This window comes from Azospirillum lipoferum (assembly GCF_024170005.1).
GTDB classification, from domain to species: domain Bacteria; phylum Pseudomonadota; class Alphaproteobacteria; order Azospirillales; family Azospirillaceae; genus Azospirillum; species Azospirillum lipoferum.
In genome coordinates, this window is the sequence record NZ_JALJXJ010000022.1 from 1 (window position 1) to 55881 (window position 55881).

General features: G+C 68.7%; 54 protein-coding genes. 36 read left to right on the forward strand and 18 right to left on the reverse strand.

Features of this window, described 5'->3' with window-relative positions:
- The first annotated feature begins 338 nt into the window (after positions 1 to 338).
- The 9 genes from J2848_RS32520 to J2848_RS32560 all read left to right on the forward strand — a co-directional run bounded on the left by J2848_RS32520 (position 339) and on the right by J2848_RS32560 (position 9519).
- The gene (locus J2848_RS32520) at positions 339 to 998 is read left to right on the forward strand and encodes a hypothetical protein (RefSeq protein ID WP_149234872.1); all 660 of its coding nucleotides are present in this window, start codon (positions 339 to 341) and stop codon (positions 996 to 998) included.
- 157 nt (positions 999 to 1155) lie between these two features.
- Positions 1156 to 2808 carry a hypothetical protein gene (locus J2848_RS32525; protein WP_149234871.1) on the forward strand — a complete coding sequence of 551 codons (1653 nt, stop codon included), beginning with the start codon at positions 1156 to 1158 and terminating at the stop codon, positions 2806 to 2808.
- Complete coding sequence (locus J2848_RS32530; protein ID WP_149234870.1) at positions 2796 to 4325, forward strand: GspE/PulE family protein; 1530 nt, start codon at positions 2796 to 2798, stop codon at positions 4323 to 4325. The genes J2848_RS32525 and J2848_RS32530 overlap by 13 nt, the downstream gene beginning before the upstream one ends.
- A gap of 27 nt (positions 4326 to 4352) precedes the next feature.
- A complete protein-coding gene (locus tag J2848_RS32535; RefSeq protein ID WP_149234869.1) occupies positions 4353 to 4820 on the forward strand; it encodes a hypothetical protein in 468 nt (155 codons plus the stop codon).
- Between the two features lie 153 nt (positions 4821 to 4973).
- A complete protein-coding gene (locus J2848_RS32540; protein ID WP_246194378.1) occupies positions 4974 to 5708 on the forward strand; it encodes a hypothetical protein in 735 nt (244 codons plus the stop codon).
- 137 nt (positions 5709 to 5845) lie between these two features.
- Entirely contained in the window at positions 5846 to 6397 is a 552-nt protein-coding gene (locus J2848_RS32545) for a hypothetical protein (RefSeq protein WP_246194380.1), read from the forward strand.
- Positions 6385 to 7911, forward strand: a complete 1527-nt coding sequence (locus tag J2848_RS32550) for a type II secretion system protein GspD (protein WP_149234867.1) — start codon at positions 6385 to 6387, stop codon at positions 7909 to 7911. Before J2848_RS32545 ends, J2848_RS32550 begins: the two co-directional genes overlap by 13 nt.
- Before the next feature lie 13 nt (positions 7912 to 7924).
- Positions 7925 to 9106, forward strand: coding sequence for a type II secretion system F family protein (locus tag J2848_RS32555; protein ID WP_149234866.1), 1182 nt, complete (start codon positions 7925 to 7927; stop codon positions 9104 to 9106).
- Between the two features lie 20 nt (positions 9107 to 9126).
- Complete coding sequence (locus J2848_RS32560) at positions 9127 to 9519, forward strand: hypothetical protein (protein ID WP_149234865.1); 393 nt, start codon at positions 9127 to 9129, stop codon at positions 9517 to 9519.
- A gap of 19 nt (positions 9520 to 9538) precedes the next feature.
- Here J2848_RS32560 and J2848_RS32565 read toward each other — a convergent pair whose 3' ends face one another.
- The gene (locus J2848_RS32565; protein ID WP_211103320.1) at positions 9539 to 10057 is read right to left on the reverse strand and encodes a lytic transglycosylase domain-containing protein; all 519 of its coding nucleotides are present in this window, start codon (positions 10055 to 10057) and stop codon (positions 9539 to 9541) included.
- A 175-nt stretch (positions 10058 to 10232) separates the two neighbouring features.
- Between J2848_RS32565 and J2848_RS32570 the strand changes: the two genes are divergently transcribed.
- The gene (locus J2848_RS32570) at positions 10233 to 11183 is read left to right on the forward strand and encodes an MBL fold metallo-hydrolase (RefSeq protein WP_149234864.1); all 951 of its coding nucleotides are present in this window, start codon (positions 10233 to 10235) and stop codon (positions 11181 to 11183) included.
- Positions 11184 to 11212: 29 nt separating this feature from the next.
- Here J2848_RS32570 and tyrS read toward each other — a convergent pair whose 3' ends face one another.
- From tyrS to J2848_RS32615, 9 genes are all read right to left on the reverse strand, one after another.
- Positions 11213 to 12460, reverse strand: a complete 1248-nt coding sequence (gene tyrS / locus J2848_RS32575; protein ID WP_149234863.1) for a tyrosine--tRNA ligase — start codon at positions 12458 to 12460, stop codon at positions 11213 to 11215.
- A 208-nt stretch (positions 12461 to 12668) separates the two neighbouring features.
- A complete protein-coding gene (locus J2848_RS32580; RefSeq protein WP_149234862.1) occupies positions 12669 to 13328 on the reverse strand; it encodes a YcbK family protein in 660 nt (219 codons plus the stop codon).
- A gap of 129 nt (positions 13329 to 13457) precedes the next feature.
- A complete protein-coding gene (gene radC / locus J2848_RS32585) occupies positions 13458 to 14300 on the reverse strand; it encodes a RadC family protein (protein WP_376992708.1) in 843 nt (280 codons plus the stop codon).
- Positions 14301 to 14463: 163 nt separating this feature from the next.
- Positions 14464 to 15027, reverse strand: a complete 564-nt coding sequence (locus tag J2848_RS32590; protein WP_149234860.1) for a cytochrome b — start codon at positions 15025 to 15027, stop codon at positions 14464 to 14466.
- A gap of 18 nt (positions 15028 to 15045) precedes the next feature.
- The gene (locus J2848_RS32595) at positions 15046 to 15255 is read right to left on the reverse strand and encodes a hypothetical protein (protein WP_149234859.1); all 210 of its coding nucleotides are present in this window, start codon (positions 15253 to 15255) and stop codon (positions 15046 to 15048) included.
- A gap of 64 nt (positions 15256 to 15319) precedes the next feature.
- On the reverse strand, positions 15320 to 16792 hold the full coding sequence (locus J2848_RS32600; RefSeq protein ID WP_149234858.1) for a sensor histidine kinase: 1473 nt from the start codon (positions 16790 to 16792) through the stop codon (positions 15320 to 15322).
- On the reverse strand, positions 16789 to 17502 hold the full coding sequence (locus tag J2848_RS32605) for a response regulator (RefSeq protein ID WP_149234857.1): 714 nt from the start codon (positions 17500 to 17502) through the stop codon (positions 16789 to 16791). Before J2848_RS32605 ends, J2848_RS32600 begins: the two co-directional genes overlap by 4 nt.
- 156 nt (positions 17503 to 17658) lie before the next feature.
- The gene (locus tag J2848_RS32610) at positions 17659 to 18612 is read right to left on the reverse strand and encodes a hydroxyacid dehydrogenase (RefSeq protein WP_149234856.1); all 954 of its coding nucleotides are present in this window, start codon (positions 18610 to 18612) and stop codon (positions 17659 to 17661) included.
- A gap of 28 nt (positions 18613 to 18640) precedes the next feature.
- Positions 18641 to 19309: a 4-carboxy-4-hydroxy-2-oxoadipate aldolase/oxaloacetate decarboxylase gene (locus J2848_RS32615; RefSeq protein ID WP_149234855.1), complete on the reverse strand. Its 669-nt coding sequence runs from the start codon at positions 19307 to 19309 to the stop codon at positions 18641 to 18643.
- A 310-nt stretch (positions 19310 to 19619) separates the two neighbouring features.
- Between J2848_RS32615 and J2848_RS32620 the strand changes: the two genes are divergently transcribed.
- A complete protein-coding gene (locus J2848_RS32620) occupies positions 19620 to 20723 on the forward strand; it encodes a tripartite tricarboxylate transporter substrate binding protein (protein WP_149234854.1) in 1104 nt (367 codons plus the stop codon).
- Between the two features lie 94 nt (positions 20724 to 20817).
- On the opposite strand, the gene J2848_RS32625 is transcribed toward J2848_RS32620, so the two are convergent.
- Positions 20818 to 21786, reverse strand: a complete 969-nt coding sequence (locus J2848_RS32625) for a tripartite tricarboxylate transporter substrate binding protein (protein ID WP_149234853.1) — start codon at positions 21784 to 21786, stop codon at positions 20818 to 20820.
- Between the two features lie 663 nt (positions 21787 to 22449).
- Between J2848_RS32625 and ykgO the strand changes: the two genes are divergently transcribed.
- The 9 genes from ykgO (at position 22450) to J2848_RS32670 (ending at position 33850) form a co-directional block, all read left to right on the forward strand.
- On the forward strand, positions 22450 to 22575 hold the full coding sequence (ykgO, locus tag J2848_RS32630; protein ID WP_012973122.1) for a type B 50S ribosomal protein L36: 126 nt from the start codon (positions 22450 to 22452) through the stop codon (positions 22573 to 22575).
- Between the two features lie 207 nt (positions 22576 to 22782).
- Complete coding sequence (locus tag J2848_RS32635; protein ID WP_149234852.1) at positions 22783 to 24270, forward strand: FAD-linked oxidase C-terminal domain-containing protein; 1488 nt, start codon at positions 22783 to 22785, stop codon at positions 24268 to 24270.
- A 17-nt stretch (positions 24271 to 24287) separates the two neighbouring features.
- The gene (gene glcE, locus J2848_RS32640) at positions 24288 to 25463 is read left to right on the forward strand and encodes a glycolate oxidase subunit GlcE (RefSeq protein ID WP_149234851.1); all 1176 of its coding nucleotides are present in this window, start codon (positions 24288 to 24290) and stop codon (positions 25461 to 25463) included.
- Between the two features lie 17 nt (positions 25464 to 25480).
- Positions 25481 to 26818: a glycolate oxidase subunit GlcF gene (gene glcF, locus J2848_RS32645; protein WP_149234850.1), complete on the forward strand. Its 1338-nt coding sequence runs from the start codon at positions 25481 to 25483 to the stop codon at positions 26816 to 26818.
- 184 nt (positions 26819 to 27002) lie between these two features.
- On the forward strand, positions 27003 to 27710 hold the full coding sequence (gene pcsA / locus J2848_RS32650) for a phosphatidylcholine synthase (protein WP_149234849.1): 708 nt from the start codon (positions 27003 to 27005) through the stop codon (positions 27708 to 27710).
- Positions 27711 to 27796: 86 nt separating this feature from the next.
- The gene (locus J2848_RS32655) at positions 27797 to 28759 is read left to right on the forward strand and encodes a cation diffusion facilitator family transporter (RefSeq protein ID WP_149234848.1); all 963 of its coding nucleotides are present in this window, start codon (positions 27797 to 27799) and stop codon (positions 28757 to 28759) included.
- Complete coding sequence (locus J2848_RS32660; RefSeq protein ID WP_149234877.1) at positions 28759 to 29508, forward strand: DUF72 domain-containing protein; 750 nt, start codon at positions 28759 to 28761, stop codon at positions 29506 to 29508. Before J2848_RS32655 ends, J2848_RS32660 begins: the two co-directional genes overlap by 1 nt.
- 131 nt (positions 29509 to 29639) lie before the next feature.
- Complete coding sequence (locus J2848_RS32665; protein WP_149234847.1) at positions 29640 to 32450, forward strand: DUF2339 domain-containing protein; 2811 nt, start codon at positions 29640 to 29642, stop codon at positions 32448 to 32450.
- Between the two features lie 83 nt (positions 32451 to 32533).
- Positions 32534 to 33850 (forward strand): hydroxyacid-oxoacid transhydrogenase, encoded by a 1317-nt coding sequence (locus J2848_RS32670; RefSeq protein WP_149234846.1) that lies wholly within the window; start codon positions 32534 to 32536, stop codon positions 33848 to 33850.
- Positions 33851 to 33859: 9 nt separating this feature from the next.
- On the opposite strand, the gene J2848_RS32675 is transcribed toward J2848_RS32670, so the two are convergent.
- Positions 33860 to 34294, reverse strand: coding sequence for a GFA family protein (locus tag J2848_RS32675; RefSeq protein ID WP_149234845.1), 435 nt, complete (start codon positions 34292 to 34294; stop codon positions 33860 to 33862).
- A 215-nt stretch (positions 34295 to 34509) separates the two neighbouring features.
- Positions 34510 to 36306, reverse strand: a complete 1797-nt coding sequence (locus J2848_RS32680) for an acyl-CoA dehydrogenase (protein ID WP_149234844.1) — start codon at positions 36304 to 36306, stop codon at positions 34510 to 34512.
- 207 nt (positions 36307 to 36513) lie between these two features.
- Here J2848_RS32680 and J2848_RS32685 point away from each other — a divergent pair, with 207 nt between their 5' ends.
- The gene (locus J2848_RS32685; RefSeq protein WP_149234843.1) at positions 36514 to 37560 is read left to right on the forward strand and encodes a lysozyme family protein; all 1047 of its coding nucleotides are present in this window, start codon (positions 36514 to 36516) and stop codon (positions 37558 to 37560) included.
- A gap of 112 nt (positions 37561 to 37672) precedes the next feature.
- The gene (cobT, locus tag J2848_RS32690; protein WP_149234842.1) at positions 37673 to 38698 is read left to right on the forward strand and encodes a nicotinate-nucleotide--dimethylbenzimidazole phosphoribosyltransferase; all 1026 of its coding nucleotides are present in this window, start codon (positions 37673 to 37675) and stop codon (positions 38696 to 38698) included.
- A 36-nt stretch (positions 38699 to 38734) separates the two neighbouring features.
- Here the strand turns inward: cobT and J2848_RS32695 are convergent, their stop codons facing one another.
- The 4 genes from J2848_RS32695 to J2848_RS32710 all read right to left on the reverse strand — a co-directional run bounded on the left by J2848_RS32695 (position 38735) and on the right by J2848_RS32710 (position 42253).
- The gene (locus J2848_RS32695) at positions 38735 to 39304 is read right to left on the reverse strand and encodes a hypothetical protein (RefSeq protein ID WP_149234841.1); all 570 of its coding nucleotides are present in this window, start codon (positions 39302 to 39304) and stop codon (positions 38735 to 38737) included.
- Between the two features lie 22 nt (positions 39305 to 39326).
- The gene (gene dapE, locus J2848_RS32700) at positions 39327 to 40475 is read right to left on the reverse strand and encodes a succinyl-diaminopimelate desuccinylase (protein WP_149234840.1); all 1149 of its coding nucleotides are present in this window, start codon (positions 40473 to 40475) and stop codon (positions 39327 to 39329) included.
- 89 nt (positions 40476 to 40564) lie between these two features.
- Complete coding sequence (dapD, locus tag J2848_RS32705) at positions 40565 to 41407, reverse strand: 2,3,4,5-tetrahydropyridine-2,6-dicarboxylate N-succinyltransferase (RefSeq protein WP_109443751.1); 843 nt, start codon at positions 41405 to 41407, stop codon at positions 40565 to 40567.
- 108 nt (positions 41408 to 41515) lie between these two features.
- Positions 41516 to 42253: a pyrimidine 5'-nucleotidase gene (locus J2848_RS32710; protein WP_149234839.1), complete on the reverse strand. Its 738-nt coding sequence runs from the start codon at positions 42251 to 42253 to the stop codon at positions 41516 to 41518.
- A 221-nt stretch (positions 42254 to 42474) separates the two neighbouring features.
- Between J2848_RS32710 and J2848_RS32715 the strand changes: the two genes are divergently transcribed.
- From J2848_RS32715 to J2848_RS32730, 4 genes are all read left to right on the forward strand, one after another.
- On the forward strand, positions 42475 to 44196 hold the full coding sequence (locus tag J2848_RS32715) for a sensor domain-containing diguanylate cyclase (RefSeq protein WP_149234838.1): 1722 nt from the start codon (positions 42475 to 42477) through the stop codon (positions 44194 to 44196).
- The gene (locus tag J2848_RS32720) at positions 44193 to 45521 is read left to right on the forward strand and encodes a DUF2336 domain-containing protein (protein WP_149234837.1); all 1329 of its coding nucleotides are present in this window, start codon (positions 44193 to 44195) and stop codon (positions 45519 to 45521) included. The genes J2848_RS32715 and J2848_RS32720 overlap by 4 nt, the downstream gene beginning before the upstream one ends.
- 31 nt (positions 45522 to 45552) lie before the next feature.
- Complete coding sequence (locus J2848_RS32725; RefSeq protein WP_149234836.1) at positions 45553 to 46185, forward strand: hypothetical protein; 633 nt, start codon at positions 45553 to 45555, stop codon at positions 46183 to 46185.
- Between the two features lie 118 nt (positions 46186 to 46303).
- On the forward strand, positions 46304 to 46948 hold the full coding sequence (locus J2848_RS32730) for a J domain-containing protein (RefSeq protein ID WP_149234835.1): 645 nt from the start codon (positions 46304 to 46306) through the stop codon (positions 46946 to 46948).
- 9 nt (positions 46949 to 46957) lie between these two features.
- On the opposite strand, the gene J2848_RS32735 is transcribed toward J2848_RS32730, so the two are convergent.
- Complete coding sequence (locus J2848_RS32735) at positions 46958 to 48310, reverse strand: pentapeptide repeat-containing protein (protein ID WP_149234834.1); 1353 nt, start codon at positions 48308 to 48310, stop codon at positions 46958 to 46960.
- A 333-nt stretch (positions 48311 to 48643) separates the two neighbouring features.
- Between J2848_RS32735 and ffh the strand changes: the two genes are divergently transcribed.
- The 10 genes from ffh to yihA all read left to right on the forward strand — a co-directional run bounded on the left by ffh (position 48644) and on the right by yihA (position 55874).
- Positions 48644 to 50029, forward strand: coding sequence for a signal recognition particle protein (gene ffh / locus J2848_RS32740; protein WP_149234876.1), 1386 nt, complete (start codon positions 48644 to 48646; stop codon positions 50027 to 50029).
- A gap of 61 nt (positions 50030 to 50090) precedes the next feature.
- Positions 50091 to 50444: a 30S ribosomal protein S16 gene (gene rpsP / locus J2848_RS32745; RefSeq protein ID WP_149234833.1), complete on the forward strand. Its 354-nt coding sequence runs from the start codon at positions 50091 to 50093 to the stop codon at positions 50442 to 50444.
- A gap of 60 nt (positions 50445 to 50504) precedes the next feature.
- A complete protein-coding gene (gene rimM / locus J2848_RS32750) occupies positions 50505 to 51083 on the forward strand; it encodes a ribosome maturation factor RimM (protein WP_149234832.1) in 579 nt (192 codons plus the stop codon).
- 59 nt (positions 51084 to 51142) lie between these two features.
- The gene (trmD, locus tag J2848_RS32755; RefSeq protein WP_246194379.1) at positions 51143 to 51889 is read left to right on the forward strand and encodes a tRNA (guanosine(37)-N1)-methyltransferase TrmD; all 747 of its coding nucleotides are present in this window, start codon (positions 51143 to 51145) and stop codon (positions 51887 to 51889) included.
- A gap of 41 nt (positions 51890 to 51930) precedes the next feature.
- On the forward strand, positions 51931 to 52326 hold the full coding sequence (rplS, locus tag J2848_RS32760) for a 50S ribosomal protein L19 (protein WP_149234830.1): 396 nt from the start codon (positions 51931 to 51933) through the stop codon (positions 52324 to 52326).
- Positions 52327 to 52427: 101 nt separating this feature from the next.
- Positions 52428 to 52562: a 50S ribosomal protein L34 gene (rpmH, locus tag J2848_RS32765; RefSeq protein WP_012973146.1), complete on the forward strand. Its 135-nt coding sequence runs from the start codon at positions 52428 to 52430 to the stop codon at positions 52560 to 52562.
- 41 nt (positions 52563 to 52603) lie between these two features.
- Positions 52604 to 52957 (forward strand): ribonuclease P protein component, encoded by a 354-nt coding sequence (gene rnpA / locus J2848_RS32770; RefSeq protein WP_366520505.1) that lies wholly within the window; start codon positions 52604 to 52606, stop codon positions 52955 to 52957.
- A 15-nt stretch (positions 52958 to 52972) separates the two neighbouring features.
- Complete coding sequence (gene yidD / locus J2848_RS32775; protein ID WP_149234828.1) at positions 52973 to 53302, forward strand: membrane protein insertion efficiency factor YidD; 330 nt, start codon at positions 52973 to 52975, stop codon at positions 53300 to 53302.
- Positions 53303 to 53357: 55 nt separating this feature from the next.
- Positions 53358 to 55085, forward strand: a complete 1728-nt coding sequence (gene yidC, locus J2848_RS32780; protein ID WP_149234827.1) for a membrane protein insertase YidC — start codon at positions 53358 to 53360, stop codon at positions 55083 to 55085.
- 105 nt (positions 55086 to 55190) lie between these two features.
- On the forward strand, positions 55191 to 55874 hold the full coding sequence (yihA, locus tag J2848_RS32785; RefSeq protein WP_211103319.1) for a ribosome biogenesis GTP-binding protein YihA/YsxC: 684 nt from the start codon (positions 55191 to 55193) through the stop codon (positions 55872 to 55874).
- Positions 55875 to 55881 lie beyond the last annotated feature (7 nt).

Genomic DNA, 55881 nt, shown 5'->3' on the forward strand with positions numbered 1-55881 from the left:
GCTCATAACCTGAAGGCCGCAGGTTCAAATCCTGCCCCCGCAACCAAGTCAACAAAAAGCCCGCCTCCACAAGGAGCGCGGGCTTTTTGCTGTTCCGGTCCTCGTTCTCCGATCGCCAGAATGGCCGCTATGAAGAAACCGGCGCGGTGAGGTGCCACGTCGGAAGACCACCGGCAAATCAACGGATGCGCGGAATTAACGCCTCATAAACGCATTTACAATGAACCTGTTTGAGACAAAAACCAGACAGGTGGAAGGGCGCCAAGCCGGGAAGGGGCTGGGGCAATTTTCCTGTCACGCGACCACGAGCCGTGTGCCGGCCTCCCCAGGAGACATGAATGTTCAATATTTTGACCGTCATTATTTCGGTCGCTCTCACGGCGGTGATGGGAGCCGCCGGTGTGTTTTACGTGGGTAGTGCCTTTACCACCGCCGGTCCGAAGGCGGCTGCCGTCGGCATCATCCAGGCGCTTTCGCAGGTCGATGCGGCCTGGACGCTGTATGGCAGCAACGGCAACACCACGACCCTGGGTGCTGCGGGCGCGACCTTCCCCACCATGTCCGGTGCGGCGACTCAGACCGACCTGATCAACACCGGCTATCTCGCCGCCGTGCCGACCGCCCCGACCATCTCCAGCACCTGGAACGGTGTTGCCGGCGCCTACACGCTCGACCTGACCAACACTGCGACGGCGACCGGCGTCACCCAGTTCACCAGCTTCGCCAACGGCGGCATCTTCCTGGTTCTGGGCACCACCGCCCTGTCGCAGTGCACGGAAATCGCCCGCGCCGGCGGCCAGATCAGCGCCACCGGCACGCTGGCCGTTCCCGGTACCGGCCTGACGCTGACGATCGCCACCCCCGCCGCCTTCAACACCGCCTTCACCGGCTACAAGTTCGGCTGCGTCCAGATCACCACGGCCACGGCGCTGACCTTCAACAACGTGACCGGCATCGCCGGCGACAACAACAAGTACGTCGCCTACTACAAGTTCTAAGCGGCGGCTGAGGTGCACTGCTCTTGACCGAGACGCCCCGACCCCAGTGGCCGGGGCGTTTTCGTGTATTTTCCGGGTCTTTTTTAAAAGCGCGGCAATGGGATTGGTCCGGGACCCGGCCGCGGGATAGAGTGGGCCCGTTTTCGGAGGTCGTGCCATGACATCGCTGATCCTGATGACCATCATGGCCATCTCGCTGGTGGCGACGACCGGCTACACCGCCTACACCATGGTCGACGCCTCGAACCGGGTCAGTCAGGCCCAGCGGAGCGCTGCCGACATGCACCGGCTGGCGGCCCTGGTCGAGGCGAACCTGCGCGTTCTCGACAATGACGGTGTCGCCAGCCCGCCGGCACCCGAGGATCCGCCGCCCCGTCCCGCGAGTGCAACGCCCGCAAAGGCCCAGGCGGCAGGCGGCAAGGCCGCGTCCAAGGATCCTGCGCAGCCAGCCGGCACCCTGCCGCGCTGGCTGATGCCTGGCACCCGGACGCCCTGGGGGGCCGTCTATGGCTATTGTGTGTTTGCCCCGGCATCGGAGCGGGCGGCGCCACAACTGCGGACGGCCGTTTGGCCTGCGGGTGCCGCCGGCGGCGGGCGCAGCTATGTGGCGGCGGCCCCCGCCGCTCCAGTGGAGTTGGCCCGCGCCGGGGTGATCGCTGCCATCGTGGCGCCGCCGATCGGCTCCACCACCCTGCCGGACTGTGCCGCCCTGACCGTCCGCGATGGCCGGATCGAGGTTCCAGAGGGCAGCGCCGTTGCCGTCACCCGCGGGGCTTCGGCCGATCTCGCAGCGCTCGCCGCCTCGGCGACGGTCACGCGCCATGTCGCGCCGACGGCGCAGGGCGATGCGACCGGGACCAGCCAGAGCGACGCCATGACGCTGTCGGCGGCACTCGGCCATTGGCAGGCGACGCGGCCGTCGACCATGGTCCTGCGCCTCGCCCCCGGCCGGCACGAGCTTCCGGCGGCGCAGGTGCAGGCGCTGGCCGCCGATCCGGGCGGCAGCCGGGCGGTGCGTCTGGTGCTGAAGGCGGAGGGGCCCGGCGTCGTGGTGGCGACCAACCCGCCGGATATGGCGTTGCGTCTGCCGACCGATGTCCGGATCGAGAATATCGGCTTCGAGATGCCGGTCGAGGCGCTGCCCGGCACCCAGCTGACGCTTGTCGGGGACAACGCCATCTCCACCAACCGGGCCGCCGGGCTGCGGGTGGCGCATGCGCGGCTGGACGTCGCGGGTGGGCGGCTGACGGTGTCGGCCCCCGGCGGCGATGGCGTGCTGGTCGACGGCGGCACCGCCCTGTTCCGCGATGCGGCGGTCGAGGTCACGGTGGGAGCCGGGCGCAGCGCGCTGGTGTCCTCGCTGGGGGCCGGGGTGACCTTCACGGCGGAGACGCGACGTCCCCGGCTGCAGGTCCATGGCCGCGGCCTGCCGATGGCGGCGCTGCGCAGCGGCGGCGGGCAGGCCATCCTCGACCGGACCGATGTCTCCGTCGACAACGGCACGCCCTTCGGCATCGTCATCGAGAATGGTCAGCTTGAGATGAAGTCCTCCGTCATCGGTGGGCCGGCGGCGCGGCCGGGCAGTGCCGGGGTCCTCGATCTCGGCGGGTCGCATGCGGTGGCGGACCCCAACAGCCACATCTGGTCGGCCCCCGGCGGCCGTTGCGCCCAGGGCGCCCTGTTCACACAGCAGTCGGGCCAGCAGCAGGTGGTTGCAGGGGAGGGTGTGCGTGGCGTTTCCGGGGCTGCCGCATCGGGTGCCGCCCTGCCGTCGGTCGCCAACCGGGCGAGTTGGACATGCCGGTCCTGAAGCCCTCCGCCGCCTTCCGCGAGGAGCTGGCCGGCTATCTGCTGCGCAAGGGGCTGGTGACCCGCGGCATTCTCGACGCCGCGATGGCGGAGCAGCGGGTGACCGGCGAGTCGCTGGGGGCCATCCTGGTGCGCAACGGCTTCCTTGCCCGCGCCGACCTGAACGAGGCGAAGATCAGCCATGAGACCGCGCTGGAAACGCCGGAGGCGATGGGCGGCACGCCGATCCCGCTGCCGCTGCTGGAGCGCCACGCGATCATCGTCACCGGGCTCAGCGACGATGCGGTGCATGTGGCGACGCTGCATGACGAATCGGTGGCCGGCCGGGTGGCGGCCCGCTATTACCCCGGCCGGACGGTGCGCTTCAGCAGCTTCGTGCCCGACCAGTTCGACGAGTTCCTCGACCGCGTCCGCCGTGCCCAGTCCGGGCTGGAGGATAGCGACCCGGTGGAGCAGCTGGTGTCCCGCGCGGTGGAGGCTGGGGCGTCGGACATCCACATCCTGCCGCGCCGCAAGACCTGCAGCATCTTCCTGCGGGTGGACGGCGTCCGCCGCCTGATGGACGAGACGGCGGCCGGGAGCGCCGCTACCATCGTCGCCCGGATCAAGGATCGCTCCGGCATGGATCTGGCGGAACGGCGGCTGCCGCAGGAAGGGCGGTTCGAGATCGAGCATCGCGGCCGCCCGATCGACCTGCGCGTGACCACCGTGCCGTCGGTGGATGGTGAGATCATCGTCATGCGCATCCTGGATGTGGAGCGGGTGCAGCCGAACCTGGACCGGCTGGGCATCAGCCATGTCGGCGACTGGCGGCGGGCGGTGGACCGGCGTCACGGGCTGTGCTTGGTCTGCGGGCCGACCGGCTCGGGTAAATCGACCACCCTGACCGCGACCGTGCGCGAGATGGACCGGCTGGGCCGCGCCATCTACAGCATCGAGGATCCGGTGGAATACCGCATGGCCTATACGGGGCAGGTGAACGTCAACCCGGCGGTCAAGCTCGACTTCGCGCGAGTGGTCCGCACCTTCATGCGCGCCGATCCCGATGTGATCGTGCTGGGCGAAGTGCGCGACGAGGAGACCGCGCAGATCGCGGTGCGGGCGGCCGACACCGGCCATATGGTGCTGACCACCCTGCACACCGGGTCGGTCAACGGGGCGATCGACCGGTTGCGCCATCTCGGCGTTCCGGCCCATGACATCAAGTCGCTGCTGCGCGGCGTCCTGGTGCAGTCGCTGGTCCGCACCCTCTGCCGGGCCTGCCGTGGCGCCGGCTGCGCGGCTTGCGGCAATGCCGGCTATGCCGGGCGGACGGCGGTCAGCGAATGCGCGGTGTTCGACGATCCCGCCGCCGTGGTCGCCGCGGCGAAGGGGGCGCGGAACTGGCCGTCGTTGTACGAGGATGCGGTTGCCAAATTCCATGCCGGCGTCACCACCGCCGCCGAACTGCGCCGGGTCTTCGGCAGCGAGGCGAGCGGCGTGGAGCAGCGCATGCCGGTGCCCCGGCCCAAAAAGTGAGGCCGAAGAAATGAGAGTCCCGCAGCGATGAACATCATCCAGGCGATTTTCGCCCTTGCCCTGATGGGCATGGTGGTGGCCGGCGGCATCCAGTACGTCAACCCGTCGGCGATGGCGAAAAGCCGCGTCGCCTCGCAGGCGGATTCCGGGTTTTCCGTGCTGGAGGGCGCCTATCGCAGCCGGCAGGCCAGCGGTGCCGCGGCCCCGGCCGCCGACGGGTGGCAGGCGGCGCTGTTCCCCGTCTTCGGCACGATGCCGGCGGCGGTGTCGGGGCTGTCCTGGTCCTATGGCGTGCAGGTGGAGGGCAACTGGTTCTGCCTGTCCGGGCCGCTGTCAGGTGCTTCTGCCGGCGATCCGGTGATGGGGGCGCTGACCTTCCTCGCCACCCGGCGGCCGGAGGGACTGTACGAGGTGACGCGCAGTTGCGGCGGGGTGGGGGGAGAGCCGGCTGGGACCGTCGCCGCCACCCTGTGGATGCAGCGGGCGGCGCGATAGGAACGTGGGTCCGGTCCTGAACTTGTTTCGGCCCCGGCCATTGACCGCAGGGCTCCGACAGGCATAGAGATGCTGCGGCATCCTATCCATGCGTGGTAGTTTGGATGGAGTTTCGCCACCTCTTTCGGTCGGGTCGGGAAGGCAGGGGCGTTCTTGGGCAGCGGCGGTCTTGCGACCAACGTCATGTACGGCTTCCTGGAAGGCGTGGAGCGCCGCGACGCCCTCGCCTATGCGCGGTCGTTCGCACGGCGCACGGTGGGAAGCTCCGAACGCTGCTGGTACGCGGTCGAACCGCTGTGGACCGGCTTTCTCTATGAAATTCACGAGGGCGGTCCCGGCCGCTCCTTCCTGCCCGATCTGGTGACGGAGCTAGACGCCAATCCCGGCGGCATCGCGCTGGTGCCGTCGGGGCGGCGGGTGTTCGAGCTGACGGTGCGCAACGGGCGTCCGGTCGGCGGACTGCTGCCCGAGGCCAAGAGCCGGCAGGTCCAGCTTCAGATGGCGGCGATCCGGCCAACGGTGCCGGTCGACGGCAAGGCCTATGGCGTGATGATCCCGCCCTGGGTGACCGCCGATCAGGTCAGGCTGCGCACCATCCGGGCGACGCGGCGGATGCGGCGGGTGGCGGCTCCGGTCTCGATGCCGCTGGCGCTGTCGTCAGTCGGCTTCGCCGCCGGGCTGGGGCTGCTGACCACCGGCGGCGGGCTCTATTACTGGTCGCCCCACCGCGTGCCGCAGCCGCAGGCGTTGACGCTGGAGCAGATGCCCCATCGGCAGTGGGAGGCGGCACTGGCCGCCACCGGTCCGGACAATTACGTCAGCAAGCTGGAATACCGCGACGGCAAGTGGACCATCGAAATTGCGGGCCAGAGTGCGGGTGCCCGCTGATGCCCCCGCTGATGCTGTGGACAGTCGCCGATTTACCCATTCTCAAGCATAGCGCTGGGAGTATTGCCGCCGGATCGGAGGATCGCGACCAACGGGCGGGAATGATGGCGGATCGGGTTTCCGGAGTGATCGGAGGAATGGCGGGAGCGGCCTTGCTGGCGGCGTCGCTGTCGGCTGGCCTGCTGCTCCCGGCTGCCGCGCTGGCGGAGGAAAGCCCGTTCCTGCCGCCGAAGGACCGCCAGGACAATCTGGAAAGGCGCCTGCAACAGCGCATCGACACCGCCGTGTCCGGGCTTGAGGAGCGGGTCGCCAAGGCGATGATCGACGCGCTCGACGGCCGGGCGCGCGACGGTGCCCTGCCGCGGGCGGTCGAGGATGCGCTGGCCCGCCGGATGGCCGCAACCGGGGGTGCATTCCCCGGCGGGATCTCGCCCGGAGCCACGCCACCGGGCGGGCGCCGGCAGGGGACCGCGCTGGCCGGCAGCCCGCCGGGGGCGCCGTCGCTGCCGCCGCTGCCCAATATGCCGGCGCCCGGCATGTCGGCGGCCGATCTGGTGCCGTCTGGGGCCACCTTCGTCGGCTGCCTCGATGGCCGCGCCTTTTTCCAGGACCGCGCCGGTACGCCGTTCCTGATCGACCCGCGCGCCTTCCCGGCGACGGGCGGGGGACCCGCCACATGCGCAAGATGACCGTGATCCGCAAAAGCGGCTTCCTGATGCCGGCCGTGCTGGGGCTGCTGGCTGCCGGTTCCCTGGCCGGCTGCTCCCTGCCGGAGGTGGCCGAGCTGCCGAAGCGCGAGACCGTGGTTGCCGCCGCCGAGCAGCGCCTGACCGAGGACAATTCGCCGGCGGTGACCGAGGTGCCGGTCGGCCGGGGGATGCTGGTCGCCCAATCCCTGCGCCAGCCGCTGCCGGCCAGCCTCGCGGCGCGCCAGATCTCGGTCAGCTTCCCGTCGGGGGAGAACACGCTGGACCGGCTGACCAGCATGATGACCTATTCCGGCGTGCCGGTCGCCACCCGGTTCGAGGGTACCGACGGGGCGGCAATGCTGCGTCAGACCCTGCCGATCCGCGCCTTCACCGGCAGCTTCACCGATCTGGCCGGGGTGCTGGAAACCGGCATGGGCGTGGTGGCCTGGTGGCAGAACGGCACGCTGTTCCTCAGCAACCGCGACCGCTTCGCCTTCACCGTGCCGCAGAACCAGGCGGTCATCGATTCGGTGATGGCCGATCTGAAGACGCTGGGCGCCACCGACATCACCCAGTCGCTGCGCGGCGGGCAGGTGGTCTTCTCCGCCTCGCCCACCGTCTACCGCGAGGTGATCCAGCCCTACATCGACCGGCTGCACCGCAACATGGCGATGGTGCGCATCCAGCTGGCGGTGGTCAGCCTGGGCCTGACCGACCAGTCGGCCAGCGGTTTCGACTGGAACGCGCTGGCCTTGCAGTTCAACCGGCTGCAATCGGGCACCACCACGACGACCACGGGGACGACGACCGCCACCACCGCCGGCACCATATCGGCCGCCCAGCCGCCGATCTCCGTCAACATCTCCAACCCCGGCACGCTGCTGGGGGTCAGCGGCGTGTTCAACGTCGCCGGCGCCATCACCTTCCTGTCGAAGTTCGGCAACACCGACACCCGCCAGAATGTCGAGGTGCACACCCTGTCAGGGGCGGAGGTGACGCTGCGCAGCGGCCAGACCATCCCCTATGTCACCGGGGTGGGCGTCACCGCCGTCGGCGGGCTCGGCACCGCAGCCGCCGCTCCCGGGGGAGCGGCGCTGAACTCGCCGGGCATCGTCGGGTCGGCGCAGACCGGCACGGTGCAGACCGGGCTGACCATCAAGCTGACGCCGCATTTCGACGCCGACAACCAGATCGTCACCATCGACCTGAACCTGCTGCTGAACAACCTGATCGAGTTCCGCGACCTGAACGCCGGCAACCAGGTGGGCATCCTGACCCAGCCGGTGACGCAGGAACAGGCGCTGAACGACATCGTCCGGGTGGTGGCCGGCAACACGGTGGTGCTGGGCGGATTGCAGACCGACAGCCGCGGTTTCAGCGGCAACCAGCCGACGGTGACCCGCGGGGCGATCGACAAGGGGGTGATCGGCAAGCAGGCGCAGGACATCAGCAAGGATGCGCTTTTCCTGATCCTGCGGCCGACCGTGACGGTCTTCCGTCCGGCGGCGCGCTGACGGGACGGCGGCGATGGCGTGGTTCGAGGTCAGGCTGCTCGCCGGCGGCCGTGCCCGCTCCATCGAGGTGGAGGCCGATGACGAACGCCGTGCCCGCGACGCCATCAGCGGCCGGGGCCGCGTGCTGTCGGTGCGGCGGCGGTTGAAAGTCGGCGGCTGGGGCCGTCCGCTCGACCGAAACGAGCGGCACATCCTGTTCATCCGGCTGGCGGCGATGCTGGACTCGCGCGTCGGACTGGCCGAGGCGCTGCGCCGCATTGCCGCCGCCTTCCGCGGGCGCATCCGGCGCACGGCCGAACGGATGGCCGACGCGGTGGAACTGGGCGACGATCTCGCCGACGCCATGCTGCGCCAGCCGCGCAGCTTCCCGCCGGTGCTGGTGGCGCTGGTGCGGGCCGGCGGCTTCGGCGAGGGCACGCCGGCAGCCCTGCGCACCGCGGCCGAGTTCGAACGGCAGATCGCCGGGGCGCGGCAGGGCTTCCGCTCCGGACTGGCGCTGGCGGTGCTCTATGTCGTGACGTCGGGCGTGGTGATGGTCGGCACCTCCTTCGTCCTGACGCCGCTCCTGCTCGAGACCGAAGTGTTCCGGCGGGCGGGGGAGGAGGTGAATGTCGACTGGGTCTATCTGCTGTCCAATCTGACCACCGGGCTGGTCGCGGTGGTGCTGGCCGTGCTGGCCGTGCTGGGCGGACTGGCGACGGTCGGCCGGCGGGCGGCGCCCGAACGGGTCGACCGGGTGGTGATGCGGATCCCGCTCTATCGCGACATCGCGCTGGGCATCCAGCACCATGTGATCTTCCGCGAGCTGTCGCTGCTGGTCGCCGGCGGTGTGCCGATCGACCGGGCGCTTCGGCTGACCGCCGACGGCGCCCCGGCCGGCGCGCTGGCCGCCGACCTCGACGAGGCGACGCGGGCGGTCGCCGCCGGCCTGCCCTGGACCGACGCCATGCGGGCGCTGCCCGGTACCGACCGCGCCTCCATCGCCGCAGCGGAGAACCGGGTGGAACTGGCGCAGAGCCTGTCCGCGCTGGCCGAGCAGTACCGCGACCTCTACCTGCACGCCGTCGCGGTGGCGGAGCCGGTGCTGCGCGGGCTGTCGGTGGTGGTGGTCGGGGTGGCCGGCATCGTCATGTTCGGGCTGACCATCGTGCCGATCCTGCAGCTTGCCGAACACATCGCGCGGCAGCCTCTTTAAGCCGAGGATATTCCAACGCCATGACCGGCCCCCTCTTCGCCCTTGGATCGGCCCGTACCACCTGTATCGCCCTGTCGGTCTGCGGCGTCCTGTTCGCCGGGATCGGAGCGGCCCTGCATATCCGCAGCTATCTGCTGGGCGAGGCGGTGGCCGAGGGCGGCAGCCGGTCGGACGCCGTCTGCCTGGGTGCCGCCCGCCGGATGGGCGGGGAACTGACGGTGACGCCGGAGGGCCTGCGCGTCGTCCTGCCCGACGCTATCGACCAGCGGACCTCGCTGACCGACGCGTCGGGCCTGCTGGCCTTCTGCCCGGACATGGCGCTGTCCTATTTCTGCATGGGCCTGTCCTGCGGTCCCGGTGGCCCCGGCGGCAAGGTCAGCATGCTGGTGGAGTTGACGCGCAAGCCGCTTTAACTGAGCTTATGGGAGCCGGCTATTTTGGCTGGCCGGACAGCGCCTTCGCCGCCTCGACGACCCGCCGCAGGTAGCGGGCGTGGAACTCCGGCGTGTGGCTGTGATAATTGCCGACGGCGGTCCAGAAATTCTCCCAGCCGACGGCGTCGATCTCCCGCCGCAGGATCCAGGCGGTGACCCGGATGTTGTAGCAGGGATCGAAGGTCAGCGCCTGCTGCACCACCTCCGGCGGGACGCGGCCGGCGGCGATCACCGGGAACCAGATGCTGTTGATCTGTCCCGGCCCGCAATCCTTGCTGCCGTTGCTGTTGACCGAGCAGGCGCCGGGCGTGCCCTGTTCAACCGCCAGGATCAGCCGCAGCGCGTCGGCCGGCACCTGCCATTCGATCGAGGCCATGTCCAGGCAGTGGGGGGGAACGGCGGCAATGCCTTTCGGCGCGCGGTCGGCCAGCGCCGGCGTGGCGACAACCATCAGCGATGCCGCAACCAGCATTCCGGCCAGTATTCCGGCAAGATCGAACCGCACCCACCGCTTCACTCAACGCCTCCCCGGCAAACTGACGCAGCAAGGGAGCGGCGGCGCCCGCTAACAACCGGTTAATTCAAACGCGTTGCATAGTTTCAGATGAAACGATATGGTTTGCCCAACCGATCAATGACGGCCGTGACTCCTTGAGGGTTGGAGGTATCGGCCGCACCTGTGGAGAAACCGGATGTCCAAGAACTTCGCCTCGCATGCCGACCTGGACGAGAAGACCGTCAGCTTCGACAAGCTGTCGGACAATGCCTATGCCTACACGGCGGAGGGTGATCCCAACACCGGCATCGTCATCGGCGACGACGCGGTGATGGTGATCGACACCCAGGCGACGCCGGTGATGGCGCAGGACGTCATCCGCCGCATCCGCGAGGTCACCGACAAGCCGATCCGCCATGTCGTGCTGTCGCACTATCATGCGGTGCGCGTGCTGGGCGCCTCGGGCTATGCGCCGGAGCAGATCATCGCCAGCGAGGACACCCGCGACCTGATCGTCGAGCGCGGCGAAGCCGACATGGCGAGCGAGATCGGCCGCTTCCCGCGCCTGTTCCGCGCCGTGGAGTCGGTCCCCGGCCTGACTTGGCCGACCATCACCTTCCGCGGCCACATGACGATGTGGCTGGGCTCGCTGGAGGTGCAGTTGCTGCAACTCGGCCGTGGCCACAGCAAGGGCGACACGGTGGTCTGGCTGCCGCAGCAGAAGATCCTGTTCTCCGGCGATCTGGTCGAATATGGCGCCACCCCCTATTGCGGCGACGCCTATTTCACCAACTGGCCGGCGACGCTCGACGCCATTGCCGCGCTGAAGCCGGAGAAGCTGGTGCCCGGCCGCGGTGCTGCCCTGACCACGGCGGAGCAGGTGCAGGAGGGGCTGCGCGGCACCCGCGCCTTCACCAGCGAGTTGTTCGAACTGGTCAAGCAGGGGGTCGCCGCCGGCAAGGACCTGCGGACCATCTACAAGGACACCTATGCCGCGCTGAAGCCAAAGTTCAGCCATTGGGTGATCTTCGACCATTGCATGCCCTTCAACGTCACCCGCGCCTATGACGAGGCGACGGGCTACGTCGATCCGCGCATCTGGACCGCCGAGCGCGACATGGAGATGTGGCGCCAGCTGGAGGGCTGACGCCACCGCTCCCGTTCAGGGAGCCAGGATCAGGCGGTAACAATCAGGCGGACATGACGCTTGCGGCCAGCCGACAGCACGGCCGATGCGGTGAGCGTCGCCGCCTCGTCGGTCACCGGCTGGCCGTCCAGCCGGGCGCCGCCCTCGCGGATCAGGCGGCGTGCGGCGCCCTTGGAGGCCGACAGGCCGGCCGCCACCAGCGCATCGACCAGCGGCACGCCGTCGGCCCCGTCCTCACACCGCAGAGTGACTTCCGGCAGGCCGTCACCATCGGGGGCGAAGGGGCTGCCGGCGGCCGATGCCGCCCGTTCGGCCTCCCCGGCTCCGTGGCACAGGCGGGTCGCTTCCGTAGCCAGGACGATCTTCGCCTCGTTGATCTCGGCCCCTTCCAAGCACTCCAGCCGGGCGATCTCCTCCAGCGGCAGTTCGGTGAACAGGCGCAGGAAACGGCCGACGTCGGCGTCTTCGGTGTTGCGCCAGAACTGCCAGAAATCGAAGGGGCTGCGCGCGTCGGCGTTCAGCCACACGGCCCCGCCGGCGGTCTTGCCCATCTTGGTGCCCGACGCGGTGGTCAGCAGCGGCGTGGTCAGGCCGAACAGCTCGCGCCGCTCCACCCGGCGGGCCAGTTCGATGCCGTTGACGATGTTGCCCCACTGGTCCGACCCGCCCATCTGCAACAGGCAGCCGTAGCGGCGCGACAGCTCCAGGAAATCGTAAGCCTGGAGGATCATGTAGTTGAATTCCAGGAAGGTCAGCGGCTGTTCGCGCTCCATGCGCTGGCGCACCGACTCGAAGCTCAGCATGCGGTTGATGGTGAAATGGCGGCCGACATCGCGCAGGAAGGGCACGTAATCCAGCCCGTCCAGCCAGTCGGCGTTGTCCACCATGACGGCGTCCGCCGGGCCGTCTCCGAAGCTCATGTACTGGCTGAAGACGCGGCGCAGCCCGGCGGCGTTGGCGGCGATCTGGCTGTCGTCCAGCATCGGCCGCGTGGTGTCGCGGAAGCTGGGGTCGCCGATCTTGGTGGTGCCGCCGCCGATCAGCACGATGGGCCGGTTGCCGGTGCGCTGAAGCCAGCGCAACGCCATGATCGACAGCAGATGCCCGACATGCAGGCTGGCCGCCGTGGCGTCGAAGCCGACATAGGCGGTCAGTACTCCGCCGGGTGCGGCGGCGGCGAGGCCCGACAAATCGTCGGCCGGATCGCTGCATTGATGGAGAAAGCCGCGCTCGCGCAGGATGTGCAGGAAGTCGGCGGTATTGGAACTGGTCGGCATGAAAGACGTCTCTACGGTTGGCCGGGCCGTCCGGAGACTGTCTCTGTATGGGAAGAGAACCATGGCCGCCGGACTTGCGACGGCATGGTTTCGGGTATGACCGATCGACGCCGCGCTATGTGAGCGGCGGATAATACATCGGGGTGGTGAGTGCGATGCGGACGGTCATGGCGACTTCCCTACACCGGTATGGCGGAAAGATCCAGCCTCACTTCCGTCCCAGCATCTGGCGGCGGGCGAGCGCACGGTGCAGCTGCATGCGCTGGGACACCGTGCGCAGGCGGGTGCCGCGGGCGCCGGGGGCGAACAGGCCGTCCAGGTTCTGGCCGAACATCTCCCAGCTGCGCAGCGGCCCGGTGTCGATGTGCAGGAAGTGGGAGCGCGGATACCAGCCGACGCCGCCGCGCCTCAGGTCGAGCGCGCTGCGGTGCGCATCGGGCAGACGCGACGGCAGGGTGACGTCCAGCGCGCGGCCCAGCAGATGCTGGCTGTGCTCCGCCACGCCCAGGCTGCGGGCGGCGAGCATGGCGTTGGTTTCCGGCGTGCGGAAGGCCGACAGGATGGTCGCCTTGGACTGGCCCACCGCTTCCAGGATGTCGGCCAGGAAGTCGAGCGTGCCGACGTCGACCGGCCCTTCCTTGTTGGCACGGTGGTCGCGCAGGAATTTGGCGAGGTCGGTCATCGCGTCGGGCAGCGGGCCGTCGGCATCGCGGTAGGGACCCTCGAAGGTCTCGCCGGTATGCTCGTTCCTCAGGCTGAGGCGGCGCGGCGCGGCGGGAGCGGCCAGCGCGCGGTCGGACACCAGCACCAGGGCGCCGCACCCGATCAGCAGGCTGCGGCGCTTCAGGGAGAAGGGCGGGGAGGACATGCGGTCGGTCGTTCTTTCGGCGGGTCACCGTCAGGTCAACAAAATGGCGACCGATTCGCAAATGCAAAGTGGCGGCGCATGGCGCGGCTGCACGGGAAGCGGGGGACGGGCCGCCCGTTCACGGCAAACTCACAGCAGGCGCTGCGCCTTGAAGCTGGTGTGCCGGCCGCCCTTGCCGATCACCAGATGGTCGTGCACGACAAGGCCGACGGCGTTGCCGGCGCGCACGATTTCCTTGGTCATCTCGATGTCGGCGCGGCTGGGGGTGGGGTCGCCGGACGGGTGATTGTGGACCAGGATCACGGCGGCGGCCGACAGTTCCAGCGCCCGCTTCACCACTTCGCGCGGGTAGACCGGGGTGTGGTCGATGGTGCCGCGCTGCTGCACCTCGTCGGCGATCAGCTTGTTCTTGCGGTCGAGGAACAGCAGGCGGAACTGCTCCGTCGGCTCATGCGCCATGGCGGCGGCGCAATAGTCGATCAGCGCCTGCCAGGAGGCGAGCACCGGCCGGTCGATCACCCGCTGCTGCAAGGCGCGCAGGGCCGCCGCCCCGACGATGCGCACGGTGGCGACGGCATTGTCGGTGCCGAGCGACACGCCCTCCGCCTTCAGGCCACGCAGCCGTTCCGGCGGGGCGTTGACCACCCCCCACAGGTCGCCGAAGGTTTGGATCAGCAGCTTGGCCAGCGGCTTCACGTCGCGCCGCGGGCTGGCGGCGAACAGCACCATCTCCAGCAGCTCGTAATCCTCCAGCGCGTCCGGTCCGCGGTCGAGGAAGCGGCGGCGCAGCCGTTCACGATGGTCGATGTAGTGTGGATCCTCGCTGCCGGTCTCGTCGCTGGCTTCGCCGGACGGACCGCTGGTGGTGACCGTGTTTCCGGTCTCTTCCACCACGTCCATGCCGGGCTCTGCATTCGAGGCCAGCAGGTCGGGAAAGGGCAGGAGGCCGGCGCCCAGGCCGGCATCATCCATTTCGGATCCGCTTCCGGTGTTGCCGGTATCCCGGCTGCGTCCTGTCGTCTTGCGTCCTGCCATCGGTCGTCGCCATGCATATGTATGGCAATGACTATAATGTCTGAATGCGCGAGCGCACAGGGCTGACGCTCGCGCCGATGGAGAAAGAAGCCGGCCGGGGTCAGTCGGCGAGGCCGGGTTGTTCCCCCCGATGCCGGGCGGGCAGCATCCGGGCCAGGACGCCGTCGCGGCGGATGAAATGATGCCACAGCGCCGCCGCCGCATGCAGGGCGGCAAGGGCGAGGATCAGATTGGCGCCAAGTTCGTGGATCTCCTTCACCGAGCGGCCGAGCGTGCGGTCCGTCTCGACGGGGGAGGGGATGGTGAACAGGCCGAAGAAGGTCAGCGTGTCGCCGCGCAGCCAGGTCAGCACCACGCCCACCAGCGGGATCGCCAGCATCAGGGCGTAGAGCCCGAAATGGACGAGGTGGGAGGCGCCGCGTTCGGCCGGCGTCATCTCCGGCGGCAGGGCGGGGGTGCCGCGGGTCAGGCGCAGCATGATCCGCGCCAGCACCAGTGCCAGCAGGCCCAGGCCGAAGGAAATGTGCAGCCACCAGATGGTGGCCCGCATCGGGTGCCCGCGCTCATAGAAATCCTCGCCGAAGGTCAGGAGATAGACGCCGACGATCAGCAGGGCGATCAGCCAGTGCAGGGCTTTCTGCGTGGCGCTGTAGGTGGTGGTCATTGGAAAACGCGCCTCCGTTCAGGCGGTGATGTTCAGTGTATGGCCGCGGTTGGGGTCCGCCGGCAGGCTGGGGATGGCGCTGCGCTGCTCGGCGGCCTGGGCGGCGGCGCTCTCGCGCGTGTCGTTGTCGCGGTCGCCATCGCTGTCGATGCCGGGCGCTACGGCCGGACGGCTCTGGAGCGGCGACGGCATCGACGACAGGGAGGGGGTGGAGGTGGCGGACAGCATCGGCGGTCATCCAGGCAGGGGAAAGGGTTCCCCACCGGTCTAGCCTGCCAAGCTTACAGGGGGCTTACAGGGGGGCTTGCCGGGTGCCGGTGGCAACCGGACTCGGCCGCGCTGCGTCGCTTCGCCGCGGCATGGGTGGAAAGCGCAGGGTGAAGGTCGCGCCGCCGCCGGGGGTGTCCTCGACCGAGATCGTTCCGCCATGCGCCGCCATGGTGCGGGCGACGATGGACAGGCCCAAGCCGGCTCCGCCGGTTCCGTTACCGCCGGTTCCGGCGCCATCGGCTCCGGAGGCGGGACGGCTGTCGCGGTCGCCCTGCCAGAAACGCTGGAACACGCGGGCGCGCTGGTCGGGCGGGATGCCGGGGCCGCGGTCGATCACCCGCAGCAGGGGCTCGGCCGTGGCGGTCAGCGCCAATTCGACGCTGACCGTGCTGCCGGCCGGGGCATGGCAGACGGCATTCTCCACCAGATTGCGCAGGGCACGGAACAGCGGGTCGTGGGCGCCGCGCACCGGCAGCGGCCGGCCGTCGCCGATCACCTCGATCAGGCGCCCCTTGCCGAGCGCCAGCGGAGCCAGATGGGCGGCTGCCTCCACCGCGATCTGCGACAGGTCGACCGATTCGTCGGGGGCGATGCGCAGGGCGTCCAGCCGCGCCAGATCGAGCAACTGGTCGACCAGCCGCGCCATGCCGGCGACATCCGCGCGGATCGGGGCGCCTGGGGCGCCGATCAGCGCCAGATGGGCGTCCAGCACCGCCAGCGGCGTGCGCAGCTCGTGCGCGGCGTCGGCGATGAAGCTGCGCTGGGCCTCATAGCCAGCCTCCAGCCGGTCGAGCGCCTGATTGACCGCGCGGACCAGCGGCAGCACCTCGCGCGGCATGCCCTGTTCCGGCAGGCGTTCCGACACGCTGTCCGGCCCGATCGCGGCGGCACCGGCCGACGCACGGCGCAGCGGGCGCAGGCCGCGGTGGATGATGACCAGATTGACCAGGATCAGCACCAGGGCGAAGGGCAGCCAGATCCAGCCGAAATGCTCGACGAATTCCTCCAGCAGCCATTCGATGTGCAGTTCCTCCTCGCCGGAGGCCACCTGGATCCAATAGGGCCGCCCACCCACCGCGATGCGGTGGCTGAGGCCGTAGAGCGGCGGTTCCCCATTCTGCGCCGGCACGCGGAAGACGCTGCGCGGCCGTTCGGTCGCGCCGGGGTCGAGGGGGCCCTCCACCCCGGCGGACCCGAGCAGCAGCCGGCCCTCGCCGTCGACCAGGGCGAAGGAGGCGGCATTCACCCGCAGCATCGCCTGGACCGACTCGGTCAGGGCGGTGTTCAGCCTGTCGTCCGGACCGCGCACGGCCCGTTCGATCACGCGGACGACGCCGGACAGGGTGCGCTGGCGCATCCGGTCATGGGTGCCCTTGAACTCGACATAGAGCAGCAGAGCCGTGGTGGCGACCGCCAGCAGCGTGACCAGCACCAGCCAGCGCGCGATGGAGGCCAGCAGCGACGGCGGGCGGGTTTCGTTCGCGCCGCCGCTCACTCCCCGCTCTCCGCCTCTTTCCCCGCCCCTTTTTCCAATGGGGTTTCGGTCAGGATATAGCCGATGCCGCGCAGGGTCTGGACACCGGCGGTGGCTCCGGCGGCCTGCAACCGCTTGCGCAGCCGGTGGATCAGCACCTCCACCGCGTTAGACCCCACCTCCTCGCCGAAGCTGTACAGGCCGTTCTCCAGCGCCGCCTTCGACACCACCCGGCCGGCGCGGCGCAGCAGCAGTTCCAGCGCGTCCAGCTCGCGCCGGCTGAGGTCCAGCGGCTTGCCGGCGACGCTGGCCAGCCGGGCGGCCGAATCGAAAGCGAGGTTCCCCTGTTGCAGCACCATCCCCAGCGCCGCCCCCGGCCGGCGCAGCAGGGCGCGGATTCGGGCGACCAGTTCCTCCAGCGCGAAGGGCTTTACCAGATAGTCGTCGGCCCCCAGGTTCAACCCCCTGACCCGGTCGTCCACGCAATCGCGCGCGGTCAGGATCAGCACCGGGGTGGCGTCGGCCCGCGCCCGCAGCGCCGACAGCAGCGTCAGCCCGTCGGCATCGGGCAATCCCAGGTCGAGCAGCACGGCGTCGAACCCGGCGACGGCCAGGGCGGCCGACGCATCCTCCGCGCTGTGCACGAGGTCGACGGCGAAGCCGGCCTTGCCCAGCCCCTCGGCGGTCAGGGTGGCCAGCCGGCGGTTGTCTTCGATCAGCAGCAGCCGCAAGGGAGGAAATTCCGGAACCAATGGGCGGGATGCGGTGGCCGCGACTCTCCGCCTTTTGCCGCGGGACTGCAAGCGGGGCACGAAAAAGGGCCTCCCCCTGCATGCCGGCGGAGGAAGGCCCTTTGCATTTGCTTGGCGATCGCTTGGCGGTCGCGGTCAGACGATCGCGGTGTCCGGGATGGTGCCGGTCAGCACGGCGCGGACATTGTCGGCGATCATGTGGCCGGTGCGGATGCGCGCCTCGTCGGTGGTGGCGCCGATGTGCGGGGTCAGGATCAGGTTCGGCACACCCTGGAACGGGTTGTCGGCCGGCAGCGGCTCCGTCGCGTAGACGTCCAGCAGGGCGCCGCCGAGATGGCCGCCCTTCAGGGCTTCGGCCAGCGCCGCCTCGTCGACGATGCCGCCGCGGGCGACGTTGACCAGGATGGTGCCGGGCTTCAGCCGGGCGATCACCTCGGCGCTGACCAGATTGTGGGTGTCCGGCGTGTAGGGCAGGTGGAGCGACAGCGCGTCGGCACTGTCCCAGATGCGGTCGAACGACACCTTCTCCACACCCATGCGGGCCCAGACCGGATCGTCGGCCGGCACATGCGGGTCGGCGGCGATCACCGTCATGTCCAGCCCCTGGGCGCGGCGGGCGACATGGCGGCCGATGCGGCCGAAGCCGACGATCCCCAGCGTCTTGCCCGACACCTCGCGCCCGATCAGCCGGCCGCGCGGCCATTTGCCGGCGGCCACGTCCGGTGTCGCGAAATAGGTGGTGCCGCGCACCAGCATCATCAGGCCGGCGATGGCCAGCTCGGCCACCGATACCTCGTTGGCACCGGTAGCAGGCAGGACGGCGATGCCGCGCTGTTGGCAGGCCGGCACGTCGATGTTGTCCAGCCCGACGCCCAGCCGGCCGACCGCCTTCAGGTTGGGGAAGGCGCCGAAGAAGGCGCCGCGGATCTCCGTTTCGTTGCGGATGCAGATGGCGCGGGCGGTGCTGCCCATCGCATACAGCTCGTCCAGGCGCTTGTAGAGCGTCTCGTCGTAATGGACGTCGAAGTCGCGTCGCAGCTCGTCGACGGCGCTGGGCTGCATGAATTCGGAAATGATGATGTCGGGCATGGCGGGAGGGCTTCCGTCGGTGGGCGGATCAGAGCGTGATGCCGGCGGCGTCGAGATAGGGCTTCAGGTTCAGAAGCTCGATGGTCGTCTCGCCGGCCTCCAGCTTGTGGCGGTAGGCCGCTTCGGCGGCCTCGCGGGCAGCGGCCTTCTCCAGCGTGTCGGCGGCGAGCGCCTGCGGCACCACCACCACGCCGTCGTCGTCGGCGATCACGATGTCGCCCGGCGAGACCATCACGCCACCGACCACGACGGTGGTGTTGACGTCGCCCTTGGCGTCGGTCTTGTTGGTGCCCTTCATGTTGGTGCCGCGGCAGAAGACCGGGAAGCCCATGTCGCGGATGGCGGTGGCGTCGCGCACGCAGCCGTCGATCACCAGCCCGCCCAGCCCGCGCGCGATGGCCGACGCGGTCAGGATGTCGCCCCAGGGGCCGGCATCGGTCATGCCCTTAAAGTCCACCACCAGAATGTCGCCCGGCTTGGCCAGCGCCACCGCGATGTGGATCATCAGATTGTCGGTCGGTCCACAGGACACGGTCAGCGCCGGGCCGCACAGCCGCATGCCGGGGAACAGCGGCTTGATCGGGTGGCCCATGGCGCCCTTCTTGCCCATCGCCTCGTGCAGGGTGGCGGGGGACTGGGCACGCAGAGCCTCGATCGTGGCGGCGTCGGGGCGGGCGAAATCCTTGTGAACGGTCATGCCGGGAACAGCCTTTCGCGAATGAACGGCATCCGGTGCTACGCGGCCCGGATAATCCTTACTACGGGTGAATCACAACTGGCAAACAAGTATTAGAATATTTAACTGCGACTGAAAACAACGAAACGGAGGTTGATTGCTGGAAAATCGCCTTTACGATGGGATGTGCGGCAAGAAGGCGCTGGAACGGCGTCTGCTGACGGATAAAAAGCAATTGAAAGATGCCGCATCCGTGTGGGCGGTGGTTCCGGGGCCGACGCTGGATCGCCGTCCCGGCCGTGGCGCGGATGCGAACCGAAGGAGGCGATGTATGAATATGAAGGCGCATTCCGCCGTTCAGGATGGATCGACAGACCCTGCCGCCGCGGCCGGGATCGGTCGGCTCGGCGCCTTGTCACGCGGTCTGCTGTCGCGTGGGCCATGGATGCGTGGGGTGCGGCGGCTGGCGGCGGCGGTCGGGATCGTCACCGCCGGGCTGGTGGCCACCGTCGTGCTGGCGGCGCCGGGTGCGGCCTGGGCCGCCTATCCGGAGAAGCCGATCAGCCTGATCGTCGGCTATGCCGCCGGCGGCGGGTCCGATTTCATCGTCCGGTCGCTCGCCCCCTTCATCGAGAAGGAACTGGGCGGCAGCGCCCGGGTGATCGTGATGAACCGGCCGGGTGCGGGCGGCGAGATCGGCTTTGCCGCCATCGCCGACGCCAACCCCGACGGCTACACCATCGGTCTCATCAACTCGCCCAACGTCGTGACCATCCCGATCGAGCGGCATGCGCGCTTCTCGCTGGACCGTCTCGACCCGCTCTACAATCTGGTGGACGATCCCGGCTCCTTCGTCGTCCACAAGGACAGCCCCTTCCAGACGCTGGCCGACGTCGCCGCCTTCGCCAAGGCCAACCCGAACAATGTGACGGTCGGCACCACCGGCATCGGCTCCGACGACCATCTGGCGATGCTGATGTTCCAGCGCCTGACCCAGACCCAGCTGACCCATGTGCCCTTCCCAGGCAGCGCCGACGCCCACCGGGCGCTGCTGGGCCGGCATATCCAGGTCACCTCGATGAACATCGGCGAATCGGCACGGGCGCGCGAAGGCGACCCGATCCGCATCCTGGGCGTGATGACGGATCAGCGGTCGGAGCAGGCGCCCGACGTCCCGACCTTCAAGGAACTGGGTTTTGACGTGAAGATGTCGTCCCTGCGTGGTCTCGCCGCCCCAATGGGCCTGCCGCCGGACATCCGTGCCAAGCTGGTCGACGCCATCGCCAAGGCGGTCCAGCATCCGGAGTTCCAGGACATCGCCCGCAAGGCCTACCAGCCGTTGCGCCTGCTTCCCCCCGACCAGTACGCGGCGGAGCTGAAGACCCAGGAGGCGACCTTCCGCACCATCTGGAAGGAAACGCCCTGGCTGAAGTGATGGGGGCCGAAGCAAGCGCGGTTCCGGGTGGACATGAAAAGGGCGCCGGCAGATTGCCGGCGCCCCTTACTTTTTGCCTTACCCTAGCGGGAGCTTACTTCAGCCACGGATTGGTGGCCCACAGCTCGCGTAGTTCCTTGGTCGACTCGGCCAGTTCGGCGGCATACTGCTCCGGCGGCAGCAGGCGGACCGGCTGGTACAGCTCCTTCGCCTTGGCCTGGAAACCCGGGTCGTTGGCAGCCTTGCCCAGCGCGTCGACCAGCTTGGTCCGCACGTCCGGCGGCAGTCCCTTCGGCGCCGCGATGCCACGCAGCGACGACATCAGCGCGGCGAAGCCCTGGTCCTTGAATGTGGCGACGCCGGGGGCCTGCTCCACTGCCTTGTCGGACATTACGCCGAGGACGGCGATCGGGTCCTTCTGCTTGTACTGCATCGCCTCGCCGATGTTCACGGCGCTCAGCATGATCTTTTTGTTGGCCAGCGCCGCCTCGTTGGCGGCGGAGCCCTGGAAGGGCACATGGGTGAAGGTCACGCCTGCCTGACGCTGGAACACCAGCATCGCCAGATGGTCGTCGGAGCCGATGCCGGTGGTGCCGACGGTGACGCTGTTCGGGTTGGCCTTGGCGAAGGTGACCACGTCGGTCAGCGTCTTGAACTGTCCTTCGTTCTGGACCGCGAAGGAGCTGGGGTCGTCGACCAGATTGTAGAGCGGGTCGAGACGGTCCAGCGAATAGCGGGCCTGGCGCTCGATCGGGATGGCGTTGACGTTCGGCGAATTGATCGCGCCGATGGTGTAGCCGTCGGGAGCGGCGTCGGCGATGGCGGCGAAGCCGATCTCGCCACCGGCGCCGGGCTTGTTCACCACCTCGACCCGGCTGCCGTCACCCAGCTGCTTTTCCAGGAAGGGCGCCAGCGCGCGAATCAGCAGATCGGTGCCGCCGCCGGCGCCGAAGGCCACGATCATCGTGATCGGCTTCTCCGGATAGGCCGCCTCGGCGTTTGTGGCCGACAGGAACAGCGCGCCGGCCGCGGCTGCCAGAGAGAGAGCGTTCCAGAACTTCATGATCCCCCCATCGATGATGCGCTGCGCAGACGGCCCCATGCGGCATGCCATGCGCAAAAAACGGGACGGAGTCCGGACCGATCCGGCACGAATCGACAGCCATCCCGGTGGTCGGCTGTAATCATGCACGGCGGCGGCGCGGATGCCGCTGAATATCTGAGGATGTTCCTACATCAGCAAGAACAGCTCTTCAACTCCGCAGCATACGATTTCGCATCGTCGCGTCAATACACCGCATAATATTGAGAAGGATTGGTGAATGTGCTGGAGTGTTATAAGTAAATACTGTGTATTGGTTCGACTGCCCGGCGGATTTTATTGGGATTGGCTGGGTGGCGACAAGTCGAAAGTCATGGGTCGATAGTCGTCTTCCGCTCACCGCACGCCAGCAGCCTCTAACGCGAAGTTGTATACATTCCATCCCGGCCATCCGAACGCTCCACAAATTTCCCTTTATTGGGGAACATACCATAGTATCGTGTATTTCGGATATGTACTGCATCCCCAGCCTCCCGCTCCTGTGGTTCCTGCGGAGTGGAGGCGGCGCGAAATGCGGGCGGCGAAGCTTCCTGTTTCGGGCCGTTCCCAGGCGTTGACAGTCGGTGGGCACCGCACTATGGTGCGCGCCTTCAATCGAGCCGCCGAGCGTTCAGGAACAGCATCATGAAAATCGTCAACTCCCTGAAGTCGATGAAGACGCGCCACAAGGCCTGCCGCGTGATCCGCCGCAAGGGCCGCGTCTACGTCATCAACAAGCAGAACCCCCGCTTCAAGGCCCGCCAGGGCTGATCGATCCGCAAAGATCGATCGACTGCGAGGCCGGGCATTGCGCCCTGCCTCTCCGTCATCGGGTGTTTACGCAAGAGCCGCGCCTTCGGGTGCGGCTCTTGCGTTTTGGGGCCTCCTGATCGGAAGCGGCATCGTCTTGTCTTAAGGTTGCGGCGGATGGTACGTGTGGCGGACGACTTCGCCGCAACGGGATAAGGACCGCCCGCCATGAAGATGCCGGTGCCGGACAGCGTGGTGATCGCCCGCCGCCGGGAGATCGTGGAGGCGCTACGCGCCATCGTTCCCGGCGAAGGCGTGATCGTCGACGAGAACGAGCTGCGCGCCTACGAGTGTGACGGGCTGACCGCCTACCGCCAACTGCCGATGGTCGCCGTGCTGCCCAGCACGGTGGAGCAGGTGTCGCAGGTCCTGAAGACCTGCAAGGCGATGGGGGTGAAGGTGGTGCCGCGTGGCGCCGGCACCTCGCTGTCAGGCGGCGCCCTGCCGCTGGCCGACGGCGTGCTGCTGGGGATGGGCAAGTTCAAGCGCATCCTCGACATCGACTATGCCAACCGCTGCGTCACGGTGCAGCCAGGGGTGACCAACCTCGGCATCTCCAACGCCGTGGCGCATGAGGGATTCTATTACGCCCCCGATCCGTCCAGCCAGATCGCCTGCACCATCGGCGGCAATATCGCCGAGAATTCCGGCGGCGTGCACTGCCTGAAATATGGCCTGACCACCAACAATGTGCTGGGGCTGGAGATGGTGCTGATGGACGGCACCGTCATCCGGCTGGGCGGCAAGCATCTGGATGCCGGCGGCTACGACCTGATGGGGATCGTCACCGGGTCCGAAGGGCTGTTGGGCGTGGTGACCGAGGTCACGGTGCGCATTTTGAAGAAGCCGGCGACCGCCCGCGCGGTGCTGCTGGGTTTCCCCAGCAGCGAGCAGGGCGGCGACTGCGTGGCCGCCATCATCGCCGCCGGGATCATCCCCGGCGGCATGGAGATGATGGACCGCCCAGCCATCCATGCCGCCGAAGCCTTCGTCCATGCCGGCTACCCGCTGGATGTCGAAGCGCTGCTGATCGTCGAACTGGACGGTCCGGCGGCGGAGGTCGACCATCTGATCGACCGGGTCGAGGCGATCGCCCGCGACAAGGGCGCCTGTTATGCCCGCGTGTCGAAGAGCGAGGAGGAGCGGCTGGCCTTCTGGGCCGGGCGCAAGGCCGCCTTCCCGGCGGTGGGCCGGATCAGTCCCGACTACTACTGCATGGATGGAACCATCCCGCGCAAGGCGCTGCCGCTCGTGCTGCAACGGATGCAGGAGATGTCGGACCGCTGCGGCCTGCGCGTCGCCAACGTCTTCCATGCCGGCGACGGCAACCTGCACCCGCTGATCCTCTATGATGCCAACAAGCCGGGTGAACTGGAGGCGGCGGAAGCCTTCGGCAACGACATCCTGCGCCTGTGCGTCGAGGTCGGCGGCGTGCTGACCGGCGAGCATGGGGTGGGCGTCGAGAAACGCGACCTGATGACCGACCAGTTCGACGAGGCCGATTTGCAGCAGCAGCAGCGGTTGAAATGCGCTTTCGACCCTGACGGTCTGCTGAACCCGGGCAAGGTCTTCCCCACGCTGCACCGCTGTGCCGAACTCGGCCGGCTGCATGTTCACCAGGGGGAACTGCGCTTCCCCGACATCCCGCGCTTCTGAGGGGCCCGCTGTCCGTCATGACCATCACCACCTTGAAGCCGGAAAGCGCCGTGCAGGCGGTCGACGCGGTGCGCTGGGCGCTGTCGGCCGGCGAACCGCTGGAGATCCTTGGCAGCGGCAGCCGCCGCGGGCTGGGCCGCCCGGTGCAGGCCGGCCACGCGCTCGACCTGTCGGGCCTATCGGGCGTCATCGCCTATGAGCCGGAAGAACTGGTACTGACCGCGCTGGCCGGCACGCCGATGGACATGATCCGCAGCATGCTGGCCGAACGCGGGCAGCATCTCGCCTTCGAGCCGCCGGAGGGCGGCACCCTCGGCGGGTTGGTCGCCAGCGGGTTGGCCGGGCCGCGCCGGATCTCGGCCGGATCGGCCCGCGACCACACGTTGGGGATCGCCGGGATCAGCGGCCGGGCCGAGGCCTACAAGGGCGGCGGCAAGGTGGTGAAGAACGTCACCGGCTATGACGTGCCGAAGCTGATGGCGGGCTCCTTCGGCACCCTGACCGCGCTGACCGAGATCACGGTGAAGGTGCTGCCGGCACCGGAGGACACAGCGACGCTGCTGCTGTTCGGGTTGGACGACGCGGCGGCTGTGGCGATGCTCGACCGCGCACTGCGCAGCCCCTACGAGGTGTCGGGGGCCGCCCATTTGCCGGCGGGGATCGCCGCGCGCTCGGGCACGTCCGCCGTGGCGGGAGCGGGCGGAGCGGTGACGCTGGTGCGGCTGGAGGGCTTCGGCCCGTCGGTCGCCGCGCGCGGCACCATGCTGCGCGAGGAGCTGCGGGCCGACTCCGTGCTGGGGCGCGACGAGTCGCGGGCAGTCTGGCGCGAGGTTCGGGACGGGGTGGGGTTGGGGGTGGGCAGCGACGCCCAGCTCTGGAAACTCTCCGTCCCCCCCTCGGCCGGTCCGTCCACCGTCGAGGCCATCCGCCGGACGCTCGACGTCGAAGCCTTCTACGACTGGGGCGGCGGGCTGGTCTGGTTGACCGCACCGCCCGATTCGGGAACGGCTATCCGAAGCGCGCTCTCCGCCGGCGGCCACGCCACGCTGGTGCGGGCGCCGGAGGCGGCGCGCGTGGCGACGGACGTGTTCCAACCCTTGCCCGAACCGCTGATGGCGCTCAGCCGCCGGGTCAAGGAAAGCTTCGACCCCAAGGGCATCCTCAACCCCGGCCGCATGTATGCGGGTCTGTAACGGGAAGACCGATCTCGATGCAAACCAACTTCTCGCTGGCCCAGTTGGCCGATGCCGCGATCCGCGACTCGGAACAGATCCTGCGCAAATGCGTGCATTGCGGCTTCTGCACCGCGACCTGTCCGACCTACACCATCCTGGGGGACGAGCTGGACAGCCCGCGCGGCCGCATCTACCAGATCAAGGACATGCTGGAAAAGGGCGGCCCGCCGCCTGACAGCACGGTCAAGCACATCGACCGCTGCCTGTCCTGCCTGTCCTGCATGACGACCTGCCCGTCGGGCGTCCATTACATGCATCTGGTCGATCACGCCCGCGCCCATATCGAGGCGACCCATAGCCGTCCGCCGGCCGACCGGGCGGTGCGCGACCTGATCGCGCGGGTGCTGCCCAACCCGCGGCTGTTCCGGCTGGCCCTGCTGGGGGCTTCGCTCGGCGCCTCCCTGGGCCGGCCCTTCCGCGCGATGCTGCCCAAGCGGCTGTCGGCGATGCTGGCGCTGACCCCGTCCAGCGTCCCGGCGCCGAGCTACAGCGACCGGCCCGGCGTGCATCCGGCGGAGGGGCCACGCAGGAAGCGGGTCGCCCTGCTGATCGGCTGCGCCCAGCAGGTGCTGGCCCCGCAGATCAACGAGGCGACGATCCGCCTGCTGACCCGTCATGGGGTCGAGGTGGTGGTGTCGAAGGGGGCCGACTGCTGCGGCGCCTTGACGCACCATATGGGCAAGGAGGAGCTCGCCCACGCCGCCGCGAAGAAGACCATCGACGCCTGGATGAAGGAGATCGAGGGCGGGGGGTTGGACGCCATCGTCATCAATGCGTCCGGCTGCGGCACCAGCGTCAAGGATTACGGCCACATGTTCCGCGAGGACGCCGCCTATGCCGCCAAGGCGGCGCGGGTGGCGGGGCTGGCTCGGGATGTCACCGAACTGATGGACGAGATCGGGCTGGCACGCCCGGTGGTGGAGACCGGGCAGGCGGTCGCCTACCACTCCGCCTGTTCCATGCAGCACGGCCAGCGCATCAAGGAACCGCCGCGTGCCCTGCTGCGTGCCGCCGGCTTCCTGGTCAAGGAGATTCCCGACGCGCATCTCTGCTGCGGGTCGGCCGGCACCTACAACATGTTGCAGCCGGAGCTGGCTGGGGAACTGCGGACCCGCAAGGTCGCCGCCATCGAAAGCACCCAGGCCCAGGCGGTGGCGGCCGGCAATCTCGGCTGCATCACCCAGATCGCGGGCGGGACCGGACTGCCGGTGGTCCATACGGTGGAACTGCTGGATTGGGCGACCGGCGGCCCGATGCCGGAGGCGCTGGCTGGCCGGGCCGCCTTCCGACAGGGCACGGTGCAGGCAGCCTGAAGAAGGGAGCGGGGACGGTCGCGCACGTCAGCGTGGGCGGAACCGGGGGTTTCGTACCCCCACAATTCTGTGTTTATCTGCGTTCATCTGTGTCAGAAAATCCGCCCGCCTCACCGCCTACCGTTCCAGCCCCGCCCCGTTCAGGTTATTTGCCTTGTCCTTGCCACCCACGGAAAACATCGGCATGAGCGCCGCCTACGGAATCACCCATCGCCTGTCGGCTTGGGGCGTTCACATCTTCACGGCCAGCGGCGCCGTGCTGGGGCTGCTCGGCCTGTTGGCGGCGGCGGCGGGCGATGCCAAGCTGTGCCTGATGTGGCTGGGCGTGGCGCTGGTCGTCGATGGCGTCGACGGCACGCTGGCCCGCCGCGTCTCGGTCAAGCAGGTGCTGCCGGGCATCGACGGTTCGGCGCTGGATCTGGTGATCGACTACCTGACCTATGTCGTGGTGCCGGCGGTCTTCATGCACCGATTCGGCCTGCTGCCGGAGGGGCTGGTCAGCGTCGGCCTTGCCGCCTGGATCCTGCTGACGGCGCTCTACTGCTTCGCCAATGTCGGGATGAAGAGCGGCGACAACTACTTCGTCGGCTTCCCGGCGATCTGGAACGTGGTGGCTCTCTATCTCTGGCTGCTCGACCTCAATCCCTGGTTCAATGCCGCGGTGGTGGTGGCGCTGGGGCTGCTGACCTTCACCACCGTCAAGTTCCTGCATCCCTTCCGCGTCAAGGCGCTGATGCCGCTGAACATCGCGGTGACCACCGTGTGGCTGCTCTGCTGTATCGCGCTGGTGGTGCTGGAGCCGGCACGGCCGGGTTGGCTGTTCGGTCTGTGGCTGGCGACTTCGGTCTACTACGCCGCGGTCTGCGCCTGGCGCACCCTGCGCGGCCCTTGATGGCTTAGCGGAAGGCATAGGGAACCGCTGCGGCCGGTGGACGTTGCTGATGCGCAGTCCGTCCGCTCCAGCGAAGGGTTCCCGTTTTGACCGAAGGCTCCACCAAGGTCGTGCTCGCAGCGCTCGGCGGCAATCTGATGATCGCGCTGACCAAGTTCGTCGCCAGCGCGATGACCGGCAGCGCCGCCATGTTCAGCGAGGCGATTCATTCCGTCGTCGACAGCGGCAACCAGCTTCTGCTGCTCTACGGCATCCGCCGCGCCCGCCGTCCGCCGACGCCGCAACACCCCTTCGGCCATGGGCGCGAGGTGTATTTCTGGTCCTTCGTCGTCGCCGTGCTGCTGTTCGGCATCGGCGCCGGCCTGTCCATCTATGATGGCTGGCACGCGCTGTCCCATCCCGAACCGGTCGAAAGCCCCTGGGTCAATTTCGCCGTGCTGGGCTTCGCCGTGCTGTTCGAGGGCTTTTCCTGGATCGTCGCGCTGCGCGAGTTCCGCCGCGGCCAGAGCGGTATCGGCATCCTGTCCGCCGTCCATCGCTCGAAGAACCCGTCGGTCTTCGTCGTGCTGCTGGAGGACACCGCGGCGCTGATCGGCCTGCTGCTGGCCGGCATCGGCCTGACGCTGGGCGAGGTGACCGGCAACCCGATCTTCGACGCCTATGCCTCCATCGCCATCGGCGTGGTGCTGGCGGTGGTGGCGGCGCTGCTGGCCTACGAATCGAAGGGGCTGCTGATCGGCGAGTCGGCCGACCGTCGCGTCGTCGAGGGCATCCGCCGCATCGTCGGCGAGGAGGCGCGGGTGAAGCGGCCGCTCGACGTGCTGACCATGCATATGGGTCCTGACGACGTGCTGCTGAACCTGTCGGTGGAGTTCCAGGACAGCCTGAACGCCCGCGAGGTGGAGGATGCCGTCTGCACGCTGGAAAGCCGCATCCGCAAGCAATACCCGATCATCCGCCGCATCTTCGTGGAGGCCGAGTCGCTGCGCGCCCGTCGCGGCCGTGACAATGACGGAACCGCCCCACCCCAGGGACTTCCGGCCGAGTGATGGCATACTCCGCGGCGCACCCGATCCGGATCGGCACCGCCGGCTGGAGCATTCCGAAGCTCTCGGCACCCGCCTTTCCCGTCGACGGCACCCATCTGGAACGCACCGCCCGCGTCATGCCGATGACCGAGGTGAACAGCAGCTTCTACCGCCCGCACAAGCCGGAGACCTGGGAACGCTGGGCCGCCTCCACTCCGCTGGGTTTCCGGTTCGCGGTGAAGCTGCCCAAGGCGATCAGCCACGAGGCCCGGCTGGTCGGCATAGAGGCGGCGCTGGACCGTTTCCTGGCGGAAGCCGGAATGCTGGGCGACCGCTTCGGTCCGCTGCTGGTGCAATTGCCGCCCAGCCTGCGTTTCGACCGGGGGGTGGCAGAGGGGTTCTTCGCCCTGCTGCGCGCCAAGTTCGACGGCGATGTGGCGTGCGAGCCGCGCCACGCCTCCTGGTTCACCGATGCGGCCGAGGTTCTGCTGGTCGCCCACCGCGTCGCCCGCGTCGCCGCCGATCCCGCCCCGGTGCCGGGAGCGGGCGAGCCGGGTGGTTGGGACGGCCTGCGCTATTGGCGGCTGCACGGCTCGCCGGTGATGTACCGCTCGGCCTACGAACCGGCGGTGCTGGACGCGCTGGCCGAGCGGCTCCTGGCGGAGGCGGCGCTGCGGCCGGTCTGGTGCGTCTTCGACAACACCGCCGACTTCCACGCCGTCGACGACGCGCTGGCGACCATGGCGCGGCTGGCGGCGCGATCCCCCTGACGAAGCCTCGATTATCGGGCGAATCCACGAAAGGATGAGCCCCCAGCACGACCGAGACAGTGCATTGTTGCAAGATTATGCTGCCGCGAACTGGTCCCGGTCAGGGGCAGCGGCGTGCAGGCGGTGCGGTCATGGAGTTCGTCGTCCTACTGCTGATTTTCGGCTTCATCACCCACCGGCTCGACCGGCGGCTGAAGGTGCAGGCGGCGGAAATCGCCCTTCTGCGCGGCCGGCTGGACAAGGTCCTGACCGGCGTCCCAACCGGAGCCTCGCTGCCGTCCGCCGCGGAGGCGGCACCCGCTGAAGCAACGGTCCCGGAAGTCGAGACGCCGCCCGAAGAGGAGCCGGTCGGCGAACCGGTCTTCGTGCCGGAGGCGGCATCGATCGTCGAAGAACCGGCACCGCCGCCAACGCCTGCCCCGCAACCCGCAGCCCCGGCGGCGGCGCGACCGGGATGGCGCGAGCTGGAGGAATCGCTGGCCTCGCGCTGGCTGATCTGGCTCGGCGGCGGCACCATGGCGCTGGCGGCGGCCTTCTTCATCAAGCTGTCGGTCGACCATGGCTGGCTCGGGCCGTCGGTGCGGGTGGCGCTGGGGTTGCTCGCCGGCCTCGGGCTGATGGTGGGCGGCGAGTGGCTGCGCCGCCGGCCGATGCAGCGCGCCGTCGCCGCCTTGCAGCCGGATTACGTGCCGCCGGCCCTGACCGCCGCCGGTCTGTTCACCGCCTTCATCAGCGTCTATGGCGGCTTCGCCCTGTTCGGCCTGTTCGCGCCGCTGGTGGCCTTCGCGCTGCTGGTCGGCCTGTCGCTGGCCGCCATCGGCCTGTCGCTGTTGCAAGGGCCGTTCATCGCGGCGCTGGGCCTGCTGGCCGGCTACGTCTCCCCCATTCTGGTCTCCACCGGCAATCCGGATGCCTGGAGCCTGTTCGCCTATCTGCTGGCGCTGAACGGGGCGGGCATGGCGGTGGTGCTGTATCGCGGCTGGCGCTGGCTCGGCTGGGGGGCACTGGCCGGTGCGGCGGTCTGGCCGCTTCTGTGGATGATCGACCCCTGGCGCAGCGGCGACGAGCTGCCGACCGGCCTCTATCTGCTGCTGACCTCCGCGCTGTTCCTGGTGCCGGCGGTGCGCGGCGTGCTGGACCAGACATTGCCGGAGCCGATTCCCGCCACCGGCTGGCGCACCGCTCTGCCCGACTGGATCCGGCGCAGGCAGCGCCATCCCGCCGACCGGCTGGCGATGACGGCGACGATGATGTTCGGGGTGCTGGTCGCCGCCGTCACCTGGCTCGATTCGCACGGGTCGGTGTCGCAGATCGTCCTCGCCCTGTTCGCCCTGCTGGCGATGGTCGGCGGGCGGCGGACGGAGCGGATCGCCGGCGTCGCCTGGATCGCGGCGCTGACCGTCCTGCTGTCGCTGGCGCCCTGGAGCCTGCCCTACGTGCCCGCCAGCCCGCCGCCGCTGAATGCCGATGGTCAGCCGCTGATCGTCGCCGATCCGGCCGGCTATCCGGCGGCGGTCGGGCGCTTCCTGTGGGTGGCGGGCGGGTTTGCCGCCCTGTTCGGGATCGGCGGCTTCGTCGCGCTGTGGGACGCCCGGCGGGCGGCACTGTGGGCCTCGCTCTCGGCGCTGGTGCCGCTGGCCCTGCTGACGCTGGCCTATGCGCTGGTGGAACCGCCGGAGACCGCCATCGGCTGGCCGGCGGCGGCGCTGGGGCTGGCGGCGCTGCTGGTCGGTGCCACCACGCCGCTGGGCCGCCACCGCCACCGGCCGGGCGCCTCGCTGGGGCTGGCCGCCTTCGCCGCCGGGGCCACCGGCGCCATCGCGCTCGGCGCCACCATGGTCTTGCAGGAGGCGTGGCTGACCGTGGCGCTGGCGATGCAGGTGCCGGTGCTGGCATGGCTGGAGCGGCAGCTGAACCTGCGGGAACTGCGCGGCGTCACCCTGCTGGTGGCGGCCGCCGTGCTGGTGCGGCTGGCGATCAACCCCTCCGTGCTGGATTACGAGGGTTATGGCTGGATCGCCTACGGCTACGGCCTGCCGGCGCTGGGCTTCATTCTGGCGGCGCGCTGGATGCGGTCGGCACCGGATGGGAAAGGCGACGATCTGGTGGTGATGGTGCTGGAGGCCGGTGCCCTGATCTTCACCACGCTGATGCTGTCGCTGGGCATCCACCGCTGGATGGCCGGCAGCCTGCAAGAGGCGCCGTCCTCCCTGGCGGAGGTGGCGCTGCACACCCTCTCCTGGCTCGGCCTTGCCCTGCTGCTGGCGGCCGACCGGCGGTGGAACGCGCGACCCGTTGCGGTGTGGGGGCGGCGCCTGCTGGTGCTGCTGGCTGTGGCGACCGCCCTGCTCCTGCATCTGGTGGCGCTGAACCCGTTGTGGAACGACGAGTGGGTGGGCAACTGGCCGGTGGTCAACCGGCTGCTGCTGGCCTATGGCGCGCCGGCCGTGCTGGGGCTGGTCTATCTGTGGTACGATCCGCCGCCGTCGCGTGCCTTGCGCAGTGCCGCCCCGGTGCTGCCGCTGCTGCTGATCGCCACCAATCTGGCGCTGGAGATCCGCCGCGCCTTCCAGGGGCCGATCCTGTCCGGCTACGAGATGTCGGACGCCGAGTGGTACAGCTATTCCGCCGGATTCCTGCTGTTCGCAGTGGCGATGCTGGTGGTGGGCATCCGCTTCGGCTGGGGCTGGATGCGCCATGCCGGGCTTGTTCTCGTGCTGGCGGTGGTCGCCAAGGTGTTCCTCAGCGACATGTCGGACCTGGAGGGGATGTACCGCGTCGCCTCCTTCCTCGGTCTCGGCCTCAGTCTGGTCGGCACCGGCTGGCTCTATCAGCGGCTGCTGCGGCCACCCTCGGCCGGCGCGCCGCCGGAGCCGGAGCCGGAGCCGTCGCCGGCTGACGATCTGCCGACAGACAGTCTGTTGGACCAACGGACGCATTGACAGGCTGGTCGGGGGGCGTTCCCATACGGTAAAGGATGGGCTGGGGATGAACCCGGCCACCGCCACCGGAGGAGCAGCCCCTCATGCATAGCGATACGCAAGGCAACGCCTATCCCATTCTGCCCGACGGCGAGGAGGGCTTCACCGTCGAGGCGGCGCGGATGAAGTTCGGCCCCGGCATGCTGGCGGAACTGGGCGGCGACGCGCTGTCGCTGGGCATGACTCGGGTGGCGCTGTTCACCGATCCGCGGGTAGCGGCGACGGCGCCCTTCGCCATGGCGCTCGACTCGCTGAAGCGGGCGGGCGTGGACCCGGTGGTCTATGACCGCTGCCGGGTGGAGCCGACCAGCACCTCCTTCCTCGACGCCGCCGATTTCGCGCGGGATGGCGGGTTCGACGGCTATGTTTCGGTCGGCGGCGGATCGGTGATCGACACCGCCAAGGCGGCGAACCTCTACGCGACATATCCGGCCGACTTCCTCGCCTACGTCAACAAGCCGCTGGGGGAGGGCATCCCGGTTCCCGGCCCGGTCAAGCCGCACATCGCCTGTCCGACCACCTGCGGCACCGGCAGCGAGACCACCGGCGTCGCCATCTTCGACCATGTGGAAAAGCAGGTGAAGACCGGCATCTCGTCGCGCTACCTGCGGCCGAGCCTCGCCGTCGTCGATCCGCGCACCATCGACAGCCTGCCGCCCGGCGCCATCGCCGCCACCGGCTTCGACGTGCTGACCCACGCCATCGAGAGCCACACCGCGCGTCCCTTCCGCTCGCGCCCGCGCCCTGAGTCGCCGACGGCCCGCCCGCCCTACCAAGGCGCCAACCCCTGGTCGGACATCGGCAGCCTGCAAGCGATCCGGCTCGGCGGGCAGTGGCTGGAACGGGCGGTCAACGACCCCGACTGCCTGGAGGCCCGCGACGCGCTGATGTTCGCGGCGACGCTGGCCGGTCTGGCCTTCGGCAATGCCGGCGTCCACATCCCGCACGCCATGTCCTATTCGGTGGCGGGGATGAACCACAGCTTCACCGCGACAGGCTACGAGACGGTGGACCCGATGGTGCCGCACGGCATCTCGGTGGTGCTGAACGCCCCGGCCGCCTTCCGCTTCACCGGACCGGCAGCGCCCGAAGCCCATCTGCGTGCTGCCGAGGCGCTGGGCGCCGATACGCGCGGCGCCTCACCGGAGGATGGCGGCGAACTGTTGGCGACCCGGCTGATCTCGATGATGCGGACGACCGGGTTGCCGAACGGGTTGTCGGCACTCGGCTATGGCGAGGCCGACATTCCGGGGCTGGTTAGAGGAGCCGCCGCCCAGCAACGCCTGCTGACCATCGCCCCGTGTCCGGTGTCTGAGGACGACCTGCGCGGGCTGTACGCGGACGCGATGCGCTACTGGTGAGCGTAGACGCTATTCCGCCATCATTTCGCCGGAACCGCCGAACTCCGCCGGGAAGTCCTTCAGCTTCGGCAGACCGTCCCGCATCGGCAGCACGGTCTCCGCATAGTTGACGTGGACGGCGGGGGTGAAGGTCAGGGTCGGCAGCGTCGCCGAGAAGACATCCACGAGGCTGAGCGGCGGGTGATTGGTCATCAGATGCCCGCCGCACTTCGCGCAATATTGGCGCTGGCTGAGTGGCGTCTTCTGGAAAGTCGCGAGATGTTCGGCACCGGCGGTCACGCGCACGGCTTCGGGCTTCCACAGGGTGAAGGCATTGACCGGACCTCCGGACCAGGAGCGGCAGGACCGGCAATGGCAATAGCCCATGGCCTCCGGCGAACCGGTGACCTCTACCTCCACCGCACCGCAGAAGCAGCGTCCCGTATGAGTCTCGGTCTCAGTCATGGCTTTCGACTTCATCTTTGTTGGTGACGTGAACAATAAGACGCTATCACCGATTGCGAAGATGTTCAGCCAGCCATTCGGACCCTGCTCATTCGATAGGTGATAACAAAGCTCTCCGAAAAATCGGGGAACTCTGAGAGACGGCAGACGGGCAGGCGGGAGCAACGCAGGGAAAGCCCCTCTCCCACCTTGGAGAGAGGGGCTGAACAGTCTGGTCAGAACTGCTCCTCGCTCAGCGCCATTACTGTGTTGCGGGCGCTGGCGATGGTCGGCAGCAGGGCGGGGGCGGTCGCCAGAACCTGCTCGGCGTAGAAGCGCGCGACGATCAGCTTGGTTTCCAGGAAGGAGGCGTTGGCACCGGGCTGGCGCAGACCCTCCATCGCCTTCATCGCCGAGCGGGCGAGCATCCAGCCGCCGGCGACATTCCCCCACAGCTTCAGATACGCCACCGCACCGGCGGCGGCCCCTTGCAGATCGCCTTCCGCCTGGGTGACGACCATCCAGTCGATGGCCCTGTCCAGCGCGTCGAGCCCGGCCGACAGCTCGGTCCGGATCACCGCGAGATCGTCGCCGGGGGCGGCACCCAGTTCCTCCGCCGTCGCCCGCATGTCGGTGACGAAGGCGCGGGCTGCGGCCCCCTTGTCGCGGCCGGTCTTGCGGAAGGTCAGGTCGTTGCCGTGGATGCCGTTGGTGCCCTCATAGATCGGGGTGATGCGGGCGTCGCGGTAATGCTGGGCGGCGCCGGTCTCCTCGATGAAGCCCATGCCACCATGGATCTGCACGCCGGTGGAGGCCACCTCGCAGCCGATGTCGGTCGACCACGCCTTGACGATGGGGGTCAGCACGTCGACCCGCGCCGTGGCGGCGGTGCGCACCGCCGGATCCTCGTGGTGGCGGGAGATGTCCAACTGCGTGCCGGCATAGAGCGCCAGCGCGCGGGCGGCCTCGGTCTTGGCACGCATGTCCAGCAGCATGCGGCGCACATCGGGATGCTTGATGATGGCGACGCCGGAACCCTTGGGATCGGCCAGATCCTTGCTCTGCACGCGGCTCCTGGCGTAGTCGCGGGCCTGCTGGTAGGCGCGCTCCGCGATCGCGACGCCCTGGATGCCGACGCCGAGCCGGGCGTTGTTCATCATCGTGAACATGTATTCGATGCCGCGGTTCTCCTCGCCGACGAGGTAGCCGATGGCCCCGCCATCGTCGCCATAGGCCATGACAGCGGTCGGGCTGGCCATGATGCCCAGCTTGTGTTCCAGGCTGGCGCAGCGCAGGTCGTTGCGCCGGCCGGGCGTTCCGTCGGGGTTGGGCAGGAACTTCGGCACGATGAACAGGCTGATGCCCTTGATGCCGGCCGGGGCGTCGGGCAGGCGGGCCAGCACCAGATGGACGATGTTCTCCGTCAGGTCATGCTCGCCATAGGTGATGAAGATCTTCTGGCCGGTGATGCGATAGCTGCCGTCGCCGGCCCGCACCGCCCTGGTCCGTACCGCGGCGAGGTCGCTGCCCGCCTGCGGTTCGGTCAGGTTCATCGTTCCCGTCCATTCGCCGGAGATCATCTTCGACAGATAGACCGCCTTCTGCTCCGCACTCGCATGCTCGGTCAGCAGATCCACCGCGCCCTGGGTCAGCAGCGGGCACAGGCCGAAGGACAGGTTGGCGGCCTGCCACATCTCGTTCACCGCGAAGGCGACGGTCCAGGGCAGGCCCTGACCGCCATAGTCCGGCTCGAAGGGCAGGCTGTTCCAACCGGCCTCGGTGAACTGGCCGTAGGCTTCCTTCCAGCCGGTGGCGGTGCGGACGACGCCGTTCTCCAGCTTCGCCCCTTCCTTGTCGCCCACCCGGTTCAGCGGGGCGAGCACGCCGGAGGCGAATTTGCCGGCCTCTTCCAGGATGGCGTCGACCAGATCGGGGGCGGCGCTGTCGCAATGGGGCAGGGCAGCGATGGCGTCGAGGCCCACCACCTCGTTCAGGACGAAGCGCAGATCGTCGACCGGAGCGGTGTAGGTCATGGCGGGGCGGTTCTCCCAGGGCAGGATTGTTTTCTTTACCTATACGTCAACATACAGCATCGGATGGCGCTTGGCGAGAGGGCGGGATGCCGCGTGAGGGGAAAGGCTAGGCCCGACCTACGATCCCATCAAGGCTCCAGTCGACTGGCACGGCGTCTGCATAGGAGGGGCTGCCTCCCATCGGGGCCATCACACGGGGATCGACCCATGACCTACGCTTCCGCCCTCGGCAATCCCAGCAACGCCGCCACCCAGGCCGCCGGCGCTGCCCGCGGCCCGGCCACCGTGGAGGCCGCCGTGCGCAATGCCAGTGCGAAGACGGGGGTCGATTTTTCCTACCTCATGGAAAAAGCTGCCGTGGAGAGCGGGTACCGCACGGACATAAAGTCCCCCTCCTCCTCGGCGACGGGTCTCTACCAGTTCATCGACAGCACCTGGCTGCAGACGATGAAGGATCATGGCGCCGACCACGGCTATGGCAAATACGCCAACGCCATCCAGACCCGCGGCGACGGCCGGCCCTATGTCTCCGATCCGGAGATGAAGAAGGAGATCCTGGAACTGCGCAAGGATCCCACCGCCTCCGCCCTGATGGCCGCGGAATACACCCGCGACAACAAGGAGTATCTGGAGGAGACGGTGGACGGCAAGATCGGCTCGACCGAGCTGTACATGGCGCATTTCCTGGGGGCCGGTGGGGCCTCGAAGTTCCTGAACGCCATGCAGGAGAACCCCGGCCGCACCGCCCGCGACGTCTTCCCCGACGCCGCTGCCGCCAACAAGAACGTCTTCTACGACAAGGCCACCGGCAAGGCGAAGTCGCTGAAGGAGATCTACGACCGCTTCGCCTCGAAGTTCTCGGAGAACCCGATGGCCAACTTCGCCCCGGCTCAGGTGGCCAACGACGCGGTGCGCAAGCAGGACATGCCGGACGGTTTCACCACCCAGGTGCCGATGGCCCCGGCCAAGGCGCTGAACGGCACGCCGCTGTCGATCTATCAGGTGCTGGCGTTGAACGCGCTGGAGACGCCGGACGAGGTCGACAGCGTCAGCGGCCGCCCGGCCCGCCTGCGCGACAAGGAACATCGCCGCATGCGCGACGAGCCGGTGCGGACCGACCAGTCATCGGGCACCGGCGTCGCGGTGGGCTTCGGGCTGGGGCTGGGCCGGATCGTCGGGTCGGAATCGGCAACGCCGGTCGCCTCCGCCACGGCGGGCGCTGCCGGAACGCAGGCAGTCTCCAAGGCGGCCTGAACCCGGAAGCGGGGCGGGGAAGGGGCAAAATGCCCTACGCTGGCGCTTTGACTTGAGGACCGGATGGGTGCAAGGTCGCGCCGTTTTTGGCGCTCACCCCTCAGGACCGATCATGAGCAACCAGCAGCCCGCCGTCACCTTCGAGGAAATCCGCGCGCTCGTGCGCAACCTGCCCGGCCCCGACCTGGAGGCCGGCACCGCGGCCCTCCAGCGCGAACGGCAGCTGACCAAGCCGGCCGGTTCGCTCGGCCGGCTGGAGGAGATCGCGCAGTGGATGGCGACCTGGCAGGGACAGCACCCGGCCGAGGCGCGCCGCCCGCGCGTAGCCGTCTTCGCCGGCAACCATGGCGTGGCCGCCCGCGGCGTCTCGGCTTATCCGGCCGAGGTGACGGTGCAGATGGTCGCCAACTTCCAGAACGGCGGTGCCGCGGTCAATCAGCTCTGCGAGGTGGCCGATGCCGACCTGCGCGTCTACGAGCTGGACCTGGAGAACCCGACCGCCGACTTCACCCAGGGCCCGGCGATGGGTGAGGAGGAATGCTGCCGCACCATGGCCTACGGCATGATGGCGGTGGAGATGGGCGTCCAGTTGCTGGCGCTCGGCGAAATGGGCATTGCCAACTCGACCTCGGCGGCGGCGCTGTGCCTTGCTCTATTTGGCGGCGAGGCGGCCGACTGGACCGGCCGCGGCACCGGCATCGATGACGAGGGGCTCGCCCGCAAGATCGCCGCGGTGGAGGCCGGCGTCGTCGCCAACCCGCAGGCGAAGGACGACCCGTTCGAGGCGCTGCGCTGCCTGGGCGGCTACGAGTTCGCGGCCATCGCCGGCGCCATCCTGGCCGCCCGCGTCGCCCGCGTGCCGGTGCTGCTCGACGGCTTCGCCTGCACCGCCGCCGCCGCCGTGCTCTACAAGGCCGACCGCCGCGCGCTCGACCATTGCATGGTCGCCCATCGCTCGGTCGAGCCGGGCCATACCCGCCTGATGCAGGCCATCGGCAAGGAGCCGCTGCTCGATCTCGGCATGCGGCTGGGCGAGGGGTCCGGTGCGGCGCTGGCGATCAACATCGTGAAGTCGGCCGTCGCCTGCCACGCCGGCATGGCGACCTTCGCCGAAGCGGGCGTCAGCACGCAGGGGTGATTGGGAGAATGGGACTTGTGGGGGCGGCGACCGCCCTCACAGCATCCCGTCCGCCAGATCGCTGATCGCAGCTGACAGGAACAGGTCCAGCATCACCAGGGCGGCGGCGGCCAGACCCGACAGCGACAGGGCGGTACGCAGCACGAACCACTGGTAGGTCAGCATCACCATCATGACGCCGAAGACCAGCGCTTCGGACACGCCGGACGGCAGCAGGCCGGTGGCCGACAGCACGATGGCCGGCAGATAGATCGCCATCTGCACCACCGCCGACCAGTTGTAGGCGGTCAAGGCCCCGGGATAGAGCTGTTCCTTGTCCAGCAGCGCCGCGACGCGGAACAGGGCGAGCGGGAAGGCGGTCCAGCTGACGACGTAGGCGATGCCCTCCACCGTCACCAGTTGCAGGACCGGCGTGCCATCCAGCTGGTCCCACAACCGGATCGCCAGCAGCAGCGCATAGGCGGGCAGAACCACCAGCGCGGCGTAGAAGGAGTTCAGCGCGCCGTCGGGCGTGCGGTCGAAAAACTCCATCCCCGTCCGGTCGAAGCGGGCCAGCCGCCAGGCGCCGGTCAGGGCGGACAGGATGGCGGGGGTGGTCAGCGGCATCGTGGCGTCCCGGTCAGGCTGGTCACCCGGCAAGGCGCGTGAACACGCCCTTCAGGATCGACTCGTAGATGGCGGTCAGCTGGCGCAGATCCTCCACCGAACAATATTCGTCCACCTTGTGCATGGTCTGGCCGACCAGCCCGAACTCCACCACCGGGCAGACATTCTTGATGAAGCGGGCGTCCGACGTGCCGCCGGTGGTCGAGTATTCCGGCCGGCGTCCGGTCACGCCCTCCACCGCCTCGGCCACCAGTTCGGTCAGCGGGCCGGGCGGGGTGACGAAGCTGTCGCCGGAGCAGTAGACCTCCAGTTCATAGGCGCCGCCGATGGCATCGAAGGTCCGGCGCAGCCACGCCTCGATGCTGGCCGGGGTGTGGGCGTCGTTGAAGCGGATGTTGAAGGTCGCCTTGCCCTGGGCCGGGATGACGTTGGTCGCCGTGTTGCCGACGTCGATGGTGGTCAGCGCCAGGGTCGAGGGCTGGAAATGCGCCGTGCCCTCGTCCATCGGGTGTTCGGTGATGGCGGCCAGCATGCGGACCAGCCGCGGCAGCGGGTTGTCGGCCAGATGCGGGTAGGCGACGTGGCCCTGCGCGCCGAACACGGTCAGGAAGCCGGTCAGGCTGCCGCGCCGGCCGATCTTGATCATGTCGCCCAGCGCCTTGGGGTTGGTCGGTTCCCCCACCACGCAGGCGTCGATGCGCTCGCCGCGCTCGGCCAGCCAGTCCAGCACCTTGCGGGTGCCGTTGATCGCCACCCCTTCCTCGTCGCCGGTGATCAGCAGGCTGATCGAGCCGGCGGGCGGGCCGTCCTGCAACCGGCGGGAGACGGCGGCGACGAAGGCGGCGATGGCACCCTTCATGTCGACCGCACCGCGGCCGAACAGCCGTCCGCCCATCACCGCGCCGGCGAAGGGATCGACCGTCCAGCCCCGGTCGCCCGGCGGCACCACGTCGGTGTGGCCGGCGAAGCAGAAGTTCGGTCCTTCGGTGCCGAACCGGGCATAGAGGTTCTCGACCGGCTCCGTCCCCTCCTGCTGGAAGCGCAGGCGATGGCAGGTGAAGCCCATCGGCGCCAGCGCCGCCTCCAGCACGCCCAGCGCGCCGTCGTCGCGCGGCGTGACGCTGGGGCAGCGGATCAGGTCCTGGGCGAGGGCGACGGGGTCGATGGTCATGGAAGGTCCGGTTCGCAAGTCATGGCCCCGAACCGACTTTCTGCTCGAACCGGTTTCGGGCAGAAGGTCGGTGCGGGCTTAGAAGCGGATCAATCCCGCAGCAGGTCGTTGATCGCCGTCTTCGAGCGGGTCTTCTCGTCGACGCGCTTGATGATGACGCAGCAGTACAGGCTCGGGCCCGGGGTGCCGTCGGGCAGCGGCTTGCCGGGCAGCGAGCCGGGGACAACGACCGAATAGGCCGGGACGCGGCCCATGAAGACCTCGCCGGTGTGGCGGTCGATGATCTTGGTCGAGGCGCCGATGTAGCAGCCCATGGAGATGACGGCACCTTCCTCGACGATCACGCCCTCGACGATCTCGGAGCGGGCGCCGATGAAGCAGTTGTCCTCGATGATGACCGGGTCGGCCTGCAGCGGCTCCAGCACGCCGCCGATGCCGACGCCGCCCGACAGGTGGACGTTCTTGCCGATCTGGGCGCAGGAGCCGACGGTGACCCAGGTGTCGACCATGGTGCCGCTGTCGACATAGGCGCCGACATTGACGAAGCTGGGCATCAGGATGACGCCGGGGGCGACATAGGACGACTTGCGGGCGATGGCGCCGGGCAGGGCGCGGAAGCCGGCGTTCTGGAACTGGCCTTCGCTCCAGCCCTCGAACTTCGGCGGCACCTTGTCATACCAGGAGGAACCGCCGGGACCGCCGGGAATCATCTCGTTGGCGTTCAGGCGGAAGGACAGCAGAACCGCCTTCTTCAGCCACTGGTTGACCTTCCAGCCGTCCGCGGTCTTCTCCGCGACGCGCAGGTCGCCGGCGTCGAGCGCATCCAGCGCCGCGTTCACGGCGTCGCGGACGGGGCCGGTGGTGGCGGTGGTGAGATCGGCGCGGTTTTCCCAGGCGGCGTCGATGGTGGCTTGCAGGCTGGCGTGGCTCATGGCGCGGTCGTTCTGCTGTCGATTGTCCAAGGGACGGCACCATGGAGCCGCATCGCGCCCGCTGTCAACCGTACCCGCGGCCGACATCGGCCGGTTTGCGACAAAGCCCTACAGGCCAGCCACCGCGGCCAGCCAGGAGGGCAGGTCGTCGACGGTGTGGTCGATGTGGACCCCGGCGCCGACGCCGGCCTTTTCGTATTCCTTCTCGCCGCGGACCCAGACGGTGGTCATGCCCAGCGCATGGGCAGGGGCGAGGTTGCGGGCGATGTCCTCCACCATGCAGGCATCGGCCGGGTCGACACCGTAGCGTTCCACCAGGGTGGCATAGGGGCGTGGATCGGGCTTCGGCACATAGCCGCCTGCGGCGATGTCGAACACCGCATCGAACCGGTCGAGGATCCCCAGCCGGCCGGCGACGTTCTCGGCATGGCGGACCGAGCCGTTGGTATAGATGATCTTGCGGCCCGGCAGGCGTTCCAGTGCGTCGGCCAGCAGGGCGGAGGGCTGGACACCGGCGACGTCGATGTCGTGGACATAGTCCATATAGGCGACGGGGTCGACGTCATGCTCCATCATCAGGCCGCGCAGCGTAGTGCCGTATTCGCGGAAGAACTGCTTCTGCCGCACCCGCGCCTCGTCCATGCCGATGTTGAAATGGGCGGCGATGAACTCGTTGATCCGGCGGTCGACCTGGGAGAACAGGTCGCAGGACGCCGGGTAGAGCGTGTTGTCGAGGTCGAAGATCCACACGGCGCGGTCGCGCAGGGCGGTAAGTGGATTGGCGGCGGTGCCGGGTCCGTTGGCGGAGCCGGGCGCCGGTGCGGCGGGGGAGGTCGGGACGGTCATCCCCCAAGAATGGGGCCGCCGCCGGCCGGCCGCAAGACGCTTCACAAGGTCGCAGCCGCAGGCGGACCCCTCAGCCAAGCCTTCGCCATGAGGAGTTTCCCGCCTCGTTGGTTGATTGAAGATTAACCCCTAAAGAGGTAGCATGGACCGGACCTTGCTAGGGTTTGCAGCCTAAGGTTTTTCACTCCGCCCGCTTTGTTGATTGCCCCTCTGGGATCGCCGTGGACCTTCTTCTGACCACCGGTACCTCCGCACCCGATTCAGCCCTTCCCGGCGGCCCGCCCGGCTCCGCGACGCTGGTCGCGCTGTATCCCGGCCCGGCTCTGCGGCTGGATTCGGCGCTGGCCGTCGCCGAGGCGAATGCCGAGGCGGAGGACATGATGGACAGCGACCCGCGCTGGCTGCCGGAGCTGCGCAACTGGCTGTCGGCCTCCAGCGTGGCGCCGGGGCTGCGGTCGGTGCCGGTGGAATCCCTGCGCGGCATCATGATTGTCGAATGGGCCGGCGTGCCGCTGCCTGACGGCGGATTCCTGCTGCTGGGCCGCGACGATACGCTGGAACGGCAGCTGCGCCACACGCTGACCGAATCGCGGCGGCGCTACAAGGATCTGGTGGAGGTCTCCTCCGACTTCGCGTGGGAGACGGGGCCGGATGGCACCTTCGTCTTCGTCAGCCACAAGGGCGCGCTGGGCTATCCGGCCGACGCGCTGATCGGCCGCGACCCGCGCAGCCTGGCGCTGGAGGAGACGGAAGACCTGCCGATGCCCTTCGACTGCCGCCGCGCGGTCGACCAGACCGAACTTTGGCTGAAGAGCGCCGACGGTACGCCCGCCTGCGTCGTCGCCTCCGCCCTGCCGCTGTTCGGGCCACAGGGCGAGTGGATCGGCGCCCGCGGCGTCTGCCGCGACGTGACGGAACAGGTGTTGCGCTCCAACGAACTGGCGCGCATCCGGAACCGCGAGCGGCTGCTGGGCCACATCGTCCATACCCTGCGCGACCGGCTCGACGCCGCCGAGGCGCTGGCCGTCGCTGCGACGGAGACGGCGCGGGCGCTCAGCGCCGATGGTTGCCGCATCTACCGGGCGGAGGAGGGGGCCGGTGCCGGCGGCCGTGTCTCCCTGTCGCTGGTGGCGGAATTCGGGGCGGAGCTGCCGGAGGTGGGTGCCACTCTGCTCGACCGCATCGCCAAGGGCGAGGGGCTGGTCGCCGACCGGCTGGGCGACGTTCAGCTGATCGGCGAGCGGACGGAGTACCGGCAGGCGGCGAACGGCGCGCTGCTGGTCTGGCGCACCGGCGATTCGGAGCCCTGGGACGACGACGACCGCCATCTGATGTCGGGCGTAGCCGACCATATCGGCATCGCGCATGCCCATCTCGCCTATCAGGAGCGGCTGCGCCGCCTGTCGGAGCGCGACGGGCTGACCGGGCTGTTCAACCGCCGCACCTTCTTCGAACGGCTGGAGGAGTCGATCTCCCGGCCCGACAGCGGCCCATCGGCCCTGCTCTATGTCGACCTCGACAATTTCAAGGCGGTCAACGACCTGCACGGCCACCAGCAGGGTGACACCGTGCTGAAGGCGATCGGCACGCTGCTGACCACCGGGGTGCGGCCGGGCGACCTGCCGGGCCGGCTGGGCGGTGACGAGTTCGTGCTGTGGCTGGGCCGCACCGACGAGGCGAAGGCGCGCATCGTTGCCGACCGGCTGCTGAACGGCATGCGCGATCTGGCCCATTTGTCGGCCAGCCCCGAGAAGCCGCTGGGCCTGTCGATCGGCATCGCCGTCCATATCCCCGGCCGCGGCGAATCGGTGCGGGAGTTGACCGACCGTGCCGATGCTGCCATGTACGACGCCAAGAAGAGCGGCAAGGGCCATTACGCCCTGGCCTCCGCCTATCAGGCGGCATCCTCCTCCGATGTTTCCGCCGCGGAGCCCACCCCGTGACCCCGCCTGCCAATCCGCGTTCCGAAGCCTTCGACCCCGCCGACTACGAATCCGCCAAGCGGATGGTGCAGAGCGAGGATCCGGCGGTCCGCCGCAAGGTCGCCGAACATCCCAAGACCCGGCCGGAGCTGCTGTATTTCCTTGCCGCCGATGCTGCGGCCGAGGTGCGGCGCGCCATCGCCACCAACGCCGGCACCCCGCGGCAGGCCGACCTGCTGCTGGCCAAGGACCGTGAGGTCATGGTGCGGCAGGCGGTGGCGCAGAAGATCGCCCGCCTTCTGCCGGAACTGTCGGCCGACCAGGCGACGCAGATCGAGCGGCTGACGGTGGAATGCCTGGAAACGCTGGCGCGTGATCAGGCGACCGAAGTCCGCGGCATCCTGGCCGAGGCGCTGAAGGACCTGCCCAACGCCCCGCACGGCGTCATCAACCGGCTGGCCCGCGACGTGGAGCTGTCGGTCTGCGCGCCTGTTCTGCAACATTCGCCGATCCTCACCGAAGAGGATCTGACCGACATCATCATGAAGGGGCCGGTGCGGGGCGCGATGACCGCCATCGCCAGCCGGCAGAATGTCAGCGCCTCCGTCGCCGACGCCATCGCGCGGTCGGACGACGAGGCGGCGGTGACGGCCCTGCTCGGCAACCCGTCGGCCCAGATCCGCGAAGAGACTCTCGACCGCATCCTCGATCAGGCGCCCCAGCACGAGCCCTGGCATTCGCCGCTGGTCCGCCGCCCGCGGCTGCCGGCGCGCGCGGTGGCACGGCTGGCCAGCTTCGTCGCCGACAATCTGCTGAAAATGTTGCAGGACCGCGACGACCTCGACCCCGCCGCCGCTCGCGGGCTGGTGGAGGCGGTGCGCCAGCGGGTGGGACAGGCGGCCGGTGCTGCGCCCGGCTTGCCGCTCGGCCCGGTCGATTTCGGCGAGGAGGCGGTCGGCGGAGCCGCCGCCGGGCCGGAAAAGCCGGTCGAACGCCCCAGCGACAAGGCAGCGCGCCTGAACAAGGAAGGCAAGCTGACCGAGAAGCTGATCGAGGGATCGATGGTGGAGGGCGACCGTGGCTTCGTCATGGCGGCGCTGGCGGAACTGTCGCAGATCCCGCTGCCGGTGGTGGACCGCATCGTCGCCACCCATGCGCCGCGCGCTGTGACCGCGCTGGTGTGGCGCGCCGGGCTGACCATGCGCTTCGCCCGGCAGGTCCAGTTGCGGCTCGCCCAGATTCCGCCAAAAACGGCGCTTAATGCTCGCGACGGCACGCACTATCCGATGACCGATGAAGAGATGCGCTGGCAGCTCGAATTCTTCGGCGTCGAGGAAAAGGCGTGACGTTTCCAACCGTCTTCAGGTTTTCTCCGGCATGCGTGTCGCCTTCCTCGCCTTCTTCGTCGTCCTGATCGCCGCCGCCACCAGCTTCGCCGCTCCGCCGCGCGAAACGCCGGAGGAGCGCGAGGTCGCCGCCACCTTCGATGCCGCCCGCAACGCGCTGGCCGAAAAGCGCGGATCGGCGCTGATCCCGCTGCTCACCCGCAACTCGGTCAAGACGCTGGAGTCGGTGCGCGATGCCGCCCGCCAGCCGGGCGACGCGCCGGTGCAGCGGCTGGAACCGGCGGAGCGCTTCGCCGCCATGGGACTGCGACGCTACCTCGGCCCGGCGGAGCTGCGCCGCATGTCGGTCGGCGACATCGCCAACCACGCGCTGAAGGCCGGCTGGCTCGGCCCCAACGTCATCTCCCGCAGTTCGCTGGGGCCGGTGCGGGTCAAGGGCGACCGGGCGTCGGGGCTGCTGATGGTCGACAACCGGCCGGCGCTGGTCCCCGCCGACTTCATACGTGAAGGCGGGGCGTGGCGCATTGACCTCGCCAGCGTCTTCACCTTCGGCAGCCAGATGCTGAAGGGCTTCGCCGCCATGTCCGGCAAGGACGAAACCACCTACATCGACGAGCTGCTCGACCGGCTGCCGGCCAAGCCAGGAGCGATGAAGGCGCATTGAGGCGGAGCGGCATAACGAGCCGGCGGTAAACCTTCCGGCCGCGCCCATCCGCGCGATTGCGGCGACTCAAGCAATTGCGTAGACTCGCGCCCGCTTCCACCAAGTGTTGGCGCCGACGATGACCGCACCGGAAGAGACCAGCCTCCCGTCAGCCCTGGGCCGTATCGTGCCCTGTGGTGCGCGTTTCCGTGCGGCCGTTCTGAATCTCGCCGCCGCGCGCGGGATAGGGGTGCCGATGCTTCTGGCCGCCGCCCTGCTGCTGGCGCCGGAGGGGGCCGCAGATCCGGGCCTGCGCGACTCCGATGGGGACGCGGTGCTGGAGGTGGGGGAAACCGACGCCGGCGACGGCAAGATCCGCAGTGCACTGGCCGCCGCCCTGGCGCTGGCCGATCCCGGCGCCCGCATCCTGCCGGGCGAGGATGTCCGCCGGCTGGAGGCCGCGGTGGAGACGCTGGGCTACCGGAACAAGGCGTTGGCCCATGCGCTGCAACGCCTGTCGTTCCAGCCGCTCGACGGCCGGATCACGCAGGTGCGCGACGCCGCCCAGCTGTTCGGCTTCGTCAATGAATGGTGCTTCGACGAGGATCAGGTGCGGCGGCGCTTCCGCGAACTGGCGCCGGTCTATCACCCGGACACCGGCATCGTCGCCTGCCGCGAGCGGATGGCCCAACTGATCGACGCCCGCAACCTGCTGGTCCACCATGTCCGCAGTGTCTACGGTTCCGGTGACTGGATGGCGCGGCGTGGCGGGCCTTCCGCCTGAAAGACCTTCTCAGCAGACCAGTCCGATCGCCTCCTCGACGATCGCCTGATCCATCGTGGCGCCGTCCAGCACCGCACCGGTCAGGTCGGCGCCGGTCAGGTCGGCCTCGCTGAGGTCGGCGCCGGTCAGGTCGGCACCGGCCAGATTGGCGCCGGAAAGGTTGGCCTTGCGCAGATCCGCCTTGCACAGCAGCGCCATGCCCAGCCGGGCGCGTTGCAGGTTGGCCCGCCAGACATGGCCGCTCATCGTCTGGATATGGACGGGCCCGAGTTGGGCGCCGGTCAGGTTGGCACCGGTCAAGGTGGCTCGTTCGAAATTGACGCCACGCAGATCGGCCTTCGACAGGTCGGCCTTGCGCAGGTCGGCCAGCGACATGTCGGCGATCGCCATCGCGGCACCGGACAGGTTGGCGCCGCGCAGCGCGATGCATTGCAGGATCGCCGCCGACAGGTTGATGCCGTCCAGCTTCCGTCCCGACAGGTCCAGCGCCGACAGGTCGGCGCGCTTGCCGGCCTTGCCGCCGCTGTCGATCCAGGTCAGATGCTCCATCAGCATCTCGCGCAGGTCGTCTTCCGGATTCTCCAGAGTCTTCGCCAGCACTGCCGCCTGGAGGTTGGGGGAGCGCATCTGCGCCGCGTCCAGGATGGCGCCGATCAGGGTGGCGCCGCTGAAGTTGGTGCGGTTGATGGCGCAGCCGGTCATGACCGCCCCTGACAGACGGGCGCCCGACAGGTTCGCCTCCGTCAGGTCGGCGTCGGTCAGGTCGCAGCCGGTCAGGTTGGACCCGGTCAGATTGGCGCGCATGAACTTGGTGCCGCGCAGGATGGCGTCGGTCAGGTCGGTCTGCATGACGAAGGCGTTGGCGACCTTGGCCCGCGACAGGTCGGCGCCGCGGATGGTCGCCGCCGTCAGCTCCGAGGTCAGGACGGAATCCTCGTAATCATGGGCGTACATCTCGCCGCTGGAATCGTAATGCAGCAGCGTGCCGTCGCGCAGGTCGACCTCCACCAGCGTCGCCTCGCTCAGCACCGCGCCGCGCAGGCAGGCGCCACGCAGGTCGGCCCGGCGCAGGTCGGCCTTCTCCAGGTTGGCGAGCCGCAGGTCGGCGGCATAGAGGTTGGCGTTGGCGAGGTTGGCGCCGGTCAGCCGGGCGCTGAACAGCTTGGCCCCCGACAGGTCGGCGTCGGACAGGTCGATGCCGGACAGGTCGAGATGCGACAGGTCGCGCATCTTCAGGTTGGCGCGCACGCCGCCCGGCTGGCTTTTGCGGAACGCCTGGTGCCGCAACAGGATCGCGTTGAGCTGGCTCTGGGTCAGCTTGGTTCGCGGGCTGTTGGACCCAAAGCCCTGGGCGGACGACATCGCCTGCATACCTTCTCTATTTGGTTACCCACTATCCTAAACAGTCGCCAAAATTTCGTTAAGGTGCGTTGATTTGTGACAAGGATGAGACCGATAACTGCGTCCCGGCAAGGCAGACCTTCGGCCGGTGGGAAAAGACCGCTTGCAACGGTTGACTCGGCCCGCCGGCTTCTCTATGGTCCGCCGACCTGTCTTCTGCAAAGTCGATAGACCGGGTACCCCGGCCCCATGCCGGGTATCTCCGCCAGTCCGCGAATTTCGCGCACTGGCGCTTTCGTGCTTGTGCGGGTGGCGGCCCTGACGCTGGACCCGGAACTGGGGAACGAGTATCGCATGTTCGAAGGCCTGACCGGACGCCTGGGCGACATCTTCGACAAGCTGCGCCGCCGTGGCGCGCTGACCGAGGAGGACGTCTCCGCAGCACTGCGCGAAGTTCGCGTGGCGTTGCTGGAGGCTGACGTCGCTCTGCCCGTCGTCAAGCAGTTCGTCACCCAGGTGAAGGAACGCGCCGTCGGGCAGGAAGTGCTGAAGTCGGTCACCCCCGGCCAGCAGGTCATCAAGATCGTCCACGACAACCTCGTGGAGATGCTGGGCGAAGGCTCCGAGATCAACCTGAACGCCGCCGCCCCGGTGCCGATCCTGATGGTCGGTCTCCAGGGCTCGGGCAAGACCACCAGCACCGCCAAGATCGCGCTCCGCCTGAAGACGAAGGACCGCAAGAAGGTCCTGATGGCCTCGCTGGACGTCCGCCGTCCGGCCGCCCAGGAGCAGCTGAAGGTTCTTGGCGAGCAGACCGGCGTCGCCACCCTGCCGATCGTGCCGGGCCAGGATCCGGTCGCCATCGCGAAACGTGCCATCGAGACCGGCCGTCTCGAAGGCTACGACATCGTCATGCTCGACACCGCCGGCCGCCTGGCCATCGACGAGGAGCTGATGGCGGAGGTCGCGGCGGTCCGCGACGCGACCAAGCCGGTGGAAACCCTGCTGGTCGCCGACGCGATGACCGGCCAGGACGCCGTCACCGTCGCCACCAATTTCAACGACAAGGTCGGCATCACCGGCATCGTGCTGACCCGCATCGACGGCGACGCCCGCGGCGGTGCCGCCCTGTCGATGCGCCAGATCACCGGCAAGCCGATCAAGCTGCTGGGCGTCGGCGAGAAGATCGACGCGCTGGAGCCCTTCCACCCCGACCGCATCGCCGGCCGTATCCTCGGCATGGGCGACGTGGTGTCGCTGGTGGAGAAGGCCGTCGAGACCATCGACAAGGACGAGGCCGAAAAGCTCGCCCGCAAGATGGAGAAGGGCCAGGGCTTCGACCTCGACGACATGGCGATGCAGCTGAAGCAGCTTCGCAAGATGGGCGGCATGTCCGGCCTGATGGGGATGCTGCCGGGCATCGGCAAGATCAAGGACCAGCTGAAGGACGCCAACGTCGACGACGGGATGATCAAGCGCCAGGAGGCGATCATCTCCTCGATGACCAAGGCGGAGCGCAGGAACCCCGACATCATCAAGGCATCGCGCCGCAAGCGCATCGCCGCTGGTTCCGGCACCTCGGTGCAGGAGGTCAACAAGCTGCTGAAGCAGTTCGAGACCATGCGCGGAATGATGAAGCAGGTGCAGAAGCTTGGGAAGAAGGGGATGCTGCGCGGCGGCCTCGGAAACCTGCTGCCGAAGGGACTCGGCGGCTTCGGCGGGAAGGGGCCTTTCGGCTGACCTGACCGCCTCTCGAAATCACCTGATACCTGTTTGACTTGAGAAGAGAAAGTTTCGACCAATGGCTCTGAAGATTCGTCTGGCTCGCGGTGGTGCGAAGAAGCGTCCGTTCTACTCGATCGTCATCGCGGACGCCCGCAGCCCGCGTGACGGCCGCTTCATCGAGAAGATCGGCACCTACAACCCGATGCTGCCGCGCGAGCATGAGCAGCGCATCATCCTGGACGCCGAGCGCGCCAAGCATTGGCTGTCGGTCGGCGCCCAGCCGACGGACCGCGTCGTCCTCTTCCTGGCCAATGCTGGCCTGGTCGAGAAGCCCGCCGTCCGCGAGACCCCGAAGAAGTCGGCTCCGAAGGCCAAGGCGCAGGAGCGTCTGAAGGCCGAGGCCGCCGCTGCGGCCGCCGCAGAAGGCTGACCTTGGGGCTGAGCTTGAGGTCAGGGTTGAGGTCGTGACGACGTGCCGGGTGTTCCTTCGATGACCGCCAAAATCTGTGTCGGCCAGTTCGCGGGATCGCACGGCGTGCGGGGGCTGGTGAAGCTGCGCAGCTTCACCGCCGAACCCGCCGACATCATGACCTACGGCCCGCTGTCGGACGAGAACGGCGCCCGCCGGTTCACGGTGACGCTCCAGGGCATGGTCAAGGACAACTTCCTGGCCAAGGTCGACGGGGTGACAAGCCGCGAGCAGGCGCAGGCCCTGGCGGGTGTGCGGCTCTATGTGGACCGTGGCGCCCTGCCGGCGACGGAGGACGAGGACGAGTTCTACCATGCCGATTTGATCGGCCTGCGTGCGGAACTCGCCGACGGAACCGTCTACGGCACGGTGAAGGCGATCTACGATTTCGGGGCCGGCGACGTGCTGGAGGTCAGGACCGCCGGCGGGCCGCTGGAGATGCTTCCCTTCTCCAAGGCCTGCGTGCCGGTGGTGGACGTCCGGGGCGGCCGCATCGTCGTCGATCTTCCCGCTGTCATCGAAGCCCGCGAGGGTTCCGATGGCGAGGTGGAGGAGGGCGAAGACGGGAGCGGAGACCAGAGCGGGGAGCAGGGGCCGTGAATCACGGCGCTGACGGTCCGCGGGTCTGGACAGCCAAGGTTCTGACGCTGTTCCCGGAGATGTTTCCGGGGCCGCTCGGCCACTCGCTGGCCGGCAAGGCGTTGGAAAATGGAGTCTGGGCGCTGGAATCGGTGGACATTCGCTCGTTCGCGCGCGATAAACACCGCTCCGTCGACGACACCCCCTTCGGCGGAGGGGCCGGCATGGTCATGCGGCCCGACGTGCTGGACGCGGCTTTGACCGCGACGGCGGGACCTGTGGGGGCACCGGGACGCGGCCGGGCGATCTATCTGTCGCCTCGCGGACGGGTGCTGAACCAGGAACTGGTCAAGGAGCTGGCCGCCACCCCGGTGGTGACGCTGCTCTGCGGCCGGTACGAAGGGGTGGACCAGCGGGTCCTCGATGCGCACGGCCTCGAAGAGGTCAGCCTCGGGGATTTCGTGCTGTCCGGCGGGGAACTCGCCGCGCTCAGCCTGATGGATGCCGTGGTGCGCTTGCTCCCCGGCGTCATGGGCAACGTGGAGACGGCGGGCGAAGAGAGTTTCGAACGGGGGTTGCTCGAATACCCCCACTACACCCGGCCGGCGGTCTGGACCGACGGACAGGGTGTGGAGCGCGCGGTGCCGGAGGTTCTGCTTTCCGGTCACCACGGAAAGGTCAAGGCCTGGCGGCTGGCCGAGGCGGAGAGGATCACGGAGGCCCGACGGCCGGACCTGTGGTCGCTCTACCAGGCGGGTCGTTCGGCAGAAACTGTTACGAACAAGGGTCGACGGCAGGCTCGCCGGCGCGACCCGAAACCGGAGTGACGGTCCGCCGCGAGGCGCGCCGATAGAAAAGGGGTAGTGCTATGAACCTGTTGCAGCAGCTCGAGCAGGAGCAGATCGAGAAGGCCCTCGGTGGCAAGACGATCCCGGTCTTCTCGTCGGGCGATACGGTCCGCGTGAACGTGAAGGTCGTCGAAGGCACGCGTGAGCGTGTCCAGGCCTATGAGGGCGTCGTGATCGCCCGCAAGAACGCCGGTGTGAACAGCTCCTTCACCGTCCGCAAGATCAGCTACGGCGAGGGCGTGGAGCGCGTGTTCCCGCTGTACTCCCCGCGCATCGACTCGATCGAGCTGGTCCGCAAGGGCGCCGTCCGTCGCGCCAAGCTGTACTATCTGCGCGATCTGCGCGGCAAGGCCGCCCGCATCGCCGAGCGCACCACCGGCCGCGGCATGGTCAACGGCCGCAAGGCCGCCGAGTAAGGCACCTTCCGGTTCGGTTCAGGTTCATAGGTCCGGCGCCCGGCCAGTCGGCCGGGCGTCTTCTTCCCGTCACAATCAGCAAAGCTTAAGGAGTAGGCGCCATGAAGCGCACGTTCCAGCCGTCCAAAATCGTGCGTAAGCGTCGTCATGGCTTCCGCGCCCGCATGGCCACCGTCGGCGGCCGCAAGGTGATCGCCCGCCGCCGCGCCCGCGGCCGCAAGGTTCTGAGCGCCTGATCCCCGCGATGGCGGCGCCGGACCGCGGGGTCGGGCGCCTGATGCGGCGGCCGGAATTTCTGGCCGTGGCCGGGACACGGCGCAAGCATGTGGCTCCCGGCCTGATCCTCCAGGTGCGCCGGCACGACGACAGGCAGCGGCCCGCCGAAGGCGGTCCGCCCATCCGTTTTGGTTTGACGGCGAGCCGCAAGGTCGGCAACGCGGTGGTGCGCAATCGCGCCCGCCGCCGTTTGCGTGAGGCCGCGCGGCAGATACTGACCGCTCATGCGGCGCCCGGCCATGACTTCGTGCTGGTCGCCCGCGGCGACACGGCCGAGCGGCCGTGGACCGACCTGCTCGGCGACCTGACCGCCGGGCTGAAGCGCCTCGGCCTGTGGCGCGAGGCGGAAGGGTAGGAGGCCCGCGACATCATGTTTCGCATCGCCGGCCTCAGCCCGCTCGCGCACCTGCTCCGCGCGCTCGTCTATCTCTATCGCTGGACCTTGTCGCCCTTCGTGGGCTGGCAGTGCCGTTTCCAGCCGACCTGCTCCTGCTACGCCATCGAATCGCTGGAAAAGCACGGTGCCATCCGGGGGGGATGGCTCACGGTGCGCCGGCTCGGGCGTTGCCATCCCTGGGGCGGGGCGGGCTGGGATCCCGTGCCCGATCCCGGTGCGCCCCAGGCGCGCATGATGCCGCATCGCTGCGGTCCTCGGGAAAAGGGGCATGCGGCGGTTGCCCAGCCCGGCGAAAACCCGTAACAAGGCCGCGCACACGCCGCCCTTCTTCCAAAGGCCCCACGGCAACCGGGACGCCATGACCGACCAACGCAACCTCATCATCGCGATTGCCCTGTCGATCGCCATCCTTCTGGGCTTCCAGTTTTTCTACGAGAAGCCGCGGGTGGAGCAGCAGAAGCAACTCGCCGCCCAGCAGGCCGCCCAGACGGAGCAGTCGGTGCCGGTGCCGGCCCCCGGCGTGCCCGCCCAGCAGCCTCCCGCCACGGTTGAGGTCGCGAAGGAGCGCCCGGAACTGCTCGCCGAGCAGATGGCCGCCGGCACCCGCGTGAAGATCGACACGCCGGCCCTGCACGGCTCGGTCAACCTCGTCGGTGGCCGCATCGACGACCTGACGCTGGCCCAGTACCATGAGACCCCGGACCCGAAGAGCCCGGAGATCGTGCTGCTGGCCCCGGCAGGCACGCCCGCCGCCTATTACGCCGAGTTCGGCTGGGTCCCGCAGGGCGCCGGCATCGCCACCCCGACCGCGACCACGCGCTGGACTGCCGACGGCGCCGCGCTGACCCCGGACAAGCCGCTGACCCTGACCTGGGACAATGGCCAGGGACTGGTGTTCGAGCGCAAGATCGCCGTCGACCCGGACTTCATGTTCACGGTGACGCAGTCGGTCCGCAACACCGGCGCCACCCCGGTCACCCTGCTGCCCTACAGCCTGGTGTCGCGCAGCGGCACGCCGCACACGTCGGGCTACTACATCCTGCATGAAGGTCCGCTCGGCGTCTTCAACGGATCGCTGACCGAAGAGAAGTACGACGACGTCCGCAAGGCCGGTTCGATCGCCAAGGAGACCACCGGCGGCTGGGTCGGCATCACCGACAAGTACTGGCTGGTGTCGCTGGTGCCCGACCCGAACGAGAAGGTCACGGCGCGCTTCCTCTACAACCAGGTCGCCAACACCGACCGCTACCAGACCGACACCATGGGTGCGCCGGTCACGGTGGCGCCGGGTGCCTCGGTCGAGAACACCGGCCGCCTGTTCGCCGGCGCCAAGCAGGTGAAGCTGCTGGACAGCTACTCCGAGAAGCTGAACATCAAGAACTTCGATCTGGCCATCGACTTCGGCTGGTTCTACTTCCTGACCAAGCCCTTCTTCTACGCGCTGGATTTCCTGGGCCGTGTCATCGGCAACTTCGGCATCGCCATCCTGGTGCTGACCGTCTGCGTCAAGGCCGTCTTCTTCCCGCTCGCCAACAAGTCCTATCAGGCGATGAGCAAGATGAAGGCCCTGCAACCGAAGATGCAGGAGCTGCGCGAGAAGTTCGGCGACGATCAGGCGCGCATGAACCAGGAACTGATGGCGCTGTACAAGCGCGAGAAGGTTTCCCCGGTGTCGGGCTGCCTGCCGATCCTGATCCAGATCCCGGTGTTCTTCTCGCTCTACAAGGTTCTGTTCGTGACCATCGAAATGCGGCATGCGCCGTTCTTCGGCTGGATCCACGACCTGTCCTCGCCCGATCCGACGAACCTGTTCACGGCGTTCGGCCTGATCCCGTGGAGCCCGCCGACCATGCTGCATCTCGGCCTGTGGCCGCTGATCATGGGCGTGACGATGTGGTTCCAGCAGAAGATGAACCCGGCGCCGCCGGACCCGGTCCAGGCCAAGGTGTTCCAGTTCCTGCCCATCGTCTTCACCTTCATGCTTGCCGGATTCCCGGCCGGTCTGGTGATCTACTGGGCCTGGAACAACACCCTGTCGGTCCTGCAGCAGTGGACCATCATGAAGCGCATGGGCGTGAAGGCCTGATCCGTCAGCCTCTGCCCGATGTCTGAGACCTGCCGCCGGCAAAGGCCCTTGACGGGACTTTGCCGGCGGTATGTTTTTTAGCCGACCAAAACGAGAGCGCCCGCCATGACCAGCCCCGACACGCCGACCCCCAACACCCCCAGCATCGTTTCCGGCTTCGACGAGGCCGCGCTGGAGGCTGGGCGGCTGCTGTTCGCCAAGGAGTGCGACTTCGTCTGGGGCGCCAACGCGCTGAACCAGCTGCCGGAGGCCGACCTGCCGGAGGTCGCCTTCGCCGGCCGGTCGAACGTCGGCAAGTCGAGCCTCGTCAACGCCCTGACCGGGCGCAAGACGCTGGCCCGCACCTCCAACACGCCGGGCCGCACGCAGCAGCTCAACTTCTTCAACCTCGGCAACCGTCTGAAGCTGGTGGACATGCCCGGCTATGGCTATGCCAAGGAATCGAAGGAGAAGGTGGAGGCGTGGAACGACATGGTCCGCCGCTTCCTGCGCGGCCGGGTCACCCTGCGCCGGGCGCTGGTGCTGATCGATTCGCGCCATGGGATGAAGCCGCACGACCATGAGATCATGGAGATGCTCGATCGCACGGCGGTGCCCTACGTCGTCGTGCTGACCAAGGCGGACAAGGTCAAGGCGGCGGATCTCGACAGGATTCGCCGCGACACCCAGGTCGGGCTGAAGAAGCACCCCGCCGCCTTCCCGGACATCCACGTCACCAGTTCCGAGAAGGGCACCGGCATCGCGGAACTGCGCGCCAGCCTCGCCGCCCTCGCGCTCGGCGCGGAATAGGCGGGCC

Excerpts from the sequence above, each read along its gene's own strand:
- J2848_RS32535 (WP_149234869.1), top strand. The coding sequence starts at position 4,353 with ATGAACATCATCCAGGCGATTTTCGCCCTTGCCCTGATGGGCATGGTG.
- J2848_RS32675 (WP_149234845.1), bottom strand. The coding sequence starts at position 34,294 with ATGACTGAGACCGAGACTCATACGGGACGCTGCTTCTGCGGTGCGGTG.
- J2848_RS32730 (WP_149234835.1), top strand. The coding sequence starts at position 46,304 with ATGACCGCACCGGAAGAGACCAGCCTCCCGTCAGCCCTGGGCCGTATC.
- ffh (WP_149234876.1), top strand. The coding sequence starts at position 48,644 with ATGTTCGAAGGCCTGACCGGACGCCTGGGCGACATCTTCGACAAGCTG.
- rimM (WP_149234832.1), top strand. The coding sequence starts at position 50,505 with ATGACCGCCAAAATCTGTGTCGGCCAGTTCGCGGGATCGCACGGCGTG.
- radC (WP_376992708.1), bottom strand. The coding sequence starts at position 14,300 with ATGGATGATGCCGGCCTGGGCGCCGGCCTCCTGCCCTTTCCCGACCTG.
- glcF (WP_149234850.1), top strand. The coding sequence starts at position 25,481 with ATGCAAACCAACTTCTCGCTGGCCCAGTTGGCCGATGCCGCGATCCGC.
- J2848_RS32530 (WP_149234870.1), top strand. The coding sequence starts at position 2,796 with ATGCCGGTCCTGAAGCCCTCCGCCGCCTTCCGCGAGGAGCTGGCCGGC.
- J2848_RS32610 (WP_149234856.1), bottom strand. The coding sequence starts at position 18,612 with ATGCCCGACATCATCATTTCCGAATTCATGCAGCCCAGCGCCGTCGAC.
- pcsA (WP_149234849.1), top strand. The coding sequence starts at position 27,003 with ATGAGCGCCGCCTACGGAATCACCCATCGCCTGTCGGCTTGGGGCGTT.
- J2848_RS32710 (WP_149234839.1), bottom strand. The coding sequence starts at position 42,253 with ATGACCGTCCCGACCTCCCCCGCCGCACCGGCGCCCGGCTCCGCCAAC.
- J2848_RS32545 (WP_246194380.1), top strand. The coding sequence starts at position 5,846 with ATGGCGGGAGCGGCCTTGCTGGCGGCGTCGCTGTCGGCTGGCCTGCTG.
- J2848_RS32560 (WP_149234865.1), top strand. The coding sequence starts at position 9,127 with ATGACCGGCCCCCTCTTCGCCCTTGGATCGGCCCGTACCACCTGTATC.
- J2848_RS32595 (WP_149234859.1), bottom strand. The coding sequence starts at position 15,255 with ATGCTGTCCGCCACCTCCACCCCCTCCCTGTCGTCGATGCCGTCGCCG.
- J2848_RS32550 (WP_149234867.1), top strand. The coding sequence starts at position 6,385 with ATGCGCAAGATGACCGTGATCCGCAAAAGCGGCTTCCTGATGCCGGCC.
- rpmH (WP_012973146.1), top strand. The coding sequence starts at position 52,428 with ATGAAGCGCACGTTCCAGCCGTCCAAAATCGTGCGTAAGCGTCGTCAT.
- J2848_RS32735 (WP_149234834.1), bottom strand. The coding sequence starts at position 48,310 with ATGTCGTCCGCCCAGGGCTTTGGGTCCAACAGCCCGCGAACCAAGCTG.
- rpsP (WP_149234833.1), top strand. The coding sequence starts at position 50,091 with ATGGCTCTGAAGATTCGTCTGGCTCGCGGTGGTGCGAAGAAGCGTCCG.
- yidC (WP_149234827.1), top strand. The coding sequence starts at position 53,358 with ATGACCGACCAACGCAACCTCATCATCGCGATTGCCCTGTCGATCGCC.
- glcE (WP_149234851.1), top strand. The coding sequence starts at position 24,288 with ATGACCATCACCACCTTGAAGCCGGAAAGCGCCGTGCAGGCGGTCGAC.
- J2848_RS32725 (WP_149234836.1), top strand. The coding sequence starts at position 45,553 with ATGCGTGTCGCCTTCCTCGCCTTCTTCGTCGTCCTGATCGCCGCCGCC.
- J2848_RS32555 (WP_149234866.1), top strand. The coding sequence starts at position 7,925 with ATGGCGTGGTTCGAGGTCAGGCTGCTCGCCGGCGGCCGTGCCCGCTCC.
- rnpA (WP_366520505.1), top strand. The coding sequence starts at position 52,604 with ATGCGGCGGCCGGAATTTCTGGCCGTGGCCGGGACACGGCGCAAGCAT.
- cobT (WP_149234842.1), top strand. The coding sequence starts at position 37,673 with ATGAGCAACCAGCAGCCCGCCGTCACCTTCGAGGAAATCCGCGCGCTC.
- ykgO (WP_012973122.1), top strand. The coding sequence starts at position 22,450 with ATGAAAATCGTCAACTCCCTGAAGTCGATGAAGACGCGCCACAAGGCC.
- J2848_RS32695 (WP_149234841.1), bottom strand. The coding sequence starts at position 39,304 with ATGCCGCTGACCACCCCCGCCATCCTGTCCGCCCTGACCGGCGCCTGG.
- dapD (WP_109443751.1), bottom strand. The coding sequence starts at position 41,407 with ATGAGCCACGCCAGCCTGCAAGCCACCATCGACGCCGCCTGGGAAAAC.
- yihA (WP_211103319.1), top strand. The coding sequence starts at position 55,191 with ATGACCAGCCCCGACACGCCGACCCCCAACACCCCCAGCATCGTTTCC.
- J2848_RS32625 (WP_149234853.1), bottom strand. The coding sequence starts at position 21,786 with ATGAAGTTCTGGAACGCTCTCTCTCTGGCAGCCGCGGCCGGCGCGCTG.
- trmD (WP_246194379.1), top strand. The coding sequence starts at position 51,143 with ATGTTTCCGGGGCCGCTCGGCCACTCGCTGGCCGGCAAGGCGTTGGAA.
- rplS (WP_149234830.1), top strand. The coding sequence starts at position 51,931 with ATGAACCTGTTGCAGCAGCTCGAGCAGGAGCAGATCGAGAAGGCCCTC.
- J2848_RS32580 (WP_149234862.1), bottom strand. The coding sequence starts at position 13,328 with ATGTCCTCCCCGCCCTTCTCCCTGAAGCGCCGCAGCCTGCTGATCGGG.
- J2848_RS32525 (WP_149234871.1), top strand. The coding sequence starts at position 1,156 with ATGACATCGCTGATCCTGATGACCATCATGGCCATCTCGCTGGTGGCG.
- J2848_RS32590 (WP_149234860.1), bottom strand. The coding sequence starts at position 15,027 with ATGACCACCACCTACAGCGCCACGCAGAAAGCCCTGCACTGGCTGATC.
- J2848_RS32660 (WP_149234877.1), top strand. The coding sequence starts at position 28,759 with ATGGCATACTCCGCGGCGCACCCGATCCGGATCGGCACCGCCGGCTGG.
- dapE (WP_149234840.1), bottom strand. The coding sequence starts at position 40,475 with ATGACCATCGACCCCGTCGCCCTCGCCCAGGACCTGATCCGCTGCCCC.
- tyrS (WP_149234863.1), bottom strand. The coding sequence starts at position 12,460 with ATGCCGACCAGTTCCAATACCGCCGACTTCCTGCACATCCTGCGCGAG.
- yidD (WP_149234828.1), top strand. The coding sequence starts at position 52,973 with ATGTTTCGCATCGCCGGCCTCAGCCCGCTCGCGCACCTGCTCCGCGCG.
- J2848_RS32570 (WP_149234864.1), top strand. The coding sequence starts at position 10,233 with ATGTCCAAGAACTTCGCCTCGCATGCCGACCTGGACGAGAAGACCGTC.
- J2848_RS32520 (WP_149234872.1), top strand. The coding sequence starts at position 339 with ATGTTCAATATTTTGACCGTCATTATTTCGGTCGCTCTCACGGCGGTG.
- J2848_RS32685 (WP_149234843.1), top strand. The coding sequence starts at position 36,514 with ATGACCTACGCTTCCGCCCTCGGCAATCCCAGCAACGCCGCCACCCAG.
- J2848_RS32635 (WP_149234852.1), top strand. The coding sequence starts at position 22,783 with ATGAAGATGCCGGTGCCGGACAGCGTGGTGATCGCCCGCCGCCGGGAG.
- J2848_RS32615 (WP_149234855.1), bottom strand. The coding sequence starts at position 19,309 with ATGACCGTTCACAAGGATTTCGCCCGCCCCGACGCCGCCACGATCGAG.
- J2848_RS32620 (WP_149234854.1), top strand. The coding sequence starts at position 19,620 with ATGAATATGAAGGCGCATTCCGCCGTTCAGGATGGATCGACAGACCCT.
- J2848_RS32680 (WP_149234844.1), bottom strand. The coding sequence starts at position 36,306 with ATGACCTACACCGCTCCGGTCGACGATCTGCGCTTCGTCCTGAACGAG.
- J2848_RS32665 (WP_149234847.1), top strand. The coding sequence starts at position 29,640 with ATGGAGTTCGTCGTCCTACTGCTGATTTTCGGCTTCATCACCCACCGG.
- J2848_RS32670 (WP_149234846.1), top strand. The coding sequence starts at position 32,534 with ATGCATAGCGATACGCAAGGCAACGCCTATCCCATTCTGCCCGACGGC.